The organism is Chryseobacterium carnipullorum (assembly GCF_900142785.1).
GTDB classification, from domain to species: domain Bacteria; phylum Bacteroidota; class Bacteroidia; order Flavobacteriales; family Weeksellaceae; genus Chryseobacterium; species Chryseobacterium carnipullorum.
Map to the genome: position 1 here is coordinate 1 of NZ_FRCD01000019.1, position 57,671 is coordinate 57,671.

A 57,671-nucleotide genomic window follows, 5' to 3' on the forward strand; every position below is an offset into this window, starting at 1 on the left:
ATTCCCAAAAAAAGGTATAGCAAAAAGAGCTGCTAAATAGATTTGTCTTCTCATAGTTATGTTTGTTTATCTTAAATTTAATAATTTTGATTTCTAGGAAGTCACAGTTTTGTATTTTCCAGCATCAATTTAATGCTATAAAACTAAGAAATTAATTCATTATTAATTGAAAAATAAAAATAATCGTTTTTTGAGATTATTTTGACATTATTAATCCAGCTTAAAATATCATTTTAGCCCTAAAATCTATATCTAAAATCTATTTATATATTATTGCAATGTTATAGAATTATCGATTTTACTAATGAAATTTTCAACCTCATGTATAACTTCTAATACAGAAGCATTAGAAATCTTAATCTCCTCACCGTATCTATTTTTTCCATTCCTATGCACCATATCATGACGATTTGAAACTATTTTAATGATTTGACCCATCTCTTCAAATTTAAAACCAAAAATTCTATTATAGATATCACTTACATTTACAACATTATGATACATTATTGAAAGTAATCTTTGTTCAACAATATTTTTCAATCCATCGAGTTTAAAATAAATACTAGATAAACTAAAGGACTGTTTCTGAAAAGAGGGGTCTGTTTCAATAAACTTTCTAAATGAATGATCTTTGCTTAAAACTTCTTGTATTAATATAGTTGATAAATAATCTTCCGTACATGTTATAGTGCCCGCATATATATGCCTGAGAAAAGTTTTATGTAATGATATTTTATCAATTTTAATTTGCAATAAATCCTTCAATTTTTGAATTTCATTTCTAAATAATTTCATTGCATCAGTATCATATAAAAATGTTTCAATTTGTGATTTTACGAAAAAATCTGAATTTTTAAAATCTAAAATATCTACTTCCCAATTTTCTGGTAGTTCTTCTATTTTAATAAATGAATCAAATTCTTCAACTATGATCAATATTGTGTATTTTTTATTACAATTTGAGCACTTTGTTTTAAATTCTTCATATCCATTATAAAATTCATTAACACCTGTATCTGCATCAGGTTCTGGTACAATACAATTGTCTAATTCTATACTCTGATGACATTCAACAGAGTCATATTTTATATAGATTTTGTCATCAATAAGGGGTTCATGATTAAAACTCTGTTTAAACATATAATTATTTTACTATCAAATGTACCGAATCATTATATTTGAAGCAAACCAGTCTTTAGTATAATAGTTCGGCTTATGTATCTTGGATCGTTTGTTGAAATTAATTTAGAACGGGCTTTGCGTTCAATCGGGAAATCGAAGCACAAAAGCTAATTTTATTACTGATGATCAATTGAAAAACTTCTGTTGAGTTTTGGACTTCAGCTGCCTGACACAAAACCCTGTTGAACTAAACCTTCGGTAGCTTTCTCAGCGCCATATTTAGTTACTTTGTAAAACTAATTAAAAATCAGCAAAATGGCAACAAAAAAAAGAGAACAACCTGTTCTCTTGAAATATTTTCTAAAAACTTTACGATAAATCCATAGTGTTGAAAAAGCTCCCAAAGCTTCCGTTCAACAGGAGTTTCATTGTTGGCTCTTCGAGCCCAACGAAACTCTGGTTATTATTGTATGCAGCCTTTTTAGTTTTATTTATTTTCTTTAATATTTGCCAAAAGATTTGGAACTGCAAAACTTAAAACAAGGCCAAAAATTGTAATTAGTAATCCTGAGATCCAAGAGTTTTGATTTTCCATTTCATTTTTTAAAGATTCTATTTCTGTTTTGTTGATTTCCCTTATAGATTCATCACTTTTTTCTAATTGAGAAATGTCGTTATTCATATTAAGTAACGAAAGTGTTTTTTCAGGATTGTCTGAAATTCCTTTTTCAATAACTTCTATTCTATTTGTTAAATCTGCTATATCCGAATTTACAGGGTTATTCTTGGACGAACTTACATTTTGATTTGTTTTTTTGTCAATTTGATTTATTAATTTTTTCAAATTTTTTATTTCAGTTTTAATCGAATCACAATTGCAAGATGATGAAAAAGTTGAGGAGTTGTTTGTTTTTTTATTCAAATTTAGTGAGTAAACCACAGTAATTATTCCAACGACAAGACTTAAAATGGAAAGCATTGAGCTTAACCACACTCTTTTTTTTCTTTCTTTTAATTCTCCAATTTTATATTTTTGGATTCTTTCTTTTTCAATTTTTTCTTCAGTTTTTTGCTGTGATACAAGGGTTTCATATCTTGGGAATTCATCATCTGGAATTAGTTTTAGGGCCCCGTCTGTCAATTCGAAAATTTGAAAATCTTTTCCAAATCCAAAACTTAAAACTAAATAAACAGGTATATCTTCTTGTAAATTTGATAGAAAATCATCTTGATAATAGTTTATTTCATTAATTAAATCACTTTTTTCCGAAGTTGAAGATTTAAATTCAAATAAACATAAAAAATTGTCATTTTCTGTATCAATAACTAATAAATCAGGTCTGAATTTTGAGTGAATTTTAGAGGATTTGAATTCAAACAATAGACTATTTTCAGGATAACCTTTTGATAATAAAAATTCTTTAAAAATATCTATAAATTGTTTTTCCATAAGCGATATAAGGTTGCAGATAACGGAAAAAGTAATGGCGAAGGGCGGGCTAAATTGGACGAAAAGTTCAATTTCGACCAACCGAAGCGAATGCTTTTTTCGTGGAACTAAACTACAAAAAAATTGTGGAACGAAAAAGCAGTTGCGACTAAATGCAACAAATAATTCTATTATTCCTTCAACCCCGCCTTTTGCAAATACTATGTTGAACTAAACCTTCGGTAGCTTTCTCAGCGCCATATTTAGTTAATTTGTAAAACTAATTAAAATTCAATACAATGGCAAAAAAAAAAGAGAACGTCCTGTTCTCTTGAAATATTTTCTAAAAACTTTACGATAAACCCATAGTGTTGAAAAAGCTCCCAAAGCGAGCCTGCCCTGAGCTAGCCGAAGGGTTCAACAGGAGTTTCATTGTTGGCTCTTCGAGCCCAACGAAACTCTGGTTATTAGCTGCAGCCGCGTTATTTTTCTGAATAAAATTTTTGAATATTTTTCTTGTCCAACAAATAAATCGAAACACTAATAATTGTTCCACCTAAAATTCCTGCTAAACCACTTATAGAACTGTATAACTCATTTTGATTTGCAACAAAAATCGCAAAAATTCCAGCAGATCCGTTTATCATTCCGTGAAGCATTGAAGGACCTAAAATTGAATTTGTTTTCAATCTTATATACGAAAAAATTGGACTTAACGAAATAGTAAATAAAGTCATCAGCAACAATCCAATTTTGTGATTTTCGGGATAATTCAAACCAATGAAAATTAATGGGAAGTGCCAAATTCCCCAAATTATCCCAATCAAAATGCTCGATTTCCAAAATCCCATTTTTTTTGTTTCGTGGAACAAAATTCCTCTCCAACCAAATTCTTCTCCAAATGTTGCAGGAACATTAAAAATTCCGCCAACTACAATTCCTTGCACTAATAATAAAATGAAAAATAAAATAGGAGGAATTTTGGAAATTGGAGTTTTTGAAAGGTCAATATTTTTGCCTTTTTTAGTTAGTGTTTCTTGGAGAAATTGAACGATATTTTCACTCGAAAAGTTTAGTTTTCCAAAATTCGGAATAACATTTTGGTTTCCTAAAATATAAATAATCAAGGTAGTCAACAATATGATTGAAACGAGAATTATTGGTAGAAGCAAATAATATTTAATGTTTTTTTTGGGAAAAGTCCAACCAAATAATTTTAGACTTTGTTTGTAAATTAATTTTTGAACGATTACGGCCGAAATTGCTGGCATTGACATATAAAAAACGGCTACAAAAATTGCAGTTTTGATTTGACTCAAATCCAAATTATTTATGCTCAATAAGAACGAAACAAACCAACTTAAACAATAAGTCAGCGTTGTGAATAAAGCAATTTTATACCAATTAATTTTTGTTTTCATTCAGTTATGCGTGTTTTTTGGAGCGGTTGCAGCTAACGGAAGAAGTATTGGCGAAGTGCGGGCTAAATGGAACCAAAAGTTCAATTTAGGCTGAACGTAGCCGATGTTTTTTTCTTACACTAAATTACTTTTTTTTTGTGGAATAAAAAAGCAGAGGCGGAGAAATATTGCAAAAAGTTCAATTAAAAACTTCACCCCGCATTTTGCCAATACAATGTTGAACTAAACCTTCGGTAGCTTTCTCAGCGCTATATTTAGTTACTTTGTAAAACTAATTAAAAATCAGTAAAATGGCAACAAAAAAAAGAGTTTAGAAGCGCTTAGAGAAAACAAAATCATCAATCAGGCAAAGCGCGAAGTTCCGGGATTTGCGGAGCTTTTGCATAGGTTTGAACGTACGGTTTCGGTGTTGGGAAGAAGCCAAAGTACTTTTCAAAATTACTCCAGACACGTCGCTGCGGTGTCGCTACATTTCGGAAAAATTCCTACAGAATTGGATCCCGAGCAAATTCACGATTACCTCTTTTACCTTCAAAAAAAATCTAAATCGCCTTCGCAATCGTACTTCAAACACACCGTTTACGGGCTTCGGTTTCTGCTAAAATCGGAAGGTTTAAGCTATGATTTTTTGAGTCTTCCGGAAATTAAAAAAGAGAAAAAACTGCCTGTAGTGCTTAGTAAACAGGAGGTTTGGCAGATGTTGTCCGGCTGTAAACTTTTAAAACATAAAATCTTGATCGGCATTCTTTACGGCTGCGGATTGCGATGTATGGAAGTTCGAAATCTCCGTTTATGCGACTTAGATTTTGACAGAAAACAGTTGAAAGTGGTTCAGGGAAAAGGAAAAAAAGACCGCTATTTACCACTTTCCGAGCATTTGATTCGTGGGCTCAAAAAGTATATCGAAGCGGAAAAACCAGAAAATTATCTCTTTGGAATGCCACGAGAAGGAAGAGCGGGAGGTGAATTCGATTCCCGCTACTCACAAAGAGGCGTTCAGTGGGCGGTAAAACAGGCATCAAGAGCAGCAAAAATCTTGAAAGAAGTTAGTGTTCATACGCTTCGTCACAGTTTTGCGACGCATCTTCTGGAAGATGGGATGGATATTTTGAGCATCAAAAATCTTCTCGGTCACGAAAGTATTGATACGACGCTGGTTTATCTTCAAATTGCCCAGCTTTCCACACAAAAACTCTTTTCACCGCTCGATACCCTTTTTTCAGAATTTGGGAAAAAATGAGCGGTTTAAAAACCTCAAAAAAACAGTCAGTTCAACCTCAATCTCAACCTCAATACGAAGTCGCCGATGTTTTAAACAAATTAGGTTCAAAATTGGAAGATTTAGGACTGTCAGCTGATGGTGTTGTTATTAATCAATATGTTTGTTACTTTTACTTAAGTTACATTCACTGCATAAAGTTTGTAAATTATTTAATTCGGTTAAACCTCCAAGTGAAAATGGAATTTTATGGTCAACGTGAAGTTTAGCTCCATCATTTGCGTTTTTTCCACAAGCTACACATTTAAAATTGTCTTTTTTAAATACTTTGTAACGCATTCCTAAAGGAATATTTCGTTTAGTTTTGTTTTCAATTACTTTCAGCGGTAAATTTTCTATTTCGTCATCTTTACCTGTAAAAATGTAATCTAATTTATTATAAGTTGGCAATATTTCAAGTTGATAACCTTTATTGCCTTGAAAATGACCTTTTAAAATTGAAACCACAATAAAATCATTCAAAAATTTTTCTAACGATGTGTTTACAAGTTGCTTTTTGGTTGGGTCAAATATTCCTAAAACGATATCGTTATTGTCAGTTACGTCAAATCCAAGTTTTTTAAGTTGTTCGCAAAACACGATTTGTTTTTGTCTTCTATGAGCTTGAGCTAATTTTTCACTTCCTTTATATTGTTCTGAAAATTTTATTTTTTGAGTTAGATAAATTACGTTATCACTTTCTTTTTCTGTTGTTAAGTTTACAGAGAAAGTCATTCCTTCTTTTCCATTGATTTTCGTGTAACAAAATAATCGATAAAAATCACTGGTGTTTTCGTAAAGTTGCAATGAAACTTGCAAATCTCCATCTAAAATAGGAAAAGTGTATTCGTGTTCGTTTTGTAGGCTTTCAAATCCATCTTGATTATATTGGATTTTATGTTTTACACCTTTTGTACCTTTTAGAATGAATTTTCCAATAGTAATTTCGTTCGGAAGTTTTGTTTTTCTTAAAATTTCGGCAAATATTTCAGCGTCTTTATGTCTGTCGTTTTTCGTCATTTTTCTTTTTTACGTTCTGTTCAAAACACTATCAGCTAACGTTTCGGGGCTTTGCGATGGTGGGGCAATCGAAGTACAAATCTTCAATTTTGCACAAATGTTGAACCGAAGAACTACCGTTGAACTTTGCAGTTTCGCCCCACTATTGCAAAACCCTTGTTAGCGGTTCGGGCTTTTGCGGTTACTACTTTTCATATTTCAATCCGGTTGGTTTTTCAGTCAATTTGAAAAACGGTACTTGTGATAATACTAAAATTATTCCCGAAGATGCTCGTCCGACATAGTTTTGATTAATGTAGTCACGAGATATTGAACCATCTGTCAAAAGCCTATTTACAGCTTGCTTAAATATTTCTATTTTAATTTTTCCATTATTTCCATTTGAAGTTTTTCGTTCTATTCCGCTCCAATCTGCTTTAATTATTTGATTTGTTTCTCCACTTTTTCTTGTCAATGTTTTGCCCTGAAGTGGAATGATGTAGTCTTCCCAAATTTGCTCAAATGTATTATTGTTATTGTTTTTTGTTGTAGTTATACTTTTATAAGTACTTTTCTGATTTTCATTTAAATACAGAATTTCGATTTTCAATTTTTCAGCAACAACCAATGCGTCTTGAAGAAAAATTCCGTCTGTTGCGATAACTGCTTTAGTGCAATCAAAAAAATCTTTAGCTCCGTGAAGTTCCATTACCATTTGTCGGTTAATTTTCCTTGTTGTATGTCCGTACATTTTCGATTGTATAGCAATTTTTTGCTTTCCTTTAATAGCGAAGCCATCAATTCCATAATCGTTGCTGTAAGCAGTAAGTTCTGTTTTATATCCTTGTTGGCGAAAATGTTCACAAACAAATTCTTCAAATTGTCTTGGGTTCATTAGTCAGCAAGATTTGCAAAAGGTCGTTTAGAAAATTCTGAAACAAACTTTTTGATTAATGTATTTTCAAATGTTCTTGGGTCGTCATTTAGTAGTGGCTTCCAACAAACAATTAAATCACTGCTATTTTTTAATTGCCAAATTAATCTTCCACCCCAATGTCCAATATTTTTCCCTTGACCAAAACCAAAATATTGTTTTAGTCGAGAGTTAAGAGTTGCTTTGCTTGTTTCGCTTCCTGCCTTTCCGATATAAACAACAAGAGAATTTTCAACCCAATTTGATTTTAGTTCGTCAATCAAAACATTTGGATTTTTGCCTTTGAAATGTCCACCTGTTCCAATTTGTAAATATTCTGCTTTTTTAAAGTTTGGATTTAAAACAAGATAAACGCCTTTGATTTTCGGAATAGATGAACTGTCAACGAAAAGTTCGCTCATTTTTTTGAAGCCTATAAATCCCGCTTTTTTAATTTCGTCAATGTTGTTGAAGTCCATAAATACTGTCTGTTCGTTTTTGTTTTAGTACGGTCGTTGTAGCCTGACCGCTAACTTGTATATACGCGCTATATTATAGCGCATATCGACCCAAATTCGACTGGATATGCGATAAACCACATGCTTTTATCTTTTTTCAGTTTATGTAACATAACCAAAGATAATTATTATAATCTGTTAACAATTGTGGGTTACCATAAATTAAAAAATAAATTGCAAATTCCACTTCTGGTGTTAACTGAAGGTAATTTTTTTTGAATAAGATGATTCTATTTCTTAATTCCCATATTCTTTATTTCTGCATCTGTATGATGATCAAGAATCTTGGCATATCGATAAAATGTAGCCCGAGTCAATCCGAATGGTTTATAAATATCTTCAGGACGCATTGTCGGATCTTTATAAATAGAGCGCAAAATTAGCAGTTTGGATATTGTTTCCGCAGTGTAACCTTTTGGCCTTCCTCCCGTTCTACCTCTTGCTCTTGCAGACTGTAATCCAGCATTGGTTCTTTCTCTTATTAATTCTCTTTCATATTCAGCTAATGAAGCCATGAGATTCAAAAATAGTCGTCCGTTAATCGTAGAAGTATCTACACCATCCACAAGACCTTTTATAATGATTCCTTTTTCATTTAAGCTTAAGACCATATCAATAATATGTTTTAAACTTCTTCCCAATCTGTCCAATCTCCAAACATAAAGTTCGTCACCTTCTCTGAACTGTTCTATCATCTTATCAAGTTCGGGACGATTTTTTGTTGCACCAGAAATTTTCTCTTGATAGATTTTCTCACAACCTGCTTTTTCTAAAGCTTCAATTTGTAAATCCAAATTTTGGTCTTTGGTTGAAACCCGTGCATATCCAATTTTCATAATTTGTTACATTAAACTCATCTCTTGTAAATTTATGAAACTTTGTTTAATGATACGAGATTTTGAGAAAGTTTATTAAAAAATTAGATTTTAAAATTCACATCTATAAAAATCTCAAAATACTACCTTTATATTCTATGAAGAAATTAAAAATTCTATTTGAGGCATGTTTGAACACCTACGTAATTTTTTATAATTTGATTTCTAAGTTACAGTACCATTCATTTGTATCTTTATAATCGGTGTATAATATGGAGCAATCTTCAACATTTTTATATTTTTTTTGTACCATTAGTTTGACTTTCTTACCATTATCGTCATTATCCAGAAAAAGAAAAATTTTATTGTAGTCAAATAATTCATTTTCAACTTTGAAAAACATTGCTGTCGAATTTAAAATGAGATAGTCCGCAGTTTCATCGTTTAAAATGTTGATTGCTCTGTAGGTCAGATAATCAAAAAAGCCTTCGAACAAAATGATTTCCTTATCAGAATTACGATGATCTTTGACCAATGTAATGTCTTTCTTTCCCAGACACAGTTTAGAATACTTACTTCGAATTTCGTAACCTCCTGAACTATTTTTAAAACCAATTCCAAAATATTTCTTATTGTTCATCATATAATGTATCTCCGCTACGAGATGCTGTTGTTCATACACCTTCCGTGATTGCAAATACTGAATTAATGCAGGATGCTTGATGTCAATAATTTTTATAATCTCATACTGTTTTTTCACTACACTACCAATCTTCTCTTCAGAATTTAAAAGAGAGAAATCAAACCGAGAAAGATATCTTAGTGCTGCGGATACTGAGCATCTGTTGATGATTTGAACAATAGAAATTACATCATAGCTTTTTCCTGTTCCGAAATCAAAAGCAGTATTTTTCATGAAATTAACTGCGAGGCTTGGAACTTTCTCCTCTCTATCAAGTGCAAAATAAAAAGCAGTTCTTTGATTTTCCTTGACTGGAAATAGGTTGAATGACTCTAACACTACTCTGATTCCTACTCTATTCTTAATGTCTTGACAATTCATTTTTTTTGTTTTTGAAGCAATTTCTAAAGGGTTATTTCCTTTTAATAAAAAAAATAACCTTTGTAATCTTTTAGTACACTTTTAATAATGACTGCAAACGACTGGTATTAGCTTATCAAACTTCTTTTTTGAGTGAGTGGAATTCCGAAAAGGAGATCAGTGCTATTCCGAAAAAGAGATCAGTACAATTCCGAAAAAGCACTTGCAATGCACGAGTACAAATCCGAAAACGTCCTTTAAAAATTGATAACTTATCCACAATTATGTAGGAAGACTTTCCTCAATGAGTGCAATTCCGAAAATCCCTTATAGAAAACATAAATCCGACCATCCTTTTAACGTCAGCGAGTGCAATTCCGAAAGACACATGAGCGTAATTCCGAAATGCAGATGAGTGCAAATCCGAATTCAGATAATGTTTGGATAGCCATTAGGTAATAATTTGCCCACTTTGGTATCTCTGTACAGTATGATGATATATTCCTGAATCTTTTGTAAAAAGGCTATTCCTTTAAAGTCCGTTGACCTGGTTTTTTGCAGCCTATTCATTTTTTTAAATTCTGAAAAAGCCTGTTCAATCACTACTCTTGTCTGGGGTATGTTTTTATAATGATAAACAAAAAGTGCCATTTCATTTTCCTTAAGCATATATCTTTTTCTAAAGTATCTCAATCTCCTTGTCAATTTTGATTGTTCGGAAACATCTACAGCTAAATCAAATGTCGTTACCGCTTTTGTCTGATAAAAAGATTGCGTAAGGAAAGGTAAGCGGTAATCGTGATTAGGAACACAAGCAATACCAGCATGGCTCCAGCAACATCCCTTACCATTGGATCTTTGCTAATGAAAGCATATTTCAGCGATGCATTTGCCAATGCGCCGGTAGAGAAGCAAGCCCCCCACCAGGATATCATGAACTTCAGTCCTTTTTTGAAAACATTGAAGAATAGGACCACATAGATGAAAAAGCCAAAATAAAAGAGTACGCTTCCAAAGGCATCTATCGAAGTAATCCGCGTCATATAGCAAATAAAACTGACTGTAAAAGGTGCGGACATCAGAAGCAGCGTCGGCACAAGAAAAGGGATTACAGGAGCACGGTGCACGAGGCGATAGCTGATTATAACAAAAAATGTAAAAACATAGGCAATCCCCAACGAAAACATGATTGTGTCGATCTCATCTCCAAACCATCCGAATCCCATTGAAATTCCCGTAGTTGCAGCATTTAGGACAGTAAGCCCGGGTATCAGGGTCGGCGGGACGGCATCCAGAACGTTTAGGTCCCCCCTAAATAAACGAGAGGTTAGCACATACATATATACCAGCCCTCCCAGAGCACCCGCAAGCCAGGTGATCTGTGCCAGGAGTAGACAATAAGGTACAGCCAGACCAGCAAGCAAAACCGCCGAAATAAAAAAGGTTCCTAAAAAATTAGCCTGTACCGGATGTTTTAGCTCTGCCCTGACCTTATCGGGATATCGAACGAATTTGATTCCATAGCATACGATAAGAAGCAGGAAAACACACCAACCCAGAACAGCGACTATCGTTCCAAGCTCTTTAGGCAAGCCAAATATTACAGCAGACTGTTTGAAAGCGATTCCCAGTCCCGCAAGTGCGACCGTGGATCCAAACAAGCCCACCGGAAAATACTGTAAAGCATTTTCTTTCTTCTGGATATTTTTATCTAGGACTATATCGTTATTCAAATCCATAAAAAAATAATTTTTAAAAACGTAATTGTAATTGTGTGATAAAGCGGGAGCTGTTGTACTGAACGGAGTTTTCAACGTTGTGTCCATAATGGTCAATCACCATTCCTACCTGCAGGCGGACAGCATACTTTTCCGCAAAGTCAATGCCCAGCATAGGTACATATTGCTGACGGACATTACTTCCGCTCAGCACATAACTTGGATCAAGATATTCATACTTGAAAGATGCTTCAACAGCTTTTACAAAACCGCCGTAAACTTTGTACTGCACACTAGGCAATAGATAAACTCCACGAACTTTATAATCCTTGATCCTCAGGTCAGCGTTACTCTGGTTAAAAAGCAGACTTTGGTTACTGCCATCTTTATATTCTGAGAGGATTGCCAGCAACAACCTCTCGTTGAGTTTTTTTTCATAGTTCAGATCCACTCCCCAGGCTTGTACGCTATTACCCTTGCTCTTTCCAAAACCTCCGTTCAGTCCAAGTTCAAGTCCCGGGATCACCTCGGCGGTAACACGGGCTGGAACCTGCTTTCCATTGTCACTGTCCGTAAAACCTTCTCTTCCATTACCGTTAAATACACCAATTGAGTAGGTTACCGGAATACTTGCCACTTTTGTCTTACCCAGTAGGCTTAATCCCAACTGATAGCTCATCCAGCCATTTTCCGCAAAAGCATTGTACTGGTTCGTGTAGTCGAAAGACTGCAAAAAATCAGTGGCAATATCATCTTCCCTTCCGAACTCAGGCCTGAATAATCCAGCCCGCAAGGCCAGTGACTTATTGAAATGATAAGTGGCGTAGGCATATTCTAGAACCTTGTTCTGTGGATTTTGAGCAAATTCCGCAAAGTTCGCCCTAAAATAAACATCCAGTTTATCGGTAATATTACCTGAAAGAACAAGCCTCACCTGAGGTAATGTAAAGGCATTTGTAGTGAACTCATCCGTTTTATCCGTGCTGTGCTCTTTCCCGTTTACGTCAATGTTATTTTCAAGACTCGAAGTATAGCGCATTCTGATCGTACCCGATAGCTCCAGCTTCTTCAATACTTTTAAAAGTGGCCGCTGTAATGTATCGCTCACAGCTGGCTGCTTTGCGTCGGCAATGATAGTTATAAAACTTAGCGCAAAAACAAGAACCATTGTACTCACTGAGGCCAAATATCCTCCGATAAACTTTTTTACCTGATATTTCATTTCCTAAAGATTATTTGAGATTGTTCCACAATGTTGTTCGATGTACAAGGAATGGTCCGGCATCCGACTTCAACAGTACATTGCGTGATGTCGCGTACTCCTTCATCGAAATACCTCCTCTAGGAGTTTCAAGTTGTATATCCAGCCTACAGGCGGATGTCTTTTCAAGCAGCGTCAATAAATCGCGTGCTGCCTCCACACTCATTTCTTCGCCGGCGTAGACAACTAGATCCAGATCGCTTGTATCTTTAATCGACTTTATGCCCGTAGCAAGTTCAAATCCCGTACTGCCGGTCGGCCCCCATCTCAGTCCAGTATCCTGAAAGATCGACGTAGCATTGATCAACGAGGTGATTACTTTTGGAATGAATTCCGTTCGGCGGGTTTTCCAATTCAGAGTACTGACAAGCGATTCCGGAGTGATAATTTCTTTGATTGCCTCGTCTCTTATCCAACCGCCACAACGTTGCCCACGCTCAACACCTCGCAGTCCGATCGGAATCAGATTTTTATCACTGCGCAAGTCTCTTCTTATAACTCCATAGATAGCCTCCTTATGGCCGAGAATTTCCCACTCTGGAAAAGATCTGGCCATAAGAAAGTCGTCCATAGTTTTAAAAGACACAATATCATGTGGTCTTAGTTCCACTGCTCACTTATTTTAGATCTGACAAGGATTGAGCTTTTTCTTCCACTTTCCACAGCAGGCTGTGTAGTCAGCCTACGACCAAGTGTAAAATCATTGGCTTCTATCGCTTTGATCAATTCTTCAGACACTTTTTGGAAATCCTCCGCAGTTGGCTGATCAGCGTCAGCCACGTCTACAAGCACATCCAACGCGCCCAAACTGTAATAATTGTGGATATCGTAAGCCATTGCGGGAACTTTTTTGGTTGCTTCCTCCAGCTCCGCGATTGTACGTTTGGTAATACGGGCTGCCGATTGTTTAGACATCGCCTGTACGTTGATGGAGTCGTCATTTAAGGCGATCAATCTGCTCGATTGTAACCCGTGCGCCAGGAACGCCCCTGAAATTGCATTTCCGACAATTACACCTGTAACCGAGTGTCCTCGAAGTCTCGCTGTCGCATATCCGTCCACGCTTGCGGCACATGCGTAATGGATACCGAAAAGCTCCTCATTAAATCCGTAAGCCTGGCTCGGAACATCTATAATCGCCACAATATTTCTTTTTTCCTGTTTATCCGCGTCTTCCTGGATGGCCTCACGTACATATTTTGCCAGTACCCATCCTTCCTGTAATCCTACCTCGCCGTGTAAAGCTCTCGGAAAACTATTTTTGGCGTTTGGAACCACACTGATAAACCGGGTCTGTTTACCGTTAAACTCGCGATCAGCGACCAGAACCGTAGGATATTCACTTATCGATTCAGCATTATGAGTAAAGGCTGAAAACCATGTTCTTCCCCTGCTGATTGTCTTCGCGTCTTCAAATTCGGGCAGCTCGTAATCCTCATTGTTTAGCAGTTCTAAAATCTTATCTTTGGTAGCTTTACCGTTCATGTCCAGACGGTTTGCGACAGAAAGGAAACGATCTACCTGATGTGTGCGCGGAGCAGTATGTTCTCTATGTACGGCAGTATCGATCGCGGTGATGAAGGACATGATATCATCATCTACAAGTTGGTCAACAAGACCGATCTCATAACGGGCTTTTCCACCAATAGTGTTCCAGATCAATGCTCTGTCCCTGGAGTTAAATTCTGAAATTCCCGCCTCCTGTTCAATCACTTCAGGACCATTCAGTCCAAAACGTGCCGTTTCGGTCATAATCAAATCGGAACATAACGCCGCTGTGATGGACATTCCCCCGAAGCTTCCTACATTACCGGGAATAAGACCGATGACAGGTACGTAATCGCGAAGGCCAACTATTGCTGACTGGATTTCTGAAATCATCAACAGTCCATAATTCGCTTCCTGAAGTCGTACGCCACCGGTATCGAAGATAATGATCGGAATGATCTTCTTTCCTGCCTTGTTGTCTTCTAACGCTTTTTCAAGCGATCCCGCAATTTTGGTTCCACATACCTCGCCGATTCCTCCACCTTGGAACAAACCTTCAATTGAAAGTACAACCGCAGGAGTTCCTTTAAAGGTTCCCTTTGCGATGATAACCCCATCGTCACTTTCGGGTACGATTCCCTGTGGGGCCAAATGTGGCGATTCCACCTGGTCAAATGGTCCTAAAATCTCTCTGAAACTTCCATTATCCAAAAGAGCTATGGCACGCTCACGTCCCTTTAACTCTATAAAACTATTTTTTAACATGATTAATTGATTTTTTGGTTAGCTAATTCTAAAACCTGAGAAAGACGAAGACTTACCACCCCCGGTGTAGCTCCGAAGTCATTCAGAATGATCTTCGCGCTGATATCGTTCAACGCTACAAAGCGATCAAAAACTCTCTTCCAGATCTCCTGAAATCCATCAGAAGCAGTTCTCACAACAAATTCCGTTTCATTGGATGCTGTCGGTTCCAGTAAAATTTCTAAATCTCCAGAGCCTACCACTCCTGTGTGGGCTCTCCCTGCGACAGATTTCGTCGCAGGATATTTGAATGAAAATGATTCCATATTATTTTTTTAAACTATCCGTAATTTTTTCTAAATAAATAACCGCTGCCAATAAGTCAGCGCTTCCACCGGGGGAAACCCAGTTTTCTGTAATAAATCTGTCAAGCTCCTGAAATCTTGCCCTATTTTGGACTTTTCCCATTCCACCATTCTCAACAATCTTATTTGACGTCGCCTTTATTTTATCCAGAACTTCCATATCACTTCGGTTAAGGATACAGGTATCATCGGTGATGGCCATCAGCGAAAGTAGAACGTTCAGTCTTTGAATCTGCTGAGGCTCATGACTAAAATTAGCCAGGGCCGGTAAGGCAACGTTTTGAAGTGAGGGAAACTTCATCGCTGCTTCTTCTCTCGCGCTTCTAACTGAATACCTTTTACGCACCAGCGAACCATTTGTGATACTTTTTGGAACATACCAATCCTGAAACACGGCAATCTGACCGGCGACATTCAGGATAGATTCCGTTGTGATTTCTTCGGGGTATTTCACAGAAAGTAGCATCGCTGCCGCTCCGGTGATCAGTCCTAAAGTCCATATAGCGCCCTTGTGCGTATTTACATTTCCGGTTGCGGCCAGCATTTTCCTTTCACCATCCCTGCCGATCATGGCCAGGATTTCCCTCACCTGCTGTGAAGGTCTTTGAGTGCGGACAGCCTGAGCCATCTCTTTAAATGTGCTACGGAGGGTATTGGCCGACAATTCCATTAAAGAAAGATTCAGATCAAAATGACATCCGTTATTATCATAGTCCACGAGTCCAGGTTTTGGAGTAAGCCTTACTTCCTCAAGTAACGCCTGAACGGCGAAATCAGCCAGCACATCTGCATCTATAGAATGATCGATAGGTTTTTTTTCAGTTACCATGACATCTCTTATTAAATTAGATTGTTTACCAGTTTTTAAATTTTGCCGGTGGATTGTAAAGGCCGTCTGACCATTCTACCAGATCTCTCACATTTTTTGCAGCAAGCAATGATCTGTTCGCCTGATTTCTGTGGATACCTAGATCTTCAGGGTATGCCACAATTCCTCGCTCTCTTAGTGAACTTATAACTGCCGCGTCAGCCTTAGATCCTACGGATGTTACACCAGCAACAGCGCTTAATGCCTGCTTACGCTCTTCTTCTCCCTCCGCTTTATAGATATAGGCAACTCCTTCTTCAGTTACAACGTGTGTAACGTCATCGCCATAAATCATCACTGGCGCTGTAGCAAGATGTGCCTGTTTCGCAACTTCAATGGCATCAAGTGATTCGACAAACACAGGTGTATTCCCATTTTGGAATGTTTCGACGGTTTGAACTACCAGTTTTCTACCTTTACTCAACGGATCATCTGATGTGATAAGATCCAACCAAGCTTCCGATGAGTGTCTTCTTCCTTTAGGATCATGTCCCATGTTTGGAGCGCCCCCGAAACCTGCAAGCCTTCCGGAAACAACTGTTGAAGAATTAGCTCTCATATCCATCTGCAATGTTGATCCTACGAACATATCTATCGCGTACTGGCCAGCAACCTGTGCGAAGGCACGGTTTGATCTTAGGCTTCCATCTTTACCCGTAAAAAATACATCTGGTCTTGCTGCGCAATATGCCTCCATACCAACTTCTCCCCCAAAACAGTGCACCGTATCTACCCAGCCACTTTCAATGGCGGGAATCAATGTCGGATGTGGATTTAAAACCCAATTTTTTGCGATCTTACCTTTTAGCCCGAGACTTTCCGCATAGGTGGGCAACAATAGTTCAATAGCAGCTGTATTAAAGCCTATACCGTGGTTTAGTGATTTTACCTGATGTTTCTCGTAGACGCCACGGATAGTCATCATCCCGATGAGAATATGCAGCTCACTGATCAATTTTGGATCACGCGTAAAGAGCGCTTCTAATTGATAAGGTTGATCTGCCTCAACAACAAAATCGACCCACGAAGCCGGAATATCGATGCGGGGCAGTTCATCCACGATCTCATTTACCTGGACGATGACAATACCGTCTTTAAATGCTGTGGCCTCCACAATGGCGGGAGTTTCCTCGGTATTTGGTCCAGTATACAGGTTACCAAATCTATCTGCCTTATCCGCAGCCACCAAGGCGACATTCGGAATTAGATCAATAAATAAACGGCCATAAAGCTCCAGATAGGTATGGATCTCCCCTATTTCCAGAGTACCATCCTCTATCATCTGCGAAACACGCAGACTCTGTGGACCTGAAAATGAAAAATCAATCTTTTTTGCAATACCTTTTTCGAAGATATCCAAATGCTCCGGACGGGAAACGCTCGACATGATCATGTGGAGGTTGTTCACCTTGGAAGCATTTACCTGTAACAGTGATTCAGAAAGAAAAGATGCCTGTTTCTGATTGTCACCTTCCAGAATAACACGATCACCCGGCTGGATCAGTGCTTCCATTGCTTCAATGATATTTTCTTTATTAAGTATGGCATTCTGAGTAAGATGTGCGATACTTTTAATCCTGCGGGCTTTTTCATCCCGTCTTGTTGTCCATATTCTTGACATACTGACTTTAATTTAAGTATTAATAATTATTTGAGTTATAGTGGTCATAGAGCCACTTTATTGTATTTAAGTCCTGTTCATCGAAACCGATCACATTCACCTCGGGAAACGTCGAAGAGGCAATTTTCGCGAGCACCCCCGATGGCGCCATTTCTATAAATAGCCTTACTCCGGATTCATAGAGCAATGTGGTGCCTTCATACCACCTGACCTTTTCGGAAATACTCTTGTACAGATCCTTTCTGAGCAGCTCGGCACTCTTTACTATCCGTCCTGTATGGTTCGAAACACAGGGATATATCGGTTCCTTAACTTTAATTTCCATAAGCGCTTCCTCCAGTGCCACCGAAACATCGTTTAAAAGTGGGCAATGAGAGGGCACAGAAACTGAAAGTACCTGTACTTTCCTGGCACCGCTACGCTGAAGTGAAGGGATCAATTTATCGATACTGGACAGCTGTCCGGCAACGACCTGCTGATCATACGCGTTGCTGTTAGCCAGATACAGGGCGTCATTTTCCAGGTTGTGCGCTCCGAGCAGACAGGACAACCTAGATTCAGAAAAACCGACAACCGCGGCCATACCATAACCTTCGGGATACGCCTGTTCCATCATCGTGGCACGCAATAGAACCAAATTCAAAGCATCTGTAAAGGAAATGGCTTCACTGATAACTGCTGCGGCAAACGCTCCTATAGAATGCCCCGCTAAATAATCGGGAGTTATCTTTTGGGAAAGTAGTTGCCTTGCGGATATCACGCCGGAAATAAGCAGGCATAGTTGAACATACACTGTCGAATTTAGCTTTTCCGCCGTATCCAATGATTCCACGGATACCTTCAGCTGGTTTTCAACTTCGGCAAATACCTTATTGACTATGGGATCTTCTCGATCCATTGAACTTAGCATTCTAATGGACTGGGATCCCTGACCCGGAAATAAAAATGTTGTTTTCATATTCTCGTCATATCATCAGATGAGTTAAAGCTTAAAAAAACACCAGTTTAATGGTGCTATTTTTTTATTATAATCTGCGCATTTCTACGATACCTGCGATAGCATCCTCAGGTGATCTGCGGATGATTGCATCAAGTAGACTTTCGTGAACTTTAGTCAGCCTATGCATTGAAACATCCTGTGAGTAACTTTCTTCTATTGAACTTTTTAGCTGCTGTTCGGCAAAGGTTTTATATAAACTTGTCAAAATAACATTTTTGGATGCTTCGGCTATTTGAACGTGAAATGCGATATCTTCCTCCAGCCATTTTAAAAGATCTTTGTCATCCGCAGCCTTATTTCTCTTTTTAAGGGTCTTCTTTAGCGCTTCAATATCTTCCTCTGTACGGTTAAGTGCCGCTTTTTCCACAATTTTCATTTCAAGTAGCTCCCTTACTTCTATCACGTCCGCTGTTCTGGCTCGTTGCAATTGCTTTGATAAAGGATCCTTCGCCGCGGTTTTAGAAGCTAAAAAAATCCCAACCCCCTGCTGAACGCTGATAATACCCTTGTTTTCAAGCATTTTAACTGCTTCACGTACACTTGAACGTCCAACGCCATATTCCTCCATTAACATAGGCTCGCTCGGTAGCTTGTCACCTACACGATAAGATCCAGAAACAATATCCTGCTCTAAACGTCCCGCGACTTCTTCAGCCAAACTCTTTCTTATGATTTTATTTTTCATTCATCCTATCATCTGATGAGACAAAGGTAAGCACAAAATTTTGTCCAACAATTTTTTTCTTCTTTTTTTTTTGCTGACTTATATCATAATGAAATTGAAATGACATTTACTTAAGAATAACTTAAACCCTGTGAACTATAACAGACTGAAAAATTTTTGGATATATAAATAAGTACAGGTGTTTTTAACTAAAAAATACGCTTATACCACACTTCCAATTTCACAATTAAACTTCACGTGATTGGTATTCCTCAAATAATTTGGCGGTATCTCTCTACCTAAACTCCACTTTTAAGTATTCATAAAAACTTTCAATCTGATATTTCTTATTATCATAGTCTGCATGCTTTTCTGAATAGATTTCTTTAAGAATATTGGCGTTCAATTCAATAAAGTATTTCTCAGCTTTAAGGCCTTATATTCAATAAGTGTTTGCTTTCCAAATAAATGAATTATTTTAAGGCGTTTATTAAGCATATGCAACAGTATATAAAAGCATATAAATAGTATCAATTTTTCTTGATAGTTGTTTATCTTTGTACCGTTCGGGATAAAAACCCGACTTGATATGCAAAAAAACATCGAAATCACATTGCTTCCTCACGAGGTAGAGCAAACTGAGCTAATCAACCAAAAACTGGCTGAAGCCTTAAAACTATCCGAATCTAGGATAAAAGGCTTTGAAATCCTGAAAAGATCTATAGATGCCCGTTCTCGAAAAGTCATTTTTCGCCTTCAGGTAAAGGTTTTTGTGGATGAAGAAGCAGTTCCGGAAGTTTACACTGTCAATTACCCTAATGTAGGTACGGCAAAACCCGTAATCATTATCGGTGCAGGCCCAGCAGGTTTATTTGCTGCTTTACAGTGTATTGAAAATGGATTAAAACCCATTATTATCGAACGCGGTAAAGATGTAAAGCAACGTCGTAGAGATTTAGCTGCCATAAATAAACAGGGTTTGGTAAATACCGAATCTAATTATTGTTACGGTGAAGGTGGGGCAGGTACTTATTCAGATGGCAAATTATACACCCGGTCCAATAAGCGTGGCGACATTAATAAAGTACTTCAGGTTTTTGTAAACCATGGTGCACAGCCGGATATTACGATCGATGCCCGTCCGCATATCGGTACCAACAAACTTCCACATATTATTACTTCCATAAAAAACACGATCTTAAATGCTGGTGGTGAAGTGATGTTCAATAGCCAGATGACCGATATTTTAATCGAATTTGGTAAAGTAAAAGGAATAGAAGTTAATTTTCAGGACAAGTTATTTGCCGATGATATTATCCTGGCAACAGGCCATTCGGCAAGAGATGTTTACGAATTGTTAAATAAAAAAAATATTCTGATCGAGGCAAAACCTTTTGCTTTAGGGGTAAGGATAGAGCATCCTCAGGAAACTATTGATAAGGCACAATACCATTGCGATATCCGATCAGAATTTTTACCACCGGCCAATTATAGTTTGGTAGAGCAGGTTGGTACCCGTGGCGTATTTTCTTTTTGCATGTGCCCGGGAGGTATTATTGCGCCATGTGCGACAGGTGAAAATGAAATTGTGGTTAACGGTTGGTCGCCATCTAAGCGGAACAACCCTTATGCCAATTCCGGAACAGTGGTTCAGGTTACCTTAGAGGATGTTCAGGGTTACGATCCGCTAAGAATGTTACATTTTCAATCAGAAATCGAAAAGAGAGCCTTCGAGGCTGGTGGTGGCAATTTGGTTGCGCCTGCACAAAGAATGGTCGATTTTGTGAACAATAGATTATCGATCGATCTGCCACGAAATTCTTATCTCCCAGGTACCAAAAGTTCAATGCTTGATAACATTTTGCCTGATTTTGTATCAGATAGTTTGCGTGCAGCATTGCCCTTGTTTGGGAAAAAAATTAGAGGTTATTATACTAATGAAGCCATTTTGGTTGGTGTTGAAAGTAGAACATCATCGCCGGTTAAGATCCCAAGGGATAAAGAAACCTATCAGCATCCTCAGGTAAAAGGTTTATATCCCTGTGCAGAAGGTGCCGGTTACGCAGGCGGAATTTTATCTGCCGCAATAGATGGAATTAACTGTGCGAATGCAATATTAAGCGCATCATAACAAACTTTCTATTATACCAATTGTTGTATCCGGGAAATACATATTTTTACCGATAGAGGGCTGTGTAACAGTCAATTTAATATACTTAAAAAGAATTTTATAAAAATATTTCAGCCAGAATTTGACGCCTGAAATTTCAGCATTGGTGCAGTCACAGGTACTGAAGCAATCTTTTTAGCAAACTATTGGAGAATAAATGGATATATGAACAACAATTCCAGTCAAATTATTACCTTAATTTACATGTTCGGAACAGTATGGTTCATAATAAAGAAAGTTAGTTTCATATTAATACTTCTAATTCTGATGAATACGCAGATATTCTACATTAATAAAAAGATTTAGAAAAGTTTTAGAAAAATAAATTTCAGATAAATTATCAGTATATGCTCCACAAATCAGTTATCTACAATTGAAATCCTTTGTCAATATTTCACTACATAATTTGATTCTTCTTTGGTTGTGGATACTAGACCATTCAAGCCATCTAATTATTGGAAAATGATAATTTAACTTTTTATGAATGTTCAAAATTAAATTGATAAAAATGAGCTTTGTAGTTCTTGCTTAATTTGGCTCAAACGAACCAAATCATTGATAAAAGTGTTTGAAGATACGCTCGTCTTGGTCACAAGACCGACATTTGAAGATTTCACTCTTCGATGTCTTTTTTTTATTTCCTAATCCATTGTTATACTGACAGATACATTGATCCACAATATTCATTTTAGATTGAAATTTTTTGCCCTTGATCCGGTGATGATCAATCCCAGTAAAAATGCTTTTTGAAAACAACGCCTTCCATTTGAAAAAATGGTATTCTTTAGTTCTGGCTTCTTTTATATCCTTTTTTTCCATTTATAAATCTCCTGATGAATACCTTTTTGCGAAAGCTTTCACTATGCAGATTGATCTCTAAGCTCCGATTTTCCAATATTTGGTCACATAAGTATGATCAAAACCAATCGGTAATAAATATAATATTCAAAAAAATAATAATGACAGGATATTCGGCTTTGATAAATCCCATAATATTTACAATTTATTGAATACAAATAAATAAAATACACCAATAATCTAAAACAAATAAATAATAATTCATAAGTTGATGAAAAATCCTTATTTTAGTAATAAATAAAAACTAAAACCAAATGGGGACTTTCAAAATTTTCATAGTTGACGATGACCCTTTTTTCGGAGAAATGCTGAAATACCATCTCCAGTTAAATCCTGACTATGAAATCCACCTTTACACGACTGCTAAGGAATGCCTTTCAGGCCTTTTTCTTAATCCTGATATCATTTGTATTGATTTTGGACTCCCGGATATTCAAGGGGATGAGCTTTTTAAACAGATCAAAAACCTATATCCTGATCTTCCCATCATAATTATCAGCGGTCAGGAAAATATAGAGGTGGCCATCAATTTTCTGAAACAGGGAGCAAAAGATTATATCGTAAAAAATGAGCACACCAAAGAGCTCCTGTGGAGTTCCATTATCAGGCTGAAAGAAAATATATCGCTGAAACAGGAGGTAGAATACCTGAAAGATGAACTTGAAAAAAAATACACTTTTGAGAACACCATCATTGGACAAAGCGAATCTATAAAAGGTATATTCTCAAAAATAAACAAAGCACTAAAATCCAGTATTAATGTTTCCATTACTGGAGAAACAGGTACAGGAAAAGAAGTGGTGGCGAAAGCCATTCATTATAATTCACCCAGAAAGAACAAGCCTTTTGTAGCGGTGAACATGGCTGCTATTCCTAAAGAACTTGTAGAAAGTGAATTTTTCGGTCATGAAAAAGGGGCATTTACGGGAGCTGCGGAAAGAGCTTCCGGAAAGTTTGAGCAGGCTAATGGAGGAACCATTTTTTTGGATGAGATCGCAGAGCTTGATCTCAACATCCAAAGTAAACTGCTCCGCGCTCTACAGGAAAGAGAAATTACAAGAGTAGGCGGAAACCAGAAAATAAAGCTGGATGTAAGAGTGATTACAGCAACCCATAAAAATCTCGCACAGGAAGTAAAAAAGGGTACTTTCCGGGAGGATCTGTATTACAGAATTATAGGCCTCCCTATTGAACTCCCTCCCTTACGGGAAAGAGAACAGGATACTTTAATCCTTGCCAGGCACTTTATAGACCTATTTTCAAAGGAAAATAAAATCAAACCTTTGGGATTATCTGCCGATGCTAAAAAAAAGCTTCTCGCCTATAGTTTCCCCGGAAATGTAAGAGAACTGAAATCTATCATTGATCTGGCCTGTGTAATGTCTGATAATCCTGAGATAACGGCAGATGACATTAGTTTTTATACCCTTGAAAAAGATTCAGAGTCTTTTCTCGACGGGCAAAAAACATTAAAACAATATACTACAGATATCATCCTACACTTCCTGAAAAAAAACAATAATGATGTGATTAAAACATCAAAGGCTTTGGATATAGGCAAATCAACCATTTATAATCTTATTAACAATGTTGAAATAAAAAAATACTAGATGAAAGTTGCCAAATTACTTTTTATAAACGGAGAATGCAGACATGAAAGGAATGATGAAAATCTTGACTATCAAAAAGCTCAACTGGTAATAGGATACGGAGCCAGACACCTTATCGAAAACAATGATTTTTATTTTCAGCTAAAGGAAAAGTTTCCCAATGCAGAGATTGCCTTATCATCATCGTCCGGAGAAATTTTCTGTAATGAAGTATATGATAATACAGTAACCGTTACCATTATCAGTTTTTCAACATCTCACATTAAAACTTCACAGATTAATATAGAAGACTTTCCGAACAGCTACGAAGCTGGGAAAACCCTTATGGAAAAACTTCCTAAAGAAAACCTCAAATGGGTATTTGTTTTATCAGATGGCAGTCGCGTCAACGGCATTCAGTTGGTTCAGGGATTAAACGGAGGACGTCCTGATCATGTATTAATTTCAGGCGGATTGGCAGGTGATGGGGACAAATTTGAAAAAACAGCAGTTGGCTTAAATCAGGTCCCTGCATCTAATCAGATTGTAGCAATTGGGTTTTATGGAAAAAATCTGGAATTATCTCATGCATCATACGGCGGCTGGGAAAGCTTCGGATTGGAAAGAACTGTTACCCGTTCCCACAATAATATTCTATATGAAATCGATCATAAAAACGCCCTTGATCTTTATAAGAAATATCTCGGAAAGTACGCAGAAGAGCTACCCGGTTCTGCGCTTCTTTTTCCTCTTTCCCTTAAATCTGATGACGAATCCTCCCCTGTTGTACGTACCATTCTTTCTATTAATGAGAAAGATAATATGATGGTCTTTGCAGGTGACCTTCCCGAAGGAAGTAAAGTAAGATTTATGAAGGCCAATATGGACCGGTTGATTGATGCCGCGAATGATGCAGCCAGTGAATGCCTTGAAATAAGTCATAATAAACCTAAAATGGGAATTATTGTAAGCTGTGTAGGAAGAAAATTAGTTTTAGGAGACCGGACTGCTGAAGAAGTGGAAATGGTGAGGGATGTTTTGGGACCTGACACCATCATTACAGGTTTTTATTCATATGGTGAGATATCCCCGTTGAAACCCTTTGCTGATTGCGTCTTACACAACCAGACCATTACCATTACCACCGTTAACGAAACTGAATAAAAATGGAGCCGGAATTTCACAGCCTTTTAAAAAGACAGATCAACAAGTATCTTACGGAAGACTGCAAGTCTCATCCGCAATTCAAAAATTTCATCCATGCTGTTAATCAGTCTTATCAATCTTTTGAAAGGGATAAAGAACTTATGGATCATGCTTTTAAACAAAGCGAGGAAGAATATCATGAAATCTACATCAGCCTTAAAAATGAGAACATTTTAAAGCAAAAGTTGATCTCTAACCTGTATGAATCCATCAAAATTCTTGATCCTACGATTGAACATCAGGATTCGGAAGACCTGACTGAGTTGTCCTCCTATGTATCTGAACAGCTGAAAAAAAGAATCTTCCTGGAGAAACAGCTGAATCAGCAACTCCAATTTCAGAATCTGTTAGTGGACATCTCTTCTGAATATATTAATATTCCTTTTGAAAAGGTGTCGCAAAGTGTCCAGAAATCCCTTCAGGAAATGTCTGAATTTGTGAAGGCAGACAGAGCCTATATTTTCAGTTATGATTTTGCAAACAGCACCTGTTCAAATGTGTATGAGTATTGCAATGAAGGGATCAGTCCTCAAATAGACAATCTTCAGAACGTACCTCTTGGCATCATCAGTGAATGGGTGGAAGCCAATCAAAAAGGGGAAAGTGTTTATTATCCCGATATTCAGGAATTGCCGGAAAGTAATCTTAAAGACCTCTTACAGGAACAGGATATCAAAAGTCTGCTTGTAATTCCTGCCATGCTGCAAAATGAATGCCTTGGCTTTATCGGTTTTGATTTTGTCAGAAATTACCATACAGTCTCACCTACCGAGAAAAATCTCCTTACCATATTTACTCAGGTTCTTGTGAATGTAAGGGAACGCATCATTCTTGAAAGAAACCTTTCCAGAACAGTGGAAATTCTGAAAAAACTGTTGGCGAATCTCCAGTCCGGAATCTTAATGGAAGACGAAAAAAGAAAAATAATTTTTACCAATGATTTGTTTTGCAAAATGTTTAATATCCCTGTTCCCGCCGATGATATGGTCGGAATAGACTGTACAAATTCTGCGGAAGAATCTAAAGCTCTCTTTAAGGATGAAGAGCATTTTGTACGGAGAATTAGTGAAATACTTAAGGAAAAGAAAATCGTAACCAATGAACTCCTGGAAACCCGGAATGGGAAGTTTTTAGAGAGACATTATATTCCCATTTTCATTAAGGATCATTACAAAGGACATCTCTGGAAGTACAATGATGTAACGGAACGGGTTGTTACTCAAAACCTTCTCAGACAGAGTGAAGAACGCAACAGGATGATCATGGATTCTGCCATGAGCGCCATCATCATTACCAACCACAAAGGGCAAATCACTTTTTGGAATAAAAGCGCGGCTTCTACTTTCGGCTGGACAAAAGAAGAAGTAGAAGGTGAAAAAATTATTGAAAAAATCTTTCCGAAAGCAGATAAAATGCTCTACAAATCAATGCTGAATAAACAAGTTGAACGTAGCATTATCAAAAAAAACGGAGCAGAACTTACGGTAGAAATATCGGTAATTGCTATAGAACAGGATAATAACAAATATTACTGCTACTTCATCAAAGATATTTCTGAAAGAAAAAGAGGGGAAGACCAACTTAGAAGGCAGGAAGAAAAATACCGGAACATCATTGCCAATATGAATTTGGGATTATTAGAAGTAGACAACAACGAAACCATCCGCTATGCCAATCAAAGTTTTTGTGATGTATCCGGCTATGATCCGGATGAGCTAATTGGCAAAAGTCCTTCACAACTATTTGTACACGGAGACAATAATCTTGAGTTTGTAAAAGAACAGATCCTTTTAAGAAAAAAAGGAGTTTCAAGCGTATATCAGCTTCCTGTAAAAAATAAGAGAGGAGAAATCAGATGGTGGGCAATAAGCGGCGCGCCCAATTATGATGATAATGGGAATCTACTCGGTTCGATAGGAATCCACCTTGATGTGACAGACCAAAAAAAACTGGAAGAAGAACTAAAACAGGAAAAAGCTAAGGCATTGGAGGCATCCAAAGCCAAGGAAGTTTTTCTGGCCAATATGAGCCATGAAATAAGAACACCTCTTAATGCTATTATAGGTTTTCTGAGAGAGTTGAAAAGAATAGGCATTAATCCCACCCAAAAACAGTTTGTAGAAAACAGCTATAATGCTTCGCAACATTTGTTATCGATTATTAACAATATTCTTGACATTTCCAAAATAGAGTCCGGTGAAATGTCTCTGGAAAGCAAAAGTTTTTCATTGCAAGAAAGTATAGAAAATGTTATTACCATTCTACAACCTAAAGCAAAACAAAAAAAATTACAACTGTACGCTGTTTTTTCAAAGTCTCTCGCACCTGCTCAAAAAGGAGACTCCTTAAAAACAGAACAGATTCTGTATAATATTATTGGCAATTCATTAAAATTTACTGATAAAGGTGAAATAAAGGTGGATTGTACTGTTCTTAAAGACTTTTCCCGTTATCAGACAGTTTCTATCTGCATTACGGATACCGGAATCGGAATGAGTGAAGAGTATGTCAATAATATCTTTAAAAAATTCAATCAGGAAGACAGTTCTATTTCCAGGAAATATGGCGGTACTGGTCTTGGAATGACCATTACCAAAGAACTGGTCTCATTAATGAAAGGAAAGATAGAAGTGAATAGTGAGAAAAATAAAGGAACTGCTATCACCATCACGTTCAATGTTGACAAGGGAAATGAAGAATCACCTTCAAAATCTTCCCAAAAGAAACAGAAAATTTCTATTCAGGGAATTCATGTCTTGCTGGTTGAAGATAATGAACTGAATCAGCTGGTTGCTGAAAATTCTCTGAAACATTTCAAATGCAGCGTTACAAAAGCGGACAATGGCAGAATGGCAGTAGATCTCTTAAGGCAAGAACAGTTTGATATTATCCTGATGGATATCCAGATGCCTGAAATGGATGGTATAGAAGCCACCAAAGTATTACGGGAAGAACTTGGAATCGAAACACCCATTATCGCCCTTACAGCAAACGCTTTCAAAACCGAGATAGACAATTGTATCAGTGCAGGAATGGATGACTATATTACCAAACCGTTTATTGAAGAGAACCTGCTCAATATTATTCACAAATACACCAAAATTCAAAAAAGAACCAACACAAAGATATCCAATATGAGCGAAACACTTTATGATCTTAAAAATATACAGATCCTCAGCAGAGGAGATGAGGATTTTATTCAGAAAATGCTTTCGATATTCATTTCGCAGACCCAGGAAACAATTCCTTTGGTAGAAAAAGCATTTGAAGAGAAAGACCATGCAGAAATAGCAAGGCTCATCCATAAGATCAAACCCAGTATAGAAGGCATAGGTATCTATTCCATTAAAGAAGAAGTAAGGCAGCTGGAAGTATTAGCAAAAGAACAGCATACAGATCTTGCTGAACTGTATGCTCTATTTGAAAGTATAAAAAAGACGCTTATTACCGCAATAATCCAGCTGAAGGAGGAGATTAAATAAAGAAAAACCATCCAAAATCAAGACTCAATTCCATATTTTGGAAAAAGTAAATATTTAAATATCTGATTTTCAAATAATTAAACACAGGCACAATAATAGACTTATTGTTTTCAAATTAAAAAAGATGGAAACAAATAGTCAAAATTTAAAGTTCTTTATTGTAGATGATGACAGATTCTGTGCAAGTGTATATGAACAGTATTTGAAAAATCATAGCTATGAAGACATTATTTGCTTCAGCAGTGGAGAAGAATGCCTGGATGAGCTTCATCAGAAACCAGATGTTATTTTTCTGGATCACAACATGGAAGACCTGAACGGCTTTGAGGTTCTAAAGAAAATCAAACGTTTTGATCCCAACATTTATGTGATCATGGTCTCTGCACAGGAAAACATCGATACTGCTGTAAATGCGCTTAAATACGGAGCATTTGACTATCTGGTAAAAGATGCGAATGTCTGCGAAAAAATGACAGAAACGATAGACAAAATCTTGAAAATAAGAGAAGAAATGTCTCAAAACAAATTAAAAGGTTTCCGCAAATTCTTTTCAATTTTATTTTAAAAAAACTATGGCCAAAAAATTCATCATATCATCCATTTTCATGCTGTTGCTTTTTTCCTGTAAAACATATAATGTGCTGGAAGAAGAACAGCCATCCCGAGCTATGCAGGATTTCAGTTTCGACCCGAATTACGAATACAGAATCCGCAAAGATGACAAAATAACGCTTTCAGTTTGGGGACAGGATGACCTGAGTGTGGGATCCGTATATGGAATTTACAACTCTAACGAGGTCTATGGAAAATGGCTTTTGGTGGATATTAACGGAAATATTGAAATTCCAAAATTAGGAACAACTTCTGTGATTGGAAAATCTTTGCCTGAACTGAAGGAAGACATAAAAACCAAGCTTAAAAAATGGCTTGTGAACCCGATTGTGGATGTGAAAGTTCTTAACAAAGAAATTGCAGTGATGGGCGAAGTACGAAATCCTGCAGTGATTCAGGTCGATAAGGATCAGAATACATTACTTGAGCTTATCTCAAAAACAGGTGGTTTTGAAATGTACGCCAACTTAAAATCGGTGAAAGTTTTAAGACAGGAAGGCGAAAACGTAAGGGTTACCAACATAGACCTCACCAAAATGAAAGATGTTCCCAATCAGAATATTATGCTCCATCCGGGAGATTACGTTATTGTACCGTCCAAGAAAAGCAAGGACTTTGATAAAAGAGTTTCCACCATAATTCCTTTTACAACAGTGACATCTGCTGCTGCCATATTAATTAACCTGCTGTAAAGATTACCATGATGAATAATGAAAATGTCCGGTTTCTCAAACCTTTGCTAAGAGGCTTACCCATTGTCATCCTGGCAATGGCAATTTCTGTATTGGCGGCAAAAAAGTACCTTAACTATGTAACACCCATGTACGAAAGTACAGCAAAACTAAAACTTGCCGATACCCAGCAAGGCGTTCCCAGTGCCAATCTTTTTAAAGATTTCGATGTGTTTGCCTCTGCCAACAAAATCAGTACAGAGATCGAGGTTTTGAAATCGACCTCGTTGATTGAAAAAACACTTTCGAAGCTCCCTTTGTCTACAGAAATTTACAGAAAGGGAAAGGTTCAGTCGGTTGAGCTTTTTAATGATTCACCTATTAAAGCAGCAGCAACCTTCAGTGATGATAAAAATAATGATAAAAAATTCCTGTTAAACGTCCTATCCAAACAAGCCTACTCTATTACCGTTCCCGGTACTGCCACACCGAAAAAGGGGAATTTCGGAACTCCGGTTCATATAGCCAATGGACAAATACTCATCAGCCTTAATGAAAATTACATCCAGTCCAGACCAGATGTTAAAATCATCGATCAATATGAGATTGAATTTTTAAGCAGAGAAAAACTTCTGGATAACATCAATAAAAACCTGGATATCGTTTCTGTTGACAAAGACGTTCCGGTGATCAGAATCAATTATAAAAGCAATGTACCCGAAAAAGCGGCATTGATCGTGAATACCCTTGCCGAAACCTACATTCAGGATTATATCGAAAATAAATACCGTGCCGCCAATACTACTGTAGATTTCCTCAAAGGAGAAATTGGGCAGGCCAACCACAAACTTTCTGATGTAGAAAATAAAATTGAAGACTACAAAAATAAGGAAAACATCATCAATATTCCACAGGAAACAGAGACCGATCTTAGGAAAATATCCCAGCTCAAAATCCAGAAAAGCAATCTGAAAATGAATTTGGATGCGATAAAGGATCTTAACGGATATGTTGCGCAGGGTAAAGACAATTATCTGGATCTTGCCACCAATTTTGAAGCCTTTAACGATCTTCTTTCTACGGAAATGATGAAAAATATAAAGCAATTACAGGCAGAAAAAAAAGACCTTCTTCTCACCTACACTCCCGAACACGAAAAGGTAAAAATAATAGATACTAAAATCAAAGATCTTACAGACTACCAAACCGAAAGTATCAGGAATACACAAAAAAATCTACAGATCAAATACAATGATATCGATCAGGATATCCGCGTCGCTGAACAGGCTTTTGTAGGCTTACCGGAAAAAGAAAAACTCCTCAACATCATGAACAGAGAGTTTAATCTCTATGAAAAAAATTATAATTTTCTAAATGAAAAAAGAATAGACGCCGAAATTGCCAAAGCAGCGAAAATTTCATTTCACAAAATTATTACCAGAGGAGAGATTTCTACCCATCCTGTATCTCCCATGCGTTCCATCATTATCATTGTGGCAGCTATTATGAGCATGATCGGATCTATTGCCCTTATCTATGCCATCCATTTTGCCAAAGCAAAAGTAAATGATGTCTATACGATCGAGAAAAACAGTTCCATCCCCATCGCTTTCACAACACCATTTATTAAGAAAAGAGAAAGAATACCTTATTATTTTCTTGAGAACATTCTTGAAATGGAACTCAAAGGCATCATCGCGGAAAAAAATATCATCTGTATCACTTCCTATGACAATCCCGAACATCATACCTTCCACGCCAAAAATCTCATCAAAGCACTACAGATGCAATCTAAAAAAGTTTTGGTGGTGGATGTTTCCAATACCTTGAAAGATATTCAGGCAGAGCATTATATCAATTTTTCCGGGGATGAAAATCTTAAACTTACCTCAACGGATATTCAAAATATGATTCGTGAAAAAATAAAAGACACAGACCTTTGTATTATTAATAATCAGGCCATAAGACAAGGGAAAATGCCGCTGCTTTTTCTGAAAATTGCCGATCAGAATCTTTTCCTTTTAGACAGCCGGAAAACAGCCACCAAGAGCATTATGAATGTAGAACTGCTAAAAGATGAATATAAGCTTGATAATCTATGGTTCATCCTTAATAAAGAAGGCTACAATCCGAGCATTCTCACAACCTTAAAAAAATTAATCCAAAAAAAATAAACGGTGAAAAAGCTGAAAGAAATAGCGTCCAAACAATCATCTCTGGTCTTCACAGATCAGCTGATATTCAGTGGATCCAACTTTCTGCTTACTTTTTTACTGGCCAGGAAACTGAGTATTTCAGATTTTGGTTTGTTTTCTTCCGTTCTTTTGGTAACCTATCTTCTTGTGGGGATCTGCAATGCAGTTATTGTGCAGCCGTTTCAGATTTCAGCGGCAAAAGAATTCAGTAGAAAATCGCTGGGATTTGTTTTTCAGGCTGCTTTGCTATTGATTTTTATTTTTGCTTTGCTATTGTTTACAGCCAAGTTTTTACCTATTTCCGCCATAGAATTTTTTAAGAAAAACTTATCAGCGGTTATTCTTTTTACAACTGCCTATATTTTTCAGGATTTTGTCAGAAAGATCTTATTGACGGTTGATCGCATTTACCTCGTACTTTTTATTGACAGCATTTTTCTGGCTGTTTTCCCTTTAATCTGGTTTGAACAGAGTCTTAATTTATTTAAAAGCCTGTATATCATAGGTATTATTAATTTTATAGCATCCATTCCGGGAGCCATCTACTGCATAAAAAATTCAGACTTTAGCTTCAAAAACAGTTCACTCTTCCGCTATCATTTTATGGAAGGAAAATGGCTCCTGAGCGCCTCTGTTGTACAATGGTTTTCAAATAACTTCTTTACTCTGGTCGCAGGTATTTATCTTGGTATTAATGCGTTGGGAGCATTGAGGCTTGTGCAGTCTTTTTTTGGAGTCATTAATATTGTTCTGCAGACTGTTGAAAACTATTACCTCCCGAAAACGGCTCAGCTTCATTATCAGAATAAAGGACAGGAAAAAAAAGAACTTCTTAAAAATATGTCGAAAGGAATGACAGTACTGGGAATTCTTATTGCCGGCTTCTTTATCTTGTCAGAACCTCTTATTACTTTTCTCGGAGGGCAGAAATATCATCAGTATGGTTTTGTTATCCGGCTAATATCCGTTTTGTATATCGTTATCCTATACGGCTACCCTACCCGAATCGCCATCAGAATTTTGGAACAAAATAAAGCTTTCTTTATCGGTTATTGCATTTCTTTTGTTTTCTCGCTCCTGAGTTTTCATTTCCTTTTAAAATATTTTGAACTGTACGGAGCCGTTTCAGGCCTTGTGATCAACCAGATTCTGATGATTGTGTACTGGAAGGTTCTTCTTAACAAAAAAAATATTTCTGTATGGGCATAGTGCATATTATATTAGGTAAAGCCAATCCCGAAAAAATGAACGGGGTGAATAAAGTCGTGTACAATCTGGCGACTCAGCAGGCAGAAAAATCCGGGAAGGTAGAAGTGTGGGGAATTGCTGAAAATACCGAGATCAACTATCCGGAAAGAAATTTTAAAACCAAAGTTTTTCAAAAAAGGAAGAACCCTTTTTCTATTCCTCAAAATCTTAAAAAAGAAATTCTGAATGCAGATCATAACACTATTTTTCACCTTCATGGAGGATGGATTCCGGTATATTATTCTTTAAGTGAATTCCTGAAAAAACATCAGCGCAAATTTGTAATTACCCCTCACGGCGCTTACAATACGATTGCCATGAACAAAAATAAATGGGTAAAAAAAATCTATTTCAGGTTTTGTGAAAAGAAAGTAATCGGAAATGCAACCAAAATACACTGCATCGGCGAAAGCGAAGTAGAAGGACTTCAATCTATATTTCCGACAGACAAAACTGTTCTTATCCCCTATGGATTTGACAAAATAGTAAACAGCTTTCCTGAAAAAGCACACGACAGCACGATCCTGTTCGGCTTTATCGGAAGACTGGATATTTTCACCAAAGGACTGGATATTCTCATGGACAGCTTTTCAGATTTTATCAAAGAAATTCCTGATGCAAAGCTTTGGATCATTGGAGACAGCAATGAAAAGCATCAACTTCAGCAAAAAATAAAAGATCTTCAGCTTGAAAAAAAAGTGGAACTGTTGGGAAGTAAATTCGGAGATGAAAAGAATTCGCTGCTGAATCAGATGGATGTCTTTGTGCACCCCTCCAGAAATGAAGGTCTTCCTGTTTCGGTTATAGAAGCCGCCAATTTTGGAAAACCTTGTATCGTCACCAAAAATACCAATATTGGTTATTCAATTGAGGAATATGGTGCCGGTATTACCATTCCCTACCCTGACCGGAAATTATTACTCCAGGCTATGCGGGATATGTACGCAATATGGACAGACAAAAACCAATACAACACAACTTCTCAAAATGCCCTGAAAATGGTTGAAAAAGCATTCGATTGGGAACATATTATCACTGAAATGAATTCCAGACTTTATCATCTTTAAAACATGGAAACTTTACCTATATCCCATCAAAAATTTTTAAAAACGATAAACAACCAACTCTTTATTGTTCTTTTATTAATGGTTGCCTGCTTTTTTACGTGGAGTGAGAATGTCTCGATTACAAGAGCCATAAAAGTAGTGGGAAGAATGGGAGTTATGTTTTCATCTATACTTATTTATCAGAAAATAATCAGGTATGGCAGCATCAATTCTCTTGCCTACAAAAACATCTTCTCTCCTATTCTTTACATGACTTATCTTACGTTGGGGTTTATCTCCTTTTCCTGGAGTACTAATCCGGGCTTTAGTGCCCTGCAGTGGTTTATGACTTTTCAGAGTTTTGTTTTTGCCTATTTTTTTGTGAAAAGCCTTAAAATTCTGGATATCTACTTTGAAGGTCACAATATCAGGCTCTATCATTTGCTTGGAAACACGGTTTTCATCCTTCAGTTGATTTTCGTCATTGGAATGTGGGTGTCTCCGGATGTTTTTTTCCGTCTCACAGATGGTGGCGAGGAGGCAAGACTTGGCGGAACATTAATGAATCCCAACGAATTGGGAATGCTCGCCGGGGTGGGATGTGCCTGTCTTATTTTTGACCTTTACCGCTTTAAAAATAAAGTATGGACCATCATCAAAATTCTCATCATCATGTATGCCCTATATATGACAGGATCGAGATCTTCTCTGATCGGGGTGTTGCTTATTATATTTTTTCACATCAATCAAACTAAGCAAAAAACACTGAAATTTTCTATTCTGGCGCTTGTTGCCATGGTTGCCCCTTTTGCTGTATACACGGTTATTTTAAAAGGCGGCGATCAGGAGAGATTAGAAGAAGTAATGAGCCTTACAGGAAGACTGCCATTTTGGAAAGCACTCATTACAGAAGGCCTTCCAAGAGAGCCCCTTTTTGGTTTTGGTTTTATGCGGATCGACTACAAAGAGTTTTTCCAGAGTGCCCATACCTATCCCGGAAAAATGACCCATAATACCTTTATGCAGGTACTGATGAATCTGGGATTCGTTGGTTTTACAATTGTTTTATTTCAGGTATTTTTTACCGTAAAATCAATTTTATCCGAACAAAAAGAGACTAAGCTTATGCTGATCGGAATCCTGATTCCTATTGTTATTAATTCTTTCACAGAATTTGGAATCTTTGGTGAGAGTAATTATGGCATCATGTTTTACCAGATCATCATTTTTTCCATTGCCTTCAGGAACAACAATCATCTTACCCGCCCGCAAAAAATCATATTAAGAAAAAAACGGCCGGATCTTACAGTCTGAAATTCCAACCTTTACACTATTTTTCCATTTTTTGGAAAATAAAAATTAAACAATCAAATATAAAATACTGAAATACAGACACTTAAATACTTGGCAAACTATTTACATCCTGTTTTACTATACAAGAAACGCCATGAAAAATATATTTAAGAATACAGGATACAGATTGTTTACAAAACAGCAGCCGGGAAGCGTGAAAATTTCTTTTTCCTACATCCCTAATCCCGATGGAAGTGTGAGATGGTTTTGGAACTCAAATTCAAAAAAACCGCTATTTTTAAAATTCTATAATATAGCCACCTTTAAGGCAAAAATGTTCTCATTGTTTGTTAAATTACTATTTGTACTTCGTTTACAGAAACTGGCTTTCAAGAAAGAGACATTGCATTATATCGCAGATGGAAAGCCTATTTTCGACATTGAAAACGATTGGGCTATTTTTACAGGAACTGTAGGTCCTAATAATAAATGTCTTTTATACTCTAATGGGTGCTTTTATAAAATAGCAGACACCGTAAATGCAAAAAAACTCATTAAAAAAGAATGTACCGCTATTAGCTATGCCGCAAAAAGCAGCCTCTATACTGTTCCATCGGCTTTACTTCATAATGAAAGCATTCTGCAGCTCAGCGATATTTCTGAAAACGGGAATAGAAAAAATGTGTTTGGGGAAATTCATGCCAAAGCTCTGCAGGGAGTTAAAGAAAGATATCAGGGAAGCTGCAGAATATCGGAATGGAAGTATTTCCAGAGCCTGAAAGAACATTTCAGTGCAATCAGAGACGAAAGGATCCCGCCCAACATGATAAGAAAACTCAATACGATTCTTACCCATATCAATGAAAATGAAAGCATAGATCTTTCTTTTTCTCATGGTGACTTTACTTCCTGGAACTGCTATATAAAAGATCATACACTGGCAATTTATGATTGGGAACTGGCATCCTTTGAAAGACCAAAAGGGTTTGATTTTTTTCATTTCATCATTCAAAACGGTATTTTAATTCAGAAAAAGTCCTGGAAAAATATTTTTAAAGAGATCAAGGAAAAAAATGCAATAGCCTTTCAGTATGACGATAAAGAACTTGAAAAGTATTTAAAATTCTATCTTCTCACCAACCTATTATCATACCTGAAAATATACTCTGAACAAGACAAATGGCATGTACAGATTCACTGGCTTTTACAGACCTGGACTGAAGCTTTAAATATTTTTCTTGCAGAAAATAATACAGAGAGAGAACTTTTGATCATGGATATTTTTGATCAGCTGTATCATACCCCTTATGGCACTTTAAAATTTCACAACGAAGCTCCTGAAAATCTGAAATTAAATTCTGATATCGATATGATCATATCTTCCCGGAATGCAAAAAAGATGATCGCTTTTTTATCTGCCAACAGTCTTGTACAAAACATTACAACCGTTAAAAAATCGTTTATGTACTCTGTAAGAATTATCACCAAGCATCATGAAATTCTTAACCTTGACCTCATCTCTCAGTTGAAATGGAAATACCTACAGATGATGGATACAAATGAAGTTCTGGAAAACAAATTTAAAAACAGTTTTGGAATCTATAAAGTTTCTGAAAAAGACACTGCTAGGTTTATTCACCTATTTTATCATCTTAATGAATCGGAAATTCCTGATTCCTATAAAAATTTTGTTTCAGAACATGTGGATTCAAAAAAAACAATCATAAAAGTTCTGAAAACAAAAGATTGCAATAAAGGTTTCCAATTTCTGAAAAATGTATATCATTATCTGAAAGATTCTTTCTCAGAAAAAGGATTTATCATGACATTCAGCGGTGTGGACGGAGCGGGAAAATCCACTGTTATTTCTGAAGTTTCTGAGCTGATAGAGAAACGTTACCGAAGACCTGTAAAAGTGTTGAGACACAGACCTTCCCTTCTTCCTATTTTAAGTGTCTGGACGAAAGGTAAAGAAAAAGCCCACCAGGATACGGTGAATTCTCTGCCAAGACAGGGCAACAATAAGAGTTCTGTTTCTTCTTTATTCAGATTCGGGTATTATTACACAGATTATATTTTAGGACAGTTTATTATTTACCTCAAATATGTCTTAAGAGGAAAAATAGTACTGTATGACAGATATTACTTCGACTTCATTGCAGATGCTAAACGAAGCAATATCAAACTTCCGAAGGCTGTGACCGAAACCGGATATCATCTGTTGATGAAACCGAAATTCAATTTCTTTCTGTATGCGGCTCCCGAAAAAATCCTCAGCAGAAAAAGAGAACTTTCTTACCGTTCTATAGTGGATTTGACCACAGAATACAGCACATTGTTTTCAAAACTGAATAAGAAAGACCAGAATGTAAAATATCTTTCCATCGAAAATAATGATCTTGATACGACTTTGGATACCATAATGAACACCATAATTACTGCAAAATGAAACCAATTGTTGAAAAAATCATAAGACTTAGAAATCCTGATTTTACGATAGATGATGCATTGAACTCCGGAGCCATTCTTCAGCTGATATGGATTCAGCTCTGGAGCATCATCAGGGGATTAAAGGTTATTTTCTTCTTTAAAAATCCAAAAGGAATGCTTTTAGGGAAAAGAGTCAGCTTTTTCAATCCTTCAAAAATGAAATGGGGAAAATTCCTGAGACTGGGAAGTGATGTCTATGTTTCTGCATTGTCAAAACAGGGAATAGAGTTCGGAAATAATGTTTCCATCGGAGCTTTCAGCAGAATCATCGTTTCTACTTCTTTCAATAATATCGGAGAAAAGATAAAAATAGGAAACAATGTAGGCATCGGAGAGTTTGCGTATCTGGGAGGTTCCGGAGGACTGGAAATCGGTGATGAATGCATCGTTGGACAGTACCTGAGCTGTCATCCCGAAAACCATAATTATGAAGATCTTGATATTTCTATAAGACATCAGGGGGTTAGCAGAAAAGGGATCAAAATCGGGAAAAACTGCTGGATCGGCAGTAAAGTTACCATTTTGGACGGTGTAGAGATTGGTGATGGCTGCATCTTGGCGGCAGGAAGTGTCATTACTAAATCTTTTCCCGACAACAGCATTATAGGAGGTATTCCTGCAAAACTATTAAAAACAAGAACTCATGACAACCAATAAAACTGTACTGGCAACCTGCTACGCAGTGAATCCTTATAAAGGTTCAGAAGATGCGATGGGCTGGAATTTTGTATATCAAATTGCCAGATTCCGAAAAGTGATCGCTATCACGAGGGAAAATAACAGAGAACATATTGAGAAATATATGGCAGAAAATCCTGATACCATTTATCAGAATATGCGTTTTCTCTATTTTGATCTTCCTTATTGGATGCGCTTTTGGAAAAAGGGAAACCGGGGAGCAATGCTGTACTATTATCTGTGGCAGAAAGGAATTGTTTCATTTATCAAAAAACAAAAACTGGATTTTGATATTGTTCATAATGTCAATTTTCATAACGACTGGACGCCAAGTTTTTTATGGAAGCTTAATAAGCCAATGGTCTGGGGCCCCGTAGGACATCACCCGCTGATTCCAAAACAGTATCTGCAGGATTATTCGAAAAAGTATTTTATAAAGGATCGTCTCACATGGATGGTGAAAAATTTCTTCTGGAATTTTTCACCTTCATTGAGGAACACCATCAAACATTCAGATCATATCTGGTGTATGAATACCGGAGTTCCTGAAAAGCTTGGCATTCCTGAAAATAAATATTCCCTCTATCCGTCCGTAGCTTCGGAAGATTTTTTTCAAAGCAGTGAAATTGCTGTAAAATCTGATTTTACGGTGATGAGCGTGGGAAGATTTGTTCCGTTAAAAGGCTTTGTTTTAACCATAAGATCATTTGCCGGATTTATCAATAAACTTTCGGAAAAAAACAGGGCAAAATGCAGACTGATACTGGTAGGAACAGGTGAACAAAAAGAATTTTACCTACATCTTATTACCGAAAACCAGATGAATGATTATATTGAAATTATTGAATGGATCGACCGAAGAGACCTGATGAAAATGTACCGAAAAGCTTCCGCATTTCTTTTTCCTTCGCATGAGGGAGCAGGAATGGTGGTTCCGGAAGCACTTTCGTTTGGATTACCGGTGGTATGTCTTCAAAATGAAGGTCCAGGAGAATTTGTGAATCATCAGTGTGGTATTACAGTTCCCCAACAGAAATATAATAAGACCGTAGAAGGCTTAAGCTGCGCATTGCTCAGATTATTTTTGGATAAAAATATTCAGAAAAAAATGAGTACCGGAGCCCGAAAGCATTATCTTGAAAGATTCTCCTGGGAAAAAAGAGGAGAACATCTCAACAACATTTATAACCAACTTTAAGATGAAAAGAATTGTTGCCATCCATTTATTGAACGATTACAGCGGAAGTCCGAAAGTACTGATGCAGCTTTTGAAAGCCTGGACAAAAAACGGAATTGACGCCCATCTTTTTACTTCCGGCGGAAGAACAGGGTTTCTTTCCGATATACCCAACGTTAAAAATCACTTCTTTTGGTATCGGTTTTCTCCCAGCTCATGGGTCAGAATAGCGAATTTTTTTGTGAGTCAGTTTCTTTTGATGATCAAGCTTTTGTTTTTTCTAAAAAAGCAGGACATCGTCTATATTAATACGGTACTTCCTTTTGGGGCAGCTATTGCCGGAAAAATAAAAGGCTGCAAAATCAGTTATCATATCCACGAAACCTCCGTTAAACCTAAAATATTTAAAAATTTTCTTTTCGGAATCGCAAAGCTCACTGCTGATAAGATTGTTTTTGTTTCAGAGTATCTTTTACAACAGGAATCTCTGATAGATGATCAGGTCCTTCTCTATAATGTTTTGGAAAGTGATTTTACAGATCAGGCAGATCAATTCCAATACGTGGAAAAGCCCGTTCCGATTGTCCTGATGATCTGTTCTTTAAAAATATACAAAGGCGTTGACGAATTTTTAAAATTAGCAGAAAAAAACAACAGCTATCTATTCAAATTGGTTGTGAATGCTTCTGAAAAAGAAATACAGGAGTATTTCAGAGGAAAAACAATTCCGGATAACCTTACCATCTATCCCACACAAACCAACACTCATCCTTTTTATCGGGAAGCAAGCATCATTGTCAATTTATCGCATCCAGATCTTTGGGTAGAGACTTTCGGACTGACTATTCTGGAAGGAATGCGTTATCGTCTCCCGGCAATTGTTCCTCCGGTTGGCGGGGTGACCGAATTGGTAAAAGACGGTAAAAACGGATTTTTGATTCATTCTAAAGATATCGACGAATTATCTGAAAAGATTACTTATATATTGAGTAGTTCAGACGTGTACCAATCTCTCAGCGAGGCATCTTATCAGACAAGTCTTTTGTTTTCAGAAGCCTATTTTGAAAAAGAATCTCTGAAAATTATTTCCAATTTATAATATATTTTCCATTTTTTGGAACTTGGCACCTTGTCTAACAAGATTTAAGTTATTGATTTTTAATTACTTAAAAACAATTTTATTTTTGGAATATGAATAGTAATACTGTTATCAAATACATCTATTATGAAGACAAAAGTAGCCATTATCGGAACTGTGGGTTTACCCGCTAAATATGGAGGATTTGAAACTTTGACGGCGCACCTTGTAGAAGAGCTTGCCGATACTTATGATTTCACAGTCTATTGCTCGTCAAAAAAATATACAAAAGAAGAAAGAACCGAAAGCTGGAAAGGCGCAAAACTAAAATATCTTCCTCTTGATGCCAACGGAATTCAAAGCATCCCTTATGATACCTTGTCTATTCTTCACGCATTATTCCGAAGTGATGTTTTATTGGTTTTAGGTGTTGCAGGCGCATGGTTATTACCATTTGTAAAACTATTTACCCGTAAAAAAATCATTATTTCGATTGATGGTATAGAATGGAAAAGAGACAAATGGTCTTTACCTGCAAAATTATACCTGTGGTGGGCAGAAAAACTGGCCGTGAGATTTTCTCATATTGATATTTCTGATAATGAATCTATCCAGGATTATACTTCTTTACGATATAAAACAATCAGCAGGGTCATAGAATATGGTGCCGACCATACAAAAGTAAATTTGATCCCAACTTCTGAAAATATAGAAAAATATCCGTTCTTATCAGAAGAATATGCTGTAAAAGTATGCAGAATAGAACCGGAAAATAACGTTCATACTATTGTAAAAGTTTTCAGTGAACTTCCTGATCGTACACTGGTATTGGTGGGCAACTGGAAAAACAGCCAGTATGGTATTGATATAAAGCATAAATATTCAGGCTTTAAAAATATTCATCTTCTGGATCCTATTTATGATCAGGAAATGATAGATCTTATCCGCGGAAATGCTTCTGTCTACATTCACGGGCATTCTGCAGGCGGTACCAATCCTTCTTTAGTAGAAGCTATGTTTTTAGGGCTGCCTATTATAAGCAATGGAGTTTCTTACAACAGAACCACAACAGAGCATCAGGCTTTTTATTTCTCCAATGAAGAAGATCTTAAAAATGTTTTAAATGAAATTACAAAAGAAGATCTCCGTAATTGTGCCGTACAGATGAAGAAAATAGCAGAGAGAAGATATACCTGGAAAAAAATCGCAAAAAAATACAGTCAGCTAATTGAAGAAACCTTTACGGTCAATAAAAAAACCAATGTTTACCCTATAATTTCAGGATTAGACAAAAAAATTCTTGAAAAATATAATCTGGAACATTTGAAAAATATAAAACTATTCAACAGTTCAAATAAAATCGCTTAAAACCAAACGCCATGAAAAATTGTATAGAACTATCCATATTGGGAATTCTTGCTTTCACTTTATCGATGTGTATCATTCCGCTGATGAGAACTGCTGCCCAAAAACTTAAATTAGTAGATGTTCCCAATTCAAGAAAGGTTCATCAGACGGCAATTCCTTTAATTGGAGGCTTAGTCATAGGCATTGTTGTTATTTTGCTAATGGGTGTTACCGTAAATAACAGCCTGAAAGAGATGCTTCCCATCATCATCACTTCATACATTATGCTATTGGTAGGAGCTTTAGATGACAAAACGGACATCAAGGCAATCTATAAGCTGGGGATACAACTATGTGTGAGTGTAATAATAGCAACATCCGGAATCAGAATATCTTCTTTGTATGGGCTTTTCGGAGTTTATGAAATCAACATTTACCTGCAATATATTCTTACCGTTTTGGTTATTACCACTGCAGTGAACTCCTTTAATCTGATCGATGGAATAGACGGATTGGCAGGAAGCGTTGCAGGAATAGGTTTTGGCCTTTTTTTCATTATCACACTTATAGAAGGCAACATTAGCCTTGCAAAAATTGGCATTTTGTTCATTGGCAGTATCCTGGCTTTCCTCAAGTACAATTTTTCTCAAAAAAACAAAATATTTTTAGGAAACTCCGGGGCATTATTTTTAGGATATCTATTAATTTGCCTGGGTATTTATATTACGAAATTTGACCACAGTACAGCTCATTTCCCTTATGGCATCTTCTTCATTCTGTTTGTATTTACCATCCCTGTCATAGATTCTGTAAGAGTATATACTGATAGAATTTTAAGAGGTAAATCTGCCTTCAAAGCAGATAAAACACACATCCATCATCACCTTTTACAATTGGGACTGTCTCACAAAAAAATTACTTTGATCTTTTTATCAATCAATGTTATCGTTCTTGCTATTCAGATCATCTTTTTCAAAAGCTATTCAATTTACACCGTATTATTATCTTTCCTTGCTTTCATCCTAATATTTAAGCTGATCAAAACGATCAATCTATTTGTGACCTGGAAAAAAAAGATCAAACAAATAGAGAATTAATGAACAGATTTTATAAATGAAAATAAAATCATATAAGAGACAGCCTTGAAAATTGGCTTAATAGGCCTAAAATGATTCGGGCGGTAAAACACTTGATATCCTTTGTAAAATATTCCAGTTTTTTGGTTGTCGATAAAAGACATTGAAAAATATGAATTTCACTTTTTTTGAATTTCAGACATCAGATTAAAAAAACACATTTTATAATACTGAAAATCAAAGTCATACATTAAACAGCCACTAATTTCCAAGAAAATTTGTATCAAAAGAATTCAAGGATTTCGATGGTTTACCCGGAGAAATATTAGAATTAGCCCTCTGAAAAAAATTTGGAAAAAATCTTAAAAAGTAGGTCAGCTAAAATCGTTTTGGCAATAGACGACCCGTTAATTAGTGGTACCTTTACAGCAAACAATAAAATCAGACAATAAAATATATTAAGTCATGAAAAATCTTAAAAAGATACTATTCATTACAACAATGACTCTATTAGTTTACAGCTGTAATACTGAAACCAAAAAGCAAGAAAAAGAAAATCAAACAGAACAAAAAGTCGCTGAAAACGTTAATTTTGAAGGAAACTATGTTAACAATTCCTACAGCCAAAGAAAGGAAGGATACGATTGGGTTGCTGTTATTGTGAGTAAAGAAAGCGACAATCAATTAAAAATCGTAGTTCGGTCAAGAGCAGACAAAAAGAAACCTACTTGCACATTTGATATTATTGCCCAAAAATTTGATAAAAATACTTACACATCGGTTGTTCAAGATAAAAAAGTAATGTTTCGTTTTAGTGAAAATGGTATTACCATCGAAACCGAGAAAAAAGAAGATAGCAGCATCCTCAGTTTTTATTGTTCAGGCGGAGCGAGTATTGCAGATACTTATACCAAAATTAATGAGCCGTTGGACGAAACTCAAATTGATAAAACAAAGTTCAGTAAAGTTCTCAATTTACAAGATGTTGGCTTTAATATTTCGTCTACTGAAAAAAATGGAGCAACACAACTCAGCATCTTTACTTTCGGACTTCCAAATGATTTCAAAGAAACCCTAAACATTAACAACCAAATAGTTGTAAATGCAGAAGTAGATGATTTAGATGCCGACGGCTCACCAGAATTGGTGGTATTTACCAAAGATAGCAGTAATAAAGAAAATGTGTATGCTTATTCTGTAAACAACAAAAAATCTATGAGCTCTGTATATTTCCAACCCACTGTAGAAAATAACAAGATTAAAATTGGCTATAATGGACAAGATAGATTTACATTGATGGAAGGTAATTTAGTTCAACGTTTTCCGGTTTTTGAAAACAATGTGGAAACCAAAAAAATAAGACAAGTAGCCTATAAACTTAAAGATGGAGAATCCTCAAAAAAGTTTGAAATAAGCAAACATACCGATTACGAAAAATAAAAAATCGGCTTTTGAGACTTGATTTGAATACATTAAATGAGAAGCTCCAAAAACAGTTATCGATAATCCTTAAAAACAGAAAAATTTGAAAACGGAAAGAAAAACATATTTAATTTTTGGAATAAGTAAAGGTCTCGGAAAAGCAATTACTAAAAGCTTACCTACTGAAAATGATGAAGTATTTGGAATTTCAAGAAGTAAGCCTAATTATTTAAATGAAAAATCGAATGTAACTTGGATTAGCACAGACTTGTCAGACCCGAAAAATTCATCAGAAATTATAAAAGAAAATATCGGGAATAGAAAAATCGATTATTTTATTTATAATGTTGGAATATGGGAAAGTAATGCTTTTACGGAAAAATATAGTTTTGAAGAAAATTCTGAATTTGAAATAGCCAATATGATCAATACAAATATCACATCTTGTATTTTGAACATCAAATCAGTAATTGAAAATTTAAAACAATCTGAAAACGCCAAGATAATTTTAATGGGTTCAACTTGGGGATTAGATAATCACAATGGAAAAGAAGTAACTTTTTCTGCCACAAAGTTTGCATTGAGGGGTATAGTACATTCATTAAGAGAAAATCTCCGTGAGTATAAAATTGGGGTTTCAATAGTAAACTTAGGATATTTAGCGACCGAATTTGAAGATGATGAAAATATCGAAACTATAATAGAGCAAACAGAAGGAAAACTAATTCCTTTACAAGACGTTATTGGTGCTTTGAAATTCATTATATCAACTTCTAACGCAAGCTGCGTAAAGGAAATTAATATGCCTGCAATGAATGATTTTAATTTATAAAAAGGACTACCGATAACTCGTTGCTGTACTTCAGGCAGAAGATGCTGCAAATTCATCAACAGTACTTCGATTGAATTTTTGTAGTACTAGTACGGCTTCTGTACCCCTATTTCACTGCCATCACAAAGCTCCGAAGTAATATAACCAATCCGTAAACCTTACAAAACAAACTAGAGTAAATACGGAATTTTACTTCATCAATTTAAAACGATGAAAATAACCGTAAGTAGATTTCTTTTAGAATATTAGCGTTTAATTCAATAAAATATTTCTCTGCTTTAAGATCTTTCAAAAAATAATAGAACATGTATGTCATTTTATGAGCCATAATTGGTGTTTTTTGTATGACGCTAAGAATATAAAAAATCAGTAATAGTGTATTTCAAATTTAATCCATCAACTTGGTGGTCAATCTGACTGAAATTTAAATCTATTAAAGAGGCAGAGCGTTTTTCTGTACCGAACACACCAGCATATCTGCTTCAAAAAGAATATGGCCGCCCGTTTTAAAACCAGACAAAAGCGAATAAATCTGTTGTTCCTTTTCCTGGCGTTCATCACCGGAAAGCGCAGACAATAATGTATTTATTATGGGATTGCAGTCTTTGAAAAAGGCCCACAATTCCTGTTCGCTGCCTTCCCAGTTCAAAACGGTTTTTCTTGCCACTACCAGAAGATTGCTGACGGGCTTATCTTCGAACAACGTCTTAAGCGTCTGGGTGTCAGAAAACATAAAAGGATCCTGGCCGTCGGGATATTTATGGTCCTCCATAGCGAATGTATCCTTGACGAGCCGGAACAACTGGTTGTCGCCGGTCCAGGTCGTGATTACCATATGTCCTCCTGGTCTGAGTACGCGCAAAAACTGATCTATGGCCCCTGATGGATGCCTAAGGTACATCAGGGAAAAAAAGCAGGTAAGCAGGTCGAAGCTGGCATCGGGATAATCCAGCATTTCTGCGGCACACACTTTGAACGAGATATGGGACAAATTTTCTTCCTGTGCCAGCAGCCCGGCAATTTCGATCGATTCTGTGGCAATATCACACGCCTCAAAACGGCATTGAGGCCAGGCCTTCGCCAGATCAAGTACCGGTGTCCCCGTTCCTGTAGCAACGTCAAGGGCAGCAGCCGGCAATGGCATATCCTCCATCAATTCCTGAATAGCAAGACAGGCGTCCTCTGTCCATCGGGTGAGGTAAGCATGCCACCTGATCCAGGGATCCGAAGTTTTTGCTATGATGACCGCCCTTCGCGCCACCTGTGCGAACCTGTTATCTAGGGTTAATTTTTCACTGTTATCCATAATGCTGTTACTTATTTCTGGCCCGTTAAAAGGAGTTATTTAATTTTACAACAAACGGTTCGGCTCAATCTGAAAATCCTGACCGGTAAGTGATGCTATTTCCATTATTGCTTTATTCCAGACTTCTTCCGGTGCATAAATAACCAGTTGGCCCAGCATTTCTAAATGCTCCACTTTGATGTCCATTTGTTCCAGTCGGGTTTTTAATGCTATGAGCCGGTCTCTGTCTGCTTCCTTTGCATCTGGTACAAGCGATCGGGTATCTGATAAACTTACCAGGAAACTGATTTCTTCTTTTTTCATGACCCTTTCTTTAGCTGCTTAAATTGATTCTGCCTTTGCCGGCCCGCTCTGTATCTTGCAAAGGTATTACCATATTAAGCAATAATTCTTTGAGCTTTAGCGGTTGCGTGATCAGTTCGGGCTGCCTTTCCAGCAATAGTGCCGCTATCCCTGCTGCTATCGGCGAAGCCATTGAGGTGCCGCTTTGTTTGAAGTATTGGTTCCCAGGTCCTGACAGGCTGGAGTACAGCCAGACCCCCGGAGCACTGATGTCCGGTTTGTTGATATTGCCCAGCTGGGCTACTGTGCCCCAGGAGGAGAAAGAAGCTACCTTGTCATTTTCGTCCAAGGCACCGATCCCCAGTGTAAGATCATAATTACCTGGGCTGGAATCGCTGTTTTTTCCTTTGCTTCCGTTATTGCCTATTGCTGCAATCATCAGAGTGCCCGGATCTGTAAGCGCCATGTCCAGGGCACCGTGCAGGTAATCATTAAAACCAGATGCAGATTCTATGGAGGCATTGATCAGATGTACTCTTCCCGCCTGCGTATCATTGTCACGGCCTTGTTCAAGCAGGTAATTCAGACCGCCCAGTATTTGCGCCAGGTATCCTGCGGTACCACCGCGTTCCGTAAGGCAGGCCGCTACGGTCAGCGAAGCATCCGGTGCTACCCCTGCATTTCTGCCGGCCAGCAGACCACATACATGAGTACCATGAGTACCATAGTCTTTCGGGGTTGTGCCTACAAGTCTACCGACACTGTCAAATTCTGCAAATGTTATCTGCTTGCCGGCAAACTCCTGGTGACTTGCGTAAATTCCGCTGTCGATAACGCCTACATTGATATTCCTCCCGGTAAGGCTGCCATCCAGGTTAAGCTTTTTCTTATGCCAGAATTCCGGTAATTTTGCCTGTGACTCCTGTGATATTTCTGCAGGTGTAACCGATGCCACTTCTACATTTTCCCTGATCGTGGCGCCAAAAGTATCTTTGAAGTAAGATTCATCGATCTGCTCTTCGTCCATAATAAAAGTACAAAGATTATCGAGCGTGTGATAAACGCCCTGCAACCGGGATGCAGCACGTGCCGATCGCATCTTTTGTTGATATGGCCCATTTTGAATAAGATCATGAATATGGGCGGTTTTACCTTTTGCTGAATGGAGATTAAGATGGGGGCCTGCACTTCTGAGGTTTTGTCCCCTGGACTCCAAATCCTGCAAAAAGGCTTTGGATGGAATAACGATTTTAACTGCCATAACTATTGATTTTTGGGTCTGGTATCCCTGATTGTGATTACGGTATTTTTTCCTTTTAGTTCCTGCGGATCGAGCTGTATTATCCCCATGGGATGCTTAGGCATATACGCCGGCATGGGAATATAAAAGGCCCAGGTAAAGGTAAACCCGACCGGGCCGCTTAGCTGATCTTCGCTAAGGAGATGCGTGACACGGAAATGTTCTCCGCTCCTACCTTTTCGCGGCTGCATATCATGAAGCAGATGCTTTTCTGCAGATACCAGGCCACATTCCAGCTCAAGGTTATAGCTGATGTCCCAGGTAACAGTCGCTTCGTTCTGGTGATCAAGGTCATACTGGTGTTTTTCAACAGAGCAAGCCGGCAGGTTAAAGGGAAAATAGTCGGCCGGCCAACGAAAATAAGCGTCCCAGTAAGGGTCCAGGCGAACAATGGATGGTGTTTCAGTATTTATATTTATCATTGGGTTATAGATTTTTGAAAGAATTTAAACGACGGAAGGAACCAAACTTTCCGGCTTGGTCTAACCTTAAAAATAAATGGCATAATGCACCCGTTCCATGAATAACGGACAACAGGTGTATATCGGAAGCCCAGCTATCGGCAAACCATTGGCCTGTTTGCTCTTTCCTGGAGACGATCGCTGCAGCAAAATGATTTGCCTGTACGAGGTATTGTCTGTCCCCGGTAATATCAGATAGATTTAGCGCCAGTTCTGCATAATCGATCAGCTGTTGTACTGTTAACTGCCGGATATCCCGGGACAGAAATGCTTGATAAACATTGGCGCTGTTTTGATCATACCTGTACTCCAAAGCTGTAAATAAAGTCCCCATGTCCGGGTCTTGCCCGAACGAAAAATTACCGGATTGCCCCTTCATGATCTGGTCGAGGTAGTCGTACCCCGGCTTTAAGGAAGGCAGTACCTCCAGCGGTCTTGCATATCCCGGGAAAACGCTTTTGGATTCGAAAGAATGCCGGGTAAGTTCTGCCAGTTCCCCAGCCGGTTTAAGCCCGTGAAGACTGAACAGCAACCCGGAGTAACCACTGATAAAATCCGGGGAAGTATACTTCCGGAGTTGCTGGAGGGGAATTGCATCGACGTAAAGTTGTAAAGCGGTCCTGGCTTCGGCAGATTGCAAATGCCGCGCGGCATATTCCAGAGCGATGATCTGGGATCCGATCCCTGCATAAGCGCCAAGTAATAAGGGTTTGTCTGTAGTGCCCCATACCAGGTCCAGGTGAGTGAAGTTGGCTATAGAATTTTTCACAACGGATAAGGTGGAGGCCAGGCTGCCCAACGCATAGGTTTTATAATCTTCCAGGCCATACGCCCGGTAAAGATCGATAAACATCATGCTCAGACCGCAGGTACCCGATAACAGGTCAGGCTTCAGTACCTCCAGCATATAAGTCCCTATATGTGGCTGATAATCCAGGCCTATCCAGGCCATATCACCCTTCGGGCTTTTTATAGCTTGATTCATGATCAGAGAGGCACAAGCCTTTGCCTGTGCAGCCCAGTCCGGAATTGGCACCTGCCCGGTTATTTCTTTATAGCCGCCTACAGGTGCTTCATGATCCCCGCAATAGAAGGTGCTGGAAACGATTTGCTGATTTTTTTTGATGTCGAATGAATCGATCGAGCGTAAACGGTCGATCATCAAATCCAGGGCGCTATGGTCAAAATAGTTAAATACAGTCTTATCCACCTTCAGTTGTGTGCTGCCGCCCTTGGCCGTAAAAAGCGGGATGTCCAGATGGCGCATCGACACAATCTCATTGGCCAGGATGGTTGCTTTTTCCTCATTCAGTTTATTGTCTTCCCATACTTCTTTGAACAGTGAGAATAATGATTTATCCCTGATGATACCACTGACCAGGTTTTGCGAATGCGTAGAAATTTTGATAATACGCATATAAGTCCAGGTATCGCGGTGGATATACCGCAGGAGAGCGTCCGAGAATTGATGAAGACAGCTGTTTTCCGCCAGCAGCTTATCTTTTAAGCGTACCAGAGCATGATTCATTTCTGCATAACCTTGCTGGAACTCCTCCATATAATCCGAAGAAAGGGCAAATACTCCCTTGACACTTGGCAGATAATCCGTTTTTTCCCAGGTAATATACCCCGCCTCCGATTTCTTGATCCCTATGCTGATATTATTATCGGCGGCCAGCGAAAGTTTGAAAGGAGAAGAAAAGGGTTTGATGGCAGCCAGAGTACCCAGATCTTCGGCTTTTACGCCCATGCCTATCGGCGTAGGGAAAGAAATGATGCCGATTTTGATCACGGACTCTTCCAGTTCCTGTAATGCATTTTGCTCTGACGGTAGCAGGTCTTTACCTGATTCTTTTATATGCTGAATCACCATTTCCAGGTCGACAAATACAGGTTGATCTCCGTGTGCCACCAGGTTGTCCAGCCAGAAATCCCGGGCACCGCACAACTGGAACAAACGGGTAAGCATACCCATCCGCCGGAAAAAAGCCGGGAACTCTGAAGTGTCGCTGCATTCCTTATGCGTGATAAACTCCTCCCAGGTATAGTCGCCCATTACCGCTATCCGGCGTGTAGCCAGGTTCAGGGGTAATACGGTATTCAGCTCTGTGATCAATTCAAAAAAATTATTGGCGATCTGTAAATTCTTGGGTTTGTAAACCAACTTCCTGCCGCCTGAAAAAGTAAGTAATGCCACCGATCTTCCGTTGCAATGCACATCACCCGCATCTCCGGAGTAATCCACAAGCAGACCGAGCTTATCCGTATTGAAGAAGGTCTTGGCGATCATCGCCCTATCCCTCGACAAACGTTCTAAAAACTCGGTGATACTATCGGCCCAATTGGTGTAGGCAACGGCTAGTAACCGGCCAAGAACGGGGTAATGTTCGATACGTTGCAGCCATGCCTCAAAACTTGCCAGGTCTGCTGTTTTATCACCAGCGGCAAATGAAGGAATAATACTGTTGAGATAAATCTCGTTATCCAGTACAGAAACAGAAAGCGTAACCAGCCTGCGGCCAATAGCCTGCACCATCTGTGCACCCGACTGGTAAGTGATCCCTAAATCAAGCCTGTCCGATTCAGCAATAACATGTGCTTCCGCCATTTTAACGAAGGGAAGCAATATACTTTCTACGGAGTTATCCTGCTTATTTCCGGGGTGAGACAGGATGGTACAAAAATCGGAAAGATGATGAAAAACTTTTTTTAGCGCTCTGGCCCAGTCCGGCAACAAATCCGGATCGTCAACGATCACATCGGACTGAACTGCACGTAAGAAGGTGGTTTGATCCCAACCCATGAACTCCAGGAACGCATTTAATCTGGCCACATCGCCATAACCTACTATATCTGCCCACTCCTGCTCTATGGCGGGTGTGGAACCTTGTATCTTTTCCGAACAGGTAAAAGCCTTATCGGACATCAGCTCATCAATAGAGCAGGCAAGTGCAATAATCCGGTGCAAGCGCGCTGTTGTTGCTGAGGGAGATATTATTTCGTTAACATCCATAAAAGAAGCCTTTTTTATAAAGTTCGTTAATTAATGAGTCTGATACTTGCGGTGGGATGGAAAGGTGAGCCGCCGCGTACTGCCGGATATCTGCAAGTCTGGCCGGAGCTTCGGTGATCTGCTTTATCAGATGGTACAGGGATGGATTGGCCGATTCTTCTATAATTTCCTTCTGATTAAAACGTCCTTTTATTTCGATACGATCCGGTGACACACTTACCCCCAACCAGGGATGGAAGCGGAGGATGTCATTATCCTGCAGCTTCTCCTTAAAATACTCCGTGCTCCACGACTGCAGGATCATTTCCAGTCCGGCAGCATTTTCATAGGTTGCCTCCGCAAATATGATATAACCCAAAGGCCATTCATCTGATGCTGTTGTGGGGCTTATCAGTTGTACCTTCCTGCTTACCGCATTAATCAGGAAGCCGGTTACACAACAAATGCTGCCATTGGCATATTCTTCCGATCCGGCGTAGTCGGGGTTAGAACGATGCCAGGGTGCTTTGCGTAGCTTATTGTCTTGCTGCGATAGTATTTCCGGGCGTTCCAAAGCTTTCTTTCTGAAATTTCCGGCATTTCCGTAAGCAAAGCTGGTATTCATATTGAGGGCCAGACATTCCACTTCAGCGAGCTCTTCGGCACTAAATGCTTTATGAACTTTACTCATAATGCCGAGCGAGGTGAGGGAAAACCGGTTGAGCCAGCAGCCATGCTCTGCGGAAAGCCTTATAAAACGGCGTATGCGTTCTGTATCTTTATGAGCTACCGCCGTAGTGGTAGGCGGGAAAACCCCACATGATTCATAAACATCAAGGCAGAATTTTTCATAATCAGGGTTGTCAAAAGGTTCGGTGGCCCAGTAAAGAAATGTGGATTTCATAGCGTCGCCAAGAAAGGAATGCATCGTATCGAGCAGTCCGAGCCACTCTTCGCGGTTGTCATCGTAATTGTAGTTTTCTTTAAAGCTATCCGGCGACAGGGCACAAAACCAACATCCTACGGAGCATCCCTGTGTTAACTCAACCGTCATGGAAGAGTGAATATTAGTATCCGTAAAGAAAGGCCCGAGATCGAATCGCTGGCGTGCGATCTGCCGATTCCTCCAGGCAAGCATGCCTCGATCCCTGGGCAGGTTTTCAGACAAGTAAAATGACTGAATGAGATCCTGCTTGCTCTTCGATATTTCCCACATCGTTTGTACTGGTTGCGGCAACTCTGTTATTCGCTCATCGATCATGTATTTTATGTCATCAGGCGTGACCGGTATGGCATGTTTTTCCAGGGTCTCTGTTGTATTGTTGATCAGGTCTTGTTTGAAATCGGGATCGGCCGACCAGCGTTCAAAAAATCTCTTCAAACCTGCATAACGATGTAGATTATCGTGATAGCTGTTTCTGTAACTCAGGCTCTTTTGCATGTTTTTCTAATTTATAGATGGTTTCCTAAAATAAATTCTCCAACAGAACTCTCCTGCAGGACCGTTTTTTTCGTAAGCCTGCAGAACGTCTCAATATTACCGTTGCCTATCGCGCAGGCGCCCAGACCGAGGTCGGTAGCGACGAGGTACAGGGTCTGGAAAACCACGCCGACATTTTTCAGAATAGCGGCGTAAGCCATATTTTCATATTTCCAGAACATACGTTCGAAATCGGCGGCGAAGGTAATAACGGCGGGAGGTAGCTGCTCACTGCCGGTACAGGCCCTGGCATACCACATCATGGTATCGGTATCCTTGTTTTTATGCTGCAACAGGCATAACTTATGCTCAAACGCATTGTATTGATAAAATCCGGGTTCGAGCCCTTCACATTCGTAAATGGTTAAGTAAAATATAAGCTCGTACATACTGCCTCCCGAAGGATAAGGCGCGCTTAATGTTTCTATTTCCGCGGTATCACCTGCCGCGTTGGCTACCGGGTACGGGTGACTACCCTTGATGCGCAAGCAGCGGTATAACAGTATGCTCAGCAACCGGAGATCGAGACCGTTATAGGCCCGGGTAGAATGTCTTTGCCCCATACAGTGATCCAGTGACTGCGATAGGTGCATTTCTTCCGGACCCGGTACGGAAAGGTAAACTTCCGCCAATGTCCCTGCTTCTCCCCTGCTTGCCTTCTTGGGAAGAATACGGTTTATAAATCTATAAGTCGCTCCCAGATTGTAATTATGTCTTCCGTACCGGGTGCGGGTATGAAACAGCAGGTCGTGAAAATTCCATAATTCCTCTGGGGAAGGCGTGTTAACAACAGGCTCAAATTCCAGGAAGTCACCGGTATGCAGCAGGGTCATAAAAGCTTCAAGGGTAGATGCACTGATGTGCTTCTCCCGGCTTAATGCCCCCGTTGTGGTAAAAGTGGATAGTAGCGAAGTAAGCCCCAGGATACGCTGATCATAGATGAGGATCCTGGCCTGGCCAAGCGCTGATTCCAATAGAAAATGCGATTCTTCACGGCGGATAAGGGCAAACTTTGAAAGTCGGAATCGTTGGGTGATTTGATCCCTGCAAAAAACAGTGGTGCCAGTCATCTGTTCGTAACTGCAAAAAACGGTATGGTCCTCCATCAATGTGTAAGCCAGATAACCTGCTTTTTCAAGTCTGCCGAGGTACAGGTTTAAGTGGTTTAACCCGTCATAACCCTCTTGTTCAAAAGCAATGCTGCCCAGTTCTGTTTTTGTATATTTATTATTTTCCAGGAGCTTTAACGCAGTAAGTGTAGAAGGACGTAGATTTTCGATCATGAAAAAATTTCCCTGGTTACCAAATAGCAGACCATCTTGTCCTTTTACCTCGACCCGGGTGTACTGTTTCAGTGAGAGCTTAAGCTCCGTTAACTTCTTTGCTGTGATATTTTCCATGGTCATCTGGATAACGGTTGATTAAATAAAGATGGAAATCGGGTTTAGTTCCGATTCTTTTAAAGGGGCCGGAAGCCAGCCCATTTTTACAGGCACATCATATATACGGCCATCGGCATACCTTGCCCAGAAGTGACGTAAACCCGGCACAACAACCTTTACCACATGCAAGCCGATGTCTGGCCTGGTTTGATCAAGGATGTGCATATCAAGTCCCATCTTTTTTACAACCTCAACACAATAGTCAAGGTCATTTTTTATATCTGTAAACCGGGGAACATTAAAGCTATCCGCAGTGCTTTTCGGACGTCGTGTATCGGGTACCAGGTAAGGCTGATTTTCCAGGTTTGCCGTTTGCCACCAATGTACGGTTTCCGGGTCGTCATACCGGTATTGGCCCGGCGGGAGGCTTTCGTCCATAGAAGGCATCATTTGGTTCAGCTCGGTCAGCGCCCGTCGTAATGCTATGCTTGGGTCGAGGTGCGCGGCAGGGGCAAATACAATATCCTGGTAAGTGGTACGGTCGTTGCGGGCAGAGATGGCAATAAATGCAGGAATACCGCTGTCGCCGGTGAGATCCAACACCCACATATCCCGGTTCCTGCTTTTGTGATAGGCTTTAAGTTTGAGTGCATAGTCATCGTTAAAACTTTCCAGGTCAAGTTCCGGCATCTTCAGCCTGTTATACCACCATATCGCTACACTGTCCCTTTCTATAAGTTCCATGAAGCCCTGTAGTACTGCTTCTTCGAGTGTATTACCAGCAGCACATCCGTTGGAATCCGGTGCGCAGAAGAAATGTTCCCCGCCGTTATCCGGATGGCTGTAATAGCAATAAGCGGTAGGCAGATAGACGACTTCATTTCTTGTAACGGACCATAGCGGGCTCCATTCGATAACTGCATTTTCTTCGAGAGGAAGGGGCACTATGTTAAAGAAGCTTTCGCGGGCATTCCACAGATTCATGTCTTCTACTTGCTTTTTGCTGAAAAGCATACAGTCATTAGGATGGATGGCCTTATCGCCAAGAGCTTTAAAACTGGTTAGTTGGCGTGGCTCGTCTCCCCTGTAAACACCTGAGTAACGTTCAATGGCTTCGCCGATTGCACTGACTTTGGCTTGAATTTCTGTAACGCCTTTGCCGCAACTGTTGCTTCGCAGGTTCTTTCGTAACGATTGCAGATTATTGGTTTTTATCGCCATATTCTGACCAGAAATAAATACATGTTGCAGTACATCATCTCCGTTTGTAATACGTTCCAGTTTATTGACAATGCCCGTTATCGGGCTGATGAGGTGTTTAAAACGGTTGTAGGTTTCTTCAGCGGTAACGGACCGGTGACCACCGTCGATAAAGCTTTTCGGGCTGGATTGAAATTGAATATTTCCGGGTATCCTGTCTGTATCTGGTGTGCCGCATACCCTACATTGTGGTCTCCTCACCACTACGTGTTTATGGGTTTCCAGTGTTCCGTAATGGATCGTCAGCATTTTATTTTCCAATTGCTCGTTATGCCCCAGCACGATAAATTTCAAAAGTTCAGTCAATGCCGTGCTGAGGCTTGTATCGATCGTTGAAGGTAAACTGCTGGCTGCAACGAGAGGGGTACTAATTTTACCGGTTTCTTTCAGGTAGACTTCAACATCGCGGTTGGCTATAAGGCGTTGTATCAAACAATCGAAACATGCGGTCTTGCCGGGTCTGAATATGGGGCCAAGCCAGATTTCTATCCCATTAGGTTTACACATCAGGAAAGGAATGTTTTGATACCATAAATCCCTGGCCTTTTCAAGAACGCCATCCTGAAGGTAGTCATCCGTTAAGATTACGGCAAGGTTTTCCGCTTCCCCGACAACAGGAAGCCCTCCAGCATCCATCTGCCGGATAAAATTGCTACTTTCGGCGGTACCATAAGTATAGACACGGACGCGAGCCTGTTCCTTATTCCTTTGTACCACAGCTTCTTCCACACCGAGAGAACTCCAAAATGCAGATTCGGAAACGCTTAATTTATTCTTGGTTTCAAAAATATATTTTTTCTCTTTCAACAGGGACAGTACATACAAAATCTGCGGTGCATCAACCACACCATCGAGATGCTGAATAATGTCGTCCACAGTTTTGACACCGTCCAGGTACTTCGCTACGTGGATAAGCGACTTGCCGGTCAGTAATTGCTGGCCAAATTCCGAACTGAGAATAAGCTTGTCGTCTTCTACAACTATCGGGTGTATATGATCTTTAAATTTCGGGATACGCATGTTGATCTCTTTTATAAGGATAAACGATTTTTCGGAAAATGAACGGGGAAAACCAAAATAGCATTGGGCCTATCAGAAACCCTGTCCATTCGCTAGGGATGAATCCGCTATAACGGGAACCGAATAACCCGGTTCCCGCTATACCGGACCTTTTGGAATAAGCTTATCTAAACCGGCTCATTGTGATTTTTGAACGGAATGATATTTATTCCAAAATGTATTAGCTGCAAGAATTTGTAGATGCGCTTGATACGCAACTTACACAAGATGGTACAGTAACACAGGTACTTGATGTGCTTTGGCAGCTTGCAGCCGCCGCCGTTGCAAGCGATTCATCTTTAATTTCTTCGTTAACCTGTGGTAAAAGCAGATAAACATCTGTACTGGTGCTGTTAGGGATTTCCGAGTTGGCCGGAGCTCCTACAATAACGTGGATATTCATCCCCTCCGGGATTTGCATACCTGCGTCAGA

Annotated in this window: 46 protein-coding genes and 1 pseudogene (1 of these 47 running past the window's edge); 20 read left to right on the forward strand and 27 right to left on the reverse strand. The window is 38.4% G+C overall.

Annotated features, from left to right (window positions below):
* Nucleotides 1-270 precede the first annotated feature (270 nt).
* From BUC06_RS19075 to BUC06_RS19085, 3 genes are all read right to left on the reverse strand, one after another.
* Nucleotides 271-1,140, reverse strand: coding sequence for a hypothetical protein (locus tag BUC06_RS19075; RefSeq protein WP_073335592.1), 870 nt, complete (start codon nt 1,138-1,140; stop codon nt 271-273).
* A gap of 469 nt (nt 1,141-1,609) precedes the next feature.
* Nucleotides 1,610-2,572: a hypothetical protein gene (locus BUC06_RS19080; RefSeq protein WP_073335593.1), complete on the reverse strand. Its 963-nt coding sequence runs from the start codon at nt 2,570-2,572 to the stop codon at nt 1,610-1,612.
* Nucleotides 2,573-3,033: 461 nt separating this feature from the next.
* Nucleotides 3,034-3,972 carry a CPBP family intramembrane glutamic endopeptidase gene (locus tag BUC06_RS19085; protein WP_083564129.1) on the reverse strand — a complete coding sequence of 313 codons (939 nt, stop codon included), beginning with the start codon at nt 3,970-3,972 and terminating at the stop codon, nt 3,034-3,036.
* A gap of 406 nt (nt 3,973-4,378) precedes the next feature.
* On the opposite strand from BUC06_RS19085, the gene BUC06_RS19090 reads away from it, so the two are divergent.
* Together BUC06_RS19090 and BUC06_RS23640 are read left to right on the forward strand one after the other, a co-directional pair.
* Nucleotides 4,379-5,212: a tyrosine-type recombinase/integrase gene (locus tag BUC06_RS19090; RefSeq protein WP_317041437.1), complete on the forward strand. Its 834-nt coding sequence runs from the start codon at nt 4,379-4,381 to the stop codon at nt 5,210-5,212.
* A pseudogene (locus BUC06_RS23640) lies at nt 5,209-5,328 on the forward strand (IS91 family transposase); the annotation flags it as partial. The gene BUC06_RS19090 and the pseudogene BUC06_RS23640, both read left to right, overlap by 4 nt.
* Before the next feature lie 13 nt (nt 5,329-5,341).
* On the opposite strand, the gene BUC06_RS24195 reads toward BUC06_RS23640, so the two are convergent.
* From BUC06_RS24195 to BUC06_RS19165, 15 genes are all read right to left on the reverse strand, one after another.
* Entirely contained in the window at nt 5,342-6,250 is a 909-nt protein-coding gene (locus BUC06_RS24195; protein WP_228423843.1) for an HNH endonuclease, read from the reverse strand.
* Nucleotides 6,251-6,434: 184 nt separating this feature from the next.
* A complete protein-coding gene (locus BUC06_RS19100; protein ID WP_073335596.1) occupies nt 6,435-7,124 on the reverse strand; it encodes a restriction endonuclease in 690 nt (229 codons plus the stop codon).
* Nucleotides 7,124-7,621 (reverse strand): hypothetical protein, encoded by a 498-nt coding sequence (locus BUC06_RS19105; RefSeq protein ID WP_073335597.1) that lies wholly within the window; start codon nt 7,619-7,621, stop codon nt 7,124-7,126. Before BUC06_RS19105 ends, BUC06_RS19100 begins: the two co-directional genes overlap by 1 nt.
* A 269-nt stretch (nt 7,622-7,890) precedes the next feature.
* Nucleotides 7,891-8,496: a recombinase family protein gene (locus tag BUC06_RS19110; protein ID WP_073335598.1), complete on the reverse strand. Its 606-nt coding sequence runs from the start codon at nt 8,494-8,496 to the stop codon at nt 7,891-7,893.
* A 190-nt stretch (nt 8,497-8,686) separates the two neighbouring features.
* Nucleotides 8,687-9,538, reverse strand: a complete 852-nt coding sequence (locus BUC06_RS19115; RefSeq protein ID WP_073335599.1) for a toprim domain-containing protein — start codon at nt 9,536-9,538, stop codon at nt 8,687-8,689.
* A gap of 408 nt (nt 9,539-9,946) precedes the next feature.
* Entirely contained in the window at nt 9,947-10,186 is a 240-nt protein-coding gene (locus BUC06_RS19120; RefSeq protein ID WP_073335600.1) for a hypothetical protein, read from the reverse strand.
* A 77-nt stretch (nt 10,187-10,263) separates the two neighbouring features.
* Nucleotides 10,264-11,256, reverse strand: coding sequence for an SLAC1 family transporter (locus BUC06_RS19125; protein ID WP_073335601.1), 993 nt, complete (start codon nt 11,254-11,256; stop codon nt 10,264-10,266).
* Between the two features lie 13 nt (nt 11,257-11,269).
* Complete coding sequence (locus BUC06_RS19130) at nt 11,270-12,457, reverse strand: porin (RefSeq protein WP_073335602.1); 1,188 nt, start codon at nt 12,455-12,457, stop codon at nt 11,270-11,272.
* 10 nt (nt 12,458-12,467) lie between these two features.
* Nucleotides 12,468-13,106: a malonate decarboxylase holo-ACP synthase gene (locus tag BUC06_RS19135; RefSeq protein ID WP_073335603.1), complete on the reverse strand. Its 639-nt coding sequence runs from the start codon at nt 13,104-13,106 to the stop codon at nt 12,468-12,470.
* Nucleotides 13,097-14,749 (reverse strand): biotin-independent malonate decarboxylase subunit beta, encoded by a 1,653-nt coding sequence (locus BUC06_RS19140; protein WP_073335604.1) that lies wholly within the window; start codon nt 14,747-14,749, stop codon nt 13,097-13,099. The genes BUC06_RS19135 and BUC06_RS19140 overlap by 10 nt, the downstream gene beginning before the upstream one ends.
* A 2-nt stretch (nt 14,750-14,751) precedes the next feature.
* Complete coding sequence (locus BUC06_RS19145) at nt 14,752-15,054, reverse strand: malonate decarboxylase subunit delta (RefSeq protein ID WP_073335605.1); 303 nt, start codon at nt 15,052-15,054, stop codon at nt 14,752-14,754.
* Nucleotide 15,055: 1 nt separating this feature from the next.
* Nucleotides 15,056-15,922, reverse strand: a complete 867-nt coding sequence (locus BUC06_RS19150; protein WP_073335606.1) for a triphosphoribosyl-dephospho-CoA synthase — start codon at nt 15,920-15,922, stop codon at nt 15,056-15,058.
* A 25-nt stretch (nt 15,923-15,947) separates the two neighbouring features.
* Nucleotides 15,948-17,582, reverse strand: coding sequence for a malonate decarboxylase subunit alpha (mdcA, locus tag BUC06_RS19155; RefSeq protein WP_073335607.1), 1,635 nt, complete (start codon nt 17,580-17,582; stop codon nt 15,948-15,950).
* Between the two features lie 19 nt (nt 17,583-17,601).
* On the reverse strand, nt 17,602-18,540 hold the full coding sequence (locus BUC06_RS19160; RefSeq protein WP_073335608.1) for an ACP S-malonyltransferase: 939 nt from the start codon (nt 18,538-18,540) through the stop codon (nt 17,602-17,604).
* A 67-nt stretch (nt 18,541-18,607) separates the two neighbouring features.
* On the reverse strand, nt 18,608-19,267 hold the full coding sequence (locus BUC06_RS19165; RefSeq protein WP_073335609.1) for a FadR/GntR family transcriptional regulator: 660 nt from the start codon (nt 19,265-19,267) through the stop codon (nt 18,608-18,610).
* Between the two features lie 568 nt (nt 19,268-19,835).
* Between BUC06_RS19165 and BUC06_RS19175 the strand changes: the two genes are divergently transcribed.
* From BUC06_RS19175 to BUC06_RS19260, 18 genes are all read left to right on the forward strand, one after another.
* Complete coding sequence (locus BUC06_RS19175; RefSeq protein ID WP_073335611.1) at nt 19,836-21,377, forward strand: NAD(P)/FAD-dependent oxidoreductase; 1,542 nt, start codon at nt 19,836-19,838, stop codon at nt 21,375-21,377.
* A 1,151-nt stretch (nt 21,378-22,528) separates the two neighbouring features.
* Nucleotides 22,529-23,884: a sigma-54-dependent transcriptional regulator gene (locus tag BUC06_RS19180; protein WP_073335612.1), complete on the forward strand. Its 1,356-nt coding sequence runs from the start codon at nt 22,529-22,531 to the stop codon at nt 23,882-23,884.
* Complete coding sequence (locus BUC06_RS19185) at nt 23,885-25,027, forward strand: FIST signal transduction protein (protein WP_073335613.1); 1,143 nt, start codon at nt 23,885-23,887, stop codon at nt 25,025-25,027.
* A gap of 2 nt (nt 25,028-25,029) precedes the next feature.
* Entirely contained in the window at nt 25,030-28,551 is a 3,522-nt protein-coding gene (locus tag BUC06_RS19190) for a PAS domain S-box protein (RefSeq protein WP_073335614.1), read from the forward strand.
* Nucleotides 28,552-28,675: 124 nt separating this feature from the next.
* Nucleotides 28,676-29,116, forward strand: coding sequence for a response regulator (locus tag BUC06_RS19195; RefSeq protein ID WP_073335615.1), 441 nt, complete (start codon nt 28,676-28,678; stop codon nt 29,114-29,116).
* A gap of 7 nt (nt 29,117-29,123) precedes the next feature.
* Entirely contained in the window at nt 29,124-29,855 is a 732-nt protein-coding gene (locus tag BUC06_RS19200) for a polysaccharide biosynthesis/export family protein (RefSeq protein ID WP_073335616.1), read from the forward strand.
* An 8-nt stretch (nt 29,856-29,863) separates the two neighbouring features.
* Entirely contained in the window at nt 29,864-32,008 is a 2,145-nt protein-coding gene (locus tag BUC06_RS19205) for a GumC family protein (protein WP_083564132.1), read from the forward strand.
* Nucleotides 32,009-32,011: 3 nt separating this feature from the next.
* A complete protein-coding gene (locus BUC06_RS19210) occupies nt 32,012-33,238 on the forward strand; it encodes a lipopolysaccharide biosynthesis protein (RefSeq protein ID WP_073335618.1) in 1,227 nt (408 codons plus the stop codon).
* A complete protein-coding gene (locus BUC06_RS19215; RefSeq protein WP_073335619.1) occupies nt 33,229-34,344 on the forward strand; it encodes a glycosyltransferase family 4 protein in 1,116 nt (371 codons plus the stop codon). The genes BUC06_RS19210 and BUC06_RS19215 overlap by 10 nt, the downstream gene beginning before the upstream one ends.
* Nucleotides 34,345-34,347: 3 nt before the next feature.
* On the forward strand, nt 34,348-35,637 hold the full coding sequence (locus BUC06_RS19220; protein WP_073335620.1) for an O-antigen ligase family protein: 1,290 nt from the start codon (nt 34,348-34,350) through the stop codon (nt 35,635-35,637).
* A 133-nt stretch (nt 35,638-35,770) separates the two neighbouring features.
* Nucleotides 35,771-38,065 (forward strand): hypothetical protein, encoded by a 2,295-nt coding sequence (locus BUC06_RS19225; protein ID WP_073335621.1) that lies wholly within the window; start codon nt 35,771-35,773, stop codon nt 38,063-38,065.
* Nucleotides 38,062-38,763, forward strand: a complete 702-nt coding sequence (locus BUC06_RS19230) for an acyltransferase (protein WP_073335622.1) — start codon at nt 38,062-38,064, stop codon at nt 38,761-38,763. The genes BUC06_RS19225 and BUC06_RS19230 overlap by 4 nt, the downstream gene beginning before the upstream one ends.
* Nucleotides 38,750-39,982: a glycosyltransferase family 4 protein gene (locus BUC06_RS19235; protein WP_073335623.1), complete on the forward strand. Its 1,233-nt coding sequence runs from the start codon at nt 38,750-38,752 to the stop codon at nt 39,980-39,982. The genes BUC06_RS19230 and BUC06_RS19235 overlap by 14 nt, the downstream gene beginning before the upstream one ends.
* Nucleotide 39,983: 1 nt before the next feature.
* A complete protein-coding gene (locus tag BUC06_RS19240; RefSeq protein ID WP_073335624.1) occupies nt 39,984-41,060 on the forward strand; it encodes a glycosyltransferase family 4 protein in 1,077 nt (358 codons plus the stop codon).
* Nucleotides 41,061-41,186: 126 nt separating this feature from the next.
* Nucleotides 41,187-42,407, forward strand: a complete 1,221-nt coding sequence (locus BUC06_RS19245) for a DUF1972 domain-containing protein (RefSeq protein ID WP_073335625.1) — start codon at nt 41,187-41,189, stop codon at nt 42,405-42,407.
* An 11-nt stretch (nt 42,408-42,418) separates the two neighbouring features.
* On the forward strand, nt 42,419-43,483 hold the full coding sequence (locus tag BUC06_RS19250; RefSeq protein ID WP_083564134.1) for a glycosyltransferase family 4 protein: 1,065 nt from the start codon (nt 42,419-42,421) through the stop codon (nt 43,481-43,483).
* Between the two features lie 444 nt (nt 43,484-43,927).
* A complete protein-coding gene (locus BUC06_RS19255) occupies nt 43,928-44,902 on the forward strand; it encodes a hypothetical protein (protein WP_073335627.1) in 975 nt (324 codons plus the stop codon).
* A gap of 85 nt (nt 44,903-44,987) precedes the next feature.
* Nucleotides 44,988-45,716, forward strand: coding sequence for an SDR family NAD(P)-dependent oxidoreductase (locus tag BUC06_RS19260; RefSeq protein ID WP_073335628.1), 729 nt, complete (start codon nt 44,988-44,990; stop codon nt 45,714-45,716).
* Between the two features lie 433 nt (nt 45,717-46,149).
* On the opposite strand, the gene BUC06_RS19265 is transcribed toward BUC06_RS19260, so the two are convergent.
* The 9 genes from BUC06_RS19265 to BUC06_RS19305 form a co-directional block, all read right to left on the reverse strand.
* Nucleotides 46,150-47,022 (reverse strand): class I SAM-dependent methyltransferase, encoded by an 873-nt coding sequence (locus tag BUC06_RS19265; protein ID WP_073335629.1) that lies wholly within the window; start codon nt 47,020-47,022, stop codon nt 46,150-46,152.
* Nucleotides 47,023-47,067: 45 nt separating this feature from the next.
* Nucleotides 47,068-47,325: a hypothetical protein gene (locus BUC06_RS19270; protein ID WP_073335630.1), complete on the reverse strand. Its 258-nt coding sequence runs from the start codon at nt 47,323-47,325 to the stop codon at nt 47,068-47,070.
* Between the two features lie 10 nt (nt 47,326-47,335).
* Nucleotides 47,336-48,403 (reverse strand): S8 family peptidase, encoded by a 1,068-nt coding sequence (locus BUC06_RS19275; RefSeq protein ID WP_167367436.1) that lies wholly within the window; start codon nt 48,401-48,403, stop codon nt 47,336-47,338.
* 164 nt (nt 48,404-48,567) lie between these two features.
* On the reverse strand, nt 48,568-49,026 hold the full coding sequence (locus tag BUC06_RS19280; RefSeq protein ID WP_073335632.1) for a hypothetical protein: 459 nt from the start codon (nt 49,024-49,026) through the stop codon (nt 48,568-48,570).
* Nucleotides 49,027-49,030: 4 nt separating this feature from the next.
* Complete coding sequence (gene lanM, locus BUC06_RS19285) at nt 49,031-52,078, reverse strand: type 2 lanthipeptide synthetase LanM (RefSeq protein WP_073335633.1); 3,048 nt, start codon at nt 52,076-52,078, stop codon at nt 49,031-49,033.
* Entirely contained in the window at nt 52,068-53,498 is a 1,431-nt protein-coding gene (locus tag BUC06_RS19290) for a radical SAM family RiPP maturation amino acid epimerase (protein WP_073335634.1), read from the reverse strand. Before BUC06_RS19290 ends, lanM begins: the two co-directional genes overlap by 11 nt.
* Nucleotides 53,499-53,509: 11 nt before the next feature.
* A complete protein-coding gene (locus BUC06_RS19295; protein WP_167367437.1) occupies nt 53,510-54,937 on the reverse strand; it encodes a SagB family peptide dehydrogenase in 1,428 nt (475 codons plus the stop codon).
* 21 nt (nt 54,938-54,958) lie between these two features.
* Nucleotides 54,959-57,199: a TOMM precursor leader peptide-binding protein gene (locus BUC06_RS19300; RefSeq protein WP_073335636.1), complete on the reverse strand. Its 2,241-nt coding sequence runs from the start codon at nt 57,197-57,199 to the stop codon at nt 54,959-54,961.
* Between the two features lie 220 nt (nt 57,200-57,419).
* Nucleotides 57,420-57,671, reverse strand: the 3' portion of a protein-coding gene (locus BUC06_RS19305; protein WP_073335637.1) for a hypothetical protein. Its footprint extends 102 nt past the window's final position; 252 of the gene's 354 nt are visible here — the last part of the coding sequence; its start codon lies off the right edge, out of view; its stop codon occupies nt 57,420-57,422.

Excerpts from the sequence above, each read along its gene's own strand:
- BUC06_RS19075 (WP_073335592.1), bottom strand. The coding sequence starts at position 1,140 with ATGTTTAAACAGAGTTTTAATCATGAACCCCTTATTGATGACAAAATC.
- BUC06_RS19080 (WP_073335593.1), bottom strand. The coding sequence starts at position 2,572 with ATGGAAAAACAATTTATAGATATTTTTAAAGAATTTTTATTATCAAAA.
- BUC06_RS19085 (WP_083564129.1), bottom strand. The coding sequence starts at position 3,972 with ATGAAAACAAAAATTAATTGGTATAAAATTGCTTTATTCACAACGCTG.
- BUC06_RS24195 (WP_228423843.1), bottom strand. The coding sequence starts at position 6,250 with ATGACGAAAAACGACAGACATAAAGACGCTGAAATATTTGCCGAAATT.
- BUC06_RS19100 (WP_073335596.1), bottom strand. The coding sequence starts at position 7,124 with ATGAACCCAAGACAATTTGAAGAATTTGTTTGTGAACATTTTCGCCAA.
- BUC06_RS19105 (WP_073335597.1), bottom strand. The coding sequence starts at position 7,621 with ATGGACTTCAACAACATTGACGAAATTAAAAAAGCGGGATTTATAGGC.
- BUC06_RS19110 (WP_073335598.1), bottom strand. The coding sequence starts at position 8,496 with ATGAAAATTGGATATGCACGGGTTTCAACCAAAGACCAAAATTTGGAT.
- BUC06_RS19115 (WP_073335599.1), bottom strand. The coding sequence starts at position 9,538 with ATGAATTGTCAAGACATTAAGAATAGAGTAGGAATCAGAGTAGTGTTA.
- BUC06_RS19120 (WP_073335600.1), bottom strand. The coding sequence starts at position 10,186 with ATGCTTAAGGAAAATGAAATGGCACTTTTTGTTTATCATTATAAAAAC.
- BUC06_RS19125 (WP_073335601.1), bottom strand. The coding sequence starts at position 11,256 with ATGGATTTGAATAACGATATAGTCCTAGATAAAAATATCCAGAAGAAA.
- BUC06_RS19130 (WP_073335602.1), bottom strand. The coding sequence starts at position 12,457 with ATGAAATATCAGGTAAAAAAGTTTATCGGAGGATATTTGGCCTCAGTG.
- BUC06_RS19140 (WP_073335604.1), bottom strand. The coding sequence starts at position 14,749 with ATGTTAAAAAATAGTTTTATAGAGTTAAAGGGACGTGAGCGTGCCATA.
- BUC06_RS19145 (WP_073335605.1), bottom strand. The coding sequence starts at position 15,054 with ATGGAATCATTTTCATTCAAATATCCTGCGACGAAATCTGTCGCAGGG.
- BUC06_RS19150 (WP_073335606.1), bottom strand. The coding sequence starts at position 15,922 with ATGGTAACTGAAAAAAAACCTATCGATCATTCTATAGATGCAGATGTG.
- mdcA (WP_073335607.1), bottom strand. The coding sequence starts at position 17,582 with ATGTCAAGAATATGGACAACAAGACGGGATGAAAAAGCCCGCAGGATT.
- BUC06_RS19160 (WP_073335608.1), bottom strand. The coding sequence starts at position 18,540 with ATGAAAACAACATTTTTATTTCCGGGTCAGGGATCCCAGTCCATTAGA.
- BUC06_RS19165 (WP_073335609.1), bottom strand. The coding sequence starts at position 19,267 with ATGAAAAATAAAATCATAAGAAAGAGTTTGGCTGAAGAAGTCGCGGGA.
- BUC06_RS19175 (WP_073335611.1), top strand. The coding sequence starts at position 19,836 with ATGCAAAAAAACATCGAAATCACATTGCTTCCTCACGAGGTAGAGCAA.
- BUC06_RS19180 (WP_073335612.1), top strand. The coding sequence starts at position 22,529 with ATGGGGACTTTCAAAATTTTCATAGTTGACGATGACCCTTTTTTCGGA.
- BUC06_RS19185 (WP_073335613.1), top strand. The coding sequence starts at position 23,885 with ATGAAAGTTGCCAAATTACTTTTTATAAACGGAGAATGCAGACATGAA.
- BUC06_RS19190 (WP_073335614.1), top strand. The coding sequence starts at position 25,030 with ATGGAGCCGGAATTTCACAGCCTTTTAAAAAGACAGATCAACAAGTAT.
- BUC06_RS19195 (WP_073335615.1), top strand. The coding sequence starts at position 28,676 with ATGGAAACAAATAGTCAAAATTTAAAGTTCTTTATTGTAGATGATGAC.
- BUC06_RS19200 (WP_073335616.1), top strand. The coding sequence starts at position 29,124 with ATGGCCAAAAAATTCATCATATCATCCATTTTCATGCTGTTGCTTTTT.
- BUC06_RS19205 (WP_083564132.1), top strand. The coding sequence starts at position 29,864 with ATGATGAATAATGAAAATGTCCGGTTTCTCAAACCTTTGCTAAGAGGC.
- BUC06_RS19215 (WP_073335619.1), top strand. The coding sequence starts at position 33,229 with ATGGGCATAGTGCATATTATATTAGGTAAAGCCAATCCCGAAAAAATG.
- BUC06_RS19220 (WP_073335620.1), top strand. The coding sequence starts at position 34,348 with ATGGAAACTTTACCTATATCCCATCAAAAATTTTTAAAAACGATAAAC.
- BUC06_RS19225 (WP_073335621.1), top strand. The coding sequence starts at position 35,771 with ATGAAAAATATATTTAAGAATACAGGATACAGATTGTTTACAAAACAG.
- BUC06_RS19230 (WP_073335622.1), top strand. The coding sequence starts at position 38,062 with ATGAAACCAATTGTTGAAAAAATCATAAGACTTAGAAATCCTGATTTT.
- BUC06_RS19235 (WP_073335623.1), top strand. The coding sequence starts at position 38,750 with ATGACAACCAATAAAACTGTACTGGCAACCTGCTACGCAGTGAATCCT.
- BUC06_RS19240 (WP_073335624.1), top strand. The coding sequence starts at position 39,984 with ATGAAAAGAATTGTTGCCATCCATTTATTGAACGATTACAGCGGAAGT.
- BUC06_RS19245 (WP_073335625.1), top strand. The coding sequence starts at position 41,187 with ATGAAGACAAAAGTAGCCATTATCGGAACTGTGGGTTTACCCGCTAAA.
- BUC06_RS19250 (WP_083564134.1), top strand. The coding sequence starts at position 42,419 with ATGAAAAATTGTATAGAACTATCCATATTGGGAATTCTTGCTTTCACT.
- BUC06_RS19255 (WP_073335627.1), top strand. The coding sequence starts at position 43,928 with ATGAAAAATCTTAAAAAGATACTATTCATTACAACAATGACTCTATTA.
- BUC06_RS19265 (WP_073335629.1), bottom strand. The coding sequence starts at position 47,022 with ATGGATAACAGTGAAAAATTAACCCTAGATAACAGGTTCGCACAGGTG.
- BUC06_RS19270 (WP_073335630.1), bottom strand. The coding sequence starts at position 47,325 with ATGAAAAAAGAAGAAATCAGTTTCCTGGTAAGTTTATCAGATACCCGA.
- BUC06_RS19275 (WP_167367436.1), bottom strand. The coding sequence starts at position 48,403 with ATGCGATCGGCACGTGCTGCATCCCGGTTGCAGGGCGTTTATCACACG.
- BUC06_RS19280 (WP_073335632.1), bottom strand. The coding sequence starts at position 49,026 with ATGATAAATATAAATACTGAAACACCATCCATTGTTCGCCTGGACCCT.
- lanM (WP_073335633.1), bottom strand. The coding sequence starts at position 52,078 with ATGGATGTTAACGAAATAATATCTCCCTCAGCAACAACAGCGCGCTTG.
- BUC06_RS19290 (WP_073335634.1), bottom strand. The coding sequence starts at position 53,498 with ATGCAAAAGAGCCTGAGTTACAGAAACAGCTATCACGATAATCTACAT.
- BUC06_RS19295 (WP_167367437.1), bottom strand. The coding sequence starts at position 54,937 with ATGGAAAATATCACAGCAAAGAAGTTAACGGAGCTTAAGCTCTCACTG.
- BUC06_RS19300 (WP_073335636.1), bottom strand. The coding sequence starts at position 57,199 with ATGCGTATCCCGAAATTTAAAGATCATATACACCCGATAGTTGTAGAA.